The organism is Fluviicola taffensis DSM 16823 (genome assembly GCF_943372375.1).
In the GTDB taxonomy this organism is placed as follows: domain Bacteria; phylum Bacteroidota; class Bacteroidia; order Flavobacteriales_D; family Crocinitomicaceae; genus Fluviicola; species Fluviicola taffensis_A.
Genome location: NZ_CALRYJ010000001.1, coordinates 518,227 through 575,897, shown reverse-complemented (window position 1 = coordinate 575,897; position 57,671 = coordinate 518,227). Strand labels below are relative to the sequence as shown.

40 protein-coding genes and 1 pseudogene (2 of these 41 only partly in view) are annotated in these 57,671 nt (G+C 40.3%); 11 read left to right on the top strand and 30 right to left on the bottom strand.

The window, feature by feature from the left end:
* The 8 genes from AAG807_RS02405 to AAG807_RS02370 form a co-directional block, all read right to left on the bottom strand.
* Positions 1-375, bottom strand: partial view of a hypothetical protein gene (locus AAG807_RS02405; RefSeq protein ID WP_341900442.1) — the 5' portion only. 81 nt of this gene lie to the left of the window's left edge; the window shows 375 of its 456 coding nt (coding positions 1-375); the start codon lies at positions 373-375; its stop codon lies off the left edge, out of view.
* Positions 376-470: 95 nt separating this feature from the next.
* Entirely contained in the window at positions 471-956 is a 486-nt protein-coding gene (locus tag AAG807_RS02400) for a hypothetical protein (RefSeq protein ID WP_341900440.1), read from the bottom strand.
* A 53-nt stretch (positions 957-1,009) separates the two neighbouring features.
* A complete protein-coding gene (locus tag AAG807_RS02395; RefSeq protein WP_341900439.1) occupies positions 1,010-1,708 on the bottom strand; it encodes a hypothetical protein in 699 nt (232 codons plus the stop codon).
* Positions 1,709-1,757: 49 nt separating this feature from the next.
* Positions 1,758-2,474, bottom strand: a complete 717-nt coding sequence (locus AAG807_RS02390; protein WP_341900436.1) for a hypothetical protein — start codon at positions 2,472-2,474, stop codon at positions 1,758-1,760.
* 30 nt (positions 2,475-2,504) lie between these two features.
* Positions 2,505-3,233, bottom strand: a complete 729-nt coding sequence (locus tag AAG807_RS02385) for a hypothetical protein (RefSeq protein ID WP_341900434.1) — start codon at positions 3,231-3,233, stop codon at positions 2,505-2,507.
* 47 nt (positions 3,234-3,280) lie between these two features.
* On the bottom strand, positions 3,281-3,700 hold the full coding sequence (locus AAG807_RS02380) for a hypothetical protein (RefSeq protein ID WP_341900432.1): 420 nt from the start codon (positions 3,698-3,700) through the stop codon (positions 3,281-3,283).
* 480 nt (positions 3,701-4,180) lie between these two features.
* A complete protein-coding gene (locus AAG807_RS02375) occupies positions 4,181-5,020 on the bottom strand; it encodes a DUF4435 domain-containing protein (RefSeq protein WP_341900430.1) in 840 nt (279 codons plus the stop codon).
* Positions 5,021-5,026: 6 nt separating this feature from the next.
* A complete protein-coding gene (locus AAG807_RS02370) occupies positions 5,027-6,382 on the bottom strand; it encodes an AAA family ATPase (protein WP_341900429.1) in 1,356 nt (451 codons plus the stop codon).
* Positions 6,383-6,805: 423 nt separating this feature from the next.
* Here AAG807_RS02370 and metG point away from each other — a divergent pair, with 423 nt between their 5' ends.
* On the top strand, positions 6,806-8,506 hold the full coding sequence (gene metG / locus AAG807_RS02365; protein WP_341900427.1) for a methionine--tRNA ligase: 1,701 nt from the start codon (positions 6,806-6,808) through the stop codon (positions 8,504-8,506).
* Here the strand turns inward: metG and AAG807_RS02360 are convergent.
* From AAG807_RS02360 to AAG807_RS02310, 11 genes and pseudogenes are all read right to left on the bottom strand, one after another.
* A pseudogene (locus AAG807_RS02360) lies at positions 8,494-8,592 on the bottom strand (GxxExxY protein); the annotation flags it as partial. The gene metG and the pseudogene AAG807_RS02360 overlap by 13 nt on opposite strands.
* 154 nt (positions 8,593-8,746) lie before the next feature.
* Positions 8,747-9,946, bottom strand: coding sequence for an oxygenase MpaB family protein (locus tag AAG807_RS02355; protein WP_341900425.1), 1,200 nt, complete (start codon positions 9,944-9,946; stop codon positions 8,747-8,749).
* On the bottom strand, positions 9,943-10,647 hold the full coding sequence (locus tag AAG807_RS02350) for a DUF1003 domain-containing protein (RefSeq protein WP_341900423.1): 705 nt from the start codon (positions 10,645-10,647) through the stop codon (positions 9,943-9,945). The genes AAG807_RS02355 and AAG807_RS02350 overlap by 4 nt, the downstream gene beginning before the upstream one ends.
* A gap of 118 nt (positions 10,648-10,765) precedes the next feature.
* Positions 10,766-12,427 carry a hypothetical protein gene (locus AAG807_RS02345; RefSeq protein WP_341900421.1) on the bottom strand — a complete coding sequence of 554 codons (1,662 nt, stop codon included), beginning with the start codon at positions 12,425-12,427 and terminating at the stop codon, positions 10,766-10,768.
* Positions 12,428-12,524: 97 nt separating this feature from the next.
* Positions 12,525-13,850, bottom strand: coding sequence for a PhoH family protein (locus tag AAG807_RS02340; protein ID WP_341900419.1), 1,326 nt, complete (start codon positions 13,848-13,850; stop codon positions 12,525-12,527).
* A gap of 121 nt (positions 13,851-13,971) precedes the next feature.
* On the bottom strand, positions 13,972-17,364 hold the full coding sequence (locus AAG807_RS02335) for a T9SS type A sorting domain-containing protein (protein WP_341900417.1): 3,393 nt from the start codon (positions 17,362-17,364) through the stop codon (positions 13,972-13,974).
* A gap of 173 nt (positions 17,365-17,537) precedes the next feature.
* Positions 17,538-21,011 (bottom strand): T9SS type A sorting domain-containing protein, encoded by a 3,474-nt coding sequence (locus AAG807_RS02330; protein WP_341900416.1) that lies wholly within the window; start codon positions 21,009-21,011, stop codon positions 17,538-17,540.
* 92 nt (positions 21,012-21,103) lie between these two features.
* The gene (locus tag AAG807_RS02325) at positions 21,104-23,491 is read right to left on the bottom strand and encodes a T9SS type A sorting domain-containing protein (RefSeq protein ID WP_341900415.1); all 2,388 of its coding nucleotides are present in this window, start codon (positions 23,489-23,491) and stop codon (positions 21,104-21,106) included.
* A 110-nt stretch (positions 23,492-23,601) separates the two neighbouring features.
* On the bottom strand, positions 23,602-24,963 hold the full coding sequence (radA, locus tag AAG807_RS02320) for a DNA repair protein RadA (RefSeq protein ID WP_341900414.1): 1,362 nt from the start codon (positions 24,961-24,963) through the stop codon (positions 23,602-23,604).
* Positions 24,964-25,024: 61 nt separating this feature from the next.
* Positions 25,025-27,298, bottom strand: coding sequence for a T9SS type A sorting domain-containing protein (locus AAG807_RS02315; protein ID WP_341900412.1), 2,274 nt, complete (start codon positions 27,296-27,298; stop codon positions 25,025-25,027).
* A 21-nt stretch (positions 27,299-27,319) separates the two neighbouring features.
* On the bottom strand, positions 27,320-27,967 hold the full coding sequence (locus AAG807_RS02310; protein WP_341900765.1) for a thioredoxin family protein: 648 nt from the start codon (positions 27,965-27,967) through the stop codon (positions 27,320-27,322).
* Between the two features lie 52 nt (positions 27,968-28,019).
* Here AAG807_RS02310 and AAG807_RS02305 point away from each other — a divergent pair, with 52 nt between their 5' ends.
* The 3 genes from AAG807_RS02305 to AAG807_RS02295 are packed head-to-tail and all read left to right on the top strand — an operon-like array spanning position 28,020 to position 33,459.
* Positions 28,020-29,246: a hypothetical protein gene (locus AAG807_RS02305; protein ID WP_341900411.1), complete on the top strand. Its 1,227-nt coding sequence runs from the start codon at positions 28,020-28,022 to the stop codon at positions 29,244-29,246.
* Positions 29,243-29,860 carry a hypothetical protein gene (locus AAG807_RS02300; RefSeq protein ID WP_341900410.1) on the top strand — a complete coding sequence of 206 codons (618 nt, stop codon included), beginning with the start codon at positions 29,243-29,245 and terminating at the stop codon, positions 29,858-29,860. Before AAG807_RS02305 ends, AAG807_RS02300 begins: the two co-directional genes overlap by 4 nt.
* Positions 29,845-33,459, top strand: coding sequence for an ATP-binding protein (locus AAG807_RS02295; RefSeq protein WP_341900409.1), 3,615 nt, complete (start codon positions 29,845-29,847; stop codon positions 33,457-33,459). The genes AAG807_RS02300 and AAG807_RS02295 overlap by 16 nt, the downstream gene beginning before the upstream one ends.
* A 68-nt stretch (positions 33,460-33,527) precedes the next feature.
* Here AAG807_RS02295 and AAG807_RS02290 read toward each other — a convergent pair whose 3' ends face one another.
* The 9 genes from AAG807_RS02290 to AAG807_RS02250 all read right to left on the bottom strand — a co-directional run bounded on the left by AAG807_RS02290 (position 33,528) and on the right by AAG807_RS02250 (position 48,689).
* The gene (locus AAG807_RS02290; RefSeq protein ID WP_341900408.1) at positions 33,528-35,558 is read right to left on the bottom strand and encodes a DUF2341 domain-containing protein; all 2,031 of its coding nucleotides are present in this window, start codon (positions 35,556-35,558) and stop codon (positions 33,528-33,530) included.
* A gap of 17 nt (positions 35,559-35,575) precedes the next feature.
* Entirely contained in the window at positions 35,576-37,348 is a 1,773-nt protein-coding gene (locus AAG807_RS02285) for a PA domain-containing protein (RefSeq protein ID WP_341900407.1), read from the bottom strand.
* A gap of 171 nt (positions 37,349-37,519) precedes the next feature.
* Positions 37,520-38,284: a succinate dehydrogenase/fumarate reductase iron-sulfur subunit gene (locus AAG807_RS02280; protein ID WP_300660686.1), complete on the bottom strand. Its 765-nt coding sequence runs from the start codon at positions 38,282-38,284 to the stop codon at positions 37,520-37,522.
* Positions 38,285-38,335: 51 nt separating this feature from the next.
* Entirely contained in the window at positions 38,336-40,348 is a 2,013-nt protein-coding gene (locus AAG807_RS02275; protein ID WP_341900403.1) for a fumarate reductase/succinate dehydrogenase flavoprotein subunit, read from the bottom strand.
* Between the two features lie 18 nt (positions 40,349-40,366).
* Entirely contained in the window at positions 40,367-41,284 is a 918-nt protein-coding gene (locus AAG807_RS02270; protein WP_341900401.1) for a succinate dehydrogenase cytochrome b subunit, read from the bottom strand.
* Between the two features lie 173 nt (positions 41,285-41,457).
* Complete coding sequence (locus AAG807_RS02265; protein ID WP_341900400.1) at positions 41,458-43,224, bottom strand: MFS transporter; 1,767 nt, start codon at positions 43,222-43,224, stop codon at positions 41,458-41,460.
* Between the two features lie 107 nt (positions 43,225-43,331).
* Positions 43,332-43,994: an SCO family protein gene (locus AAG807_RS02260; RefSeq protein ID WP_341900399.1), complete on the bottom strand. Its 663-nt coding sequence runs from the start codon at positions 43,992-43,994 to the stop codon at positions 43,332-43,334.
* Between the two features lie 45 nt (positions 43,995-44,039).
* The gene (locus tag AAG807_RS02255) at positions 44,040-46,448 is read right to left on the bottom strand and encodes a TonB-dependent receptor (RefSeq protein WP_341900398.1); all 2,409 of its coding nucleotides are present in this window, start codon (positions 46,446-46,448) and stop codon (positions 44,040-44,042) included.
* A gap of 72 nt (positions 46,449-46,520) precedes the next feature.
* On the bottom strand, positions 46,521-48,689 hold the full coding sequence (locus AAG807_RS02250; protein ID WP_341900397.1) for a PKD domain-containing protein: 2,169 nt from the start codon (positions 48,687-48,689) through the stop codon (positions 46,521-46,523).
* A gap of 369 nt (positions 48,690-49,058) precedes the next feature.
* Here AAG807_RS02250 and AAG807_RS02245 point away from each other — a divergent pair, with 369 nt between their 5' ends.
* From AAG807_RS02245 to rsmI, 4 genes are all read left to right on the top strand, one after another.
* On the top strand, positions 49,059-50,102 hold the full coding sequence (locus tag AAG807_RS02245; protein WP_341900396.1) for a M42 family metallopeptidase: 1,044 nt from the start codon (positions 49,059-49,061) through the stop codon (positions 50,100-50,102).
* A gap of 17 nt (positions 50,103-50,119) precedes the next feature.
* A complete protein-coding gene (locus tag AAG807_RS02240; protein ID WP_341900394.1) occupies positions 50,120-51,154 on the top strand; it encodes an endonuclease in 1,035 nt (344 codons plus the stop codon).
* Between the two features lie 213 nt (positions 51,155-51,367).
* Positions 51,368-52,120, top strand: coding sequence for an RDD family protein (locus AAG807_RS02235; RefSeq protein WP_341900392.1), 753 nt, complete (start codon positions 51,368-51,370; stop codon positions 52,118-52,120).
* Between the two features lie 11 nt (positions 52,121-52,131).
* Positions 52,132-52,806, top strand: a complete 675-nt coding sequence (rsmI, locus tag AAG807_RS02230) for a 16S rRNA (cytidine(1402)-2'-O)-methyltransferase (RefSeq protein WP_341900390.1) — start codon at positions 52,132-52,134, stop codon at positions 52,804-52,806.
* Positions 52,807-52,872: 66 nt separating this feature from the next.
* Here the strand turns inward: rsmI and AAG807_RS02225 are convergent, their stop codons facing one another.
* On the bottom strand, positions 52,873-53,694 hold the full coding sequence (locus tag AAG807_RS02225) for a universal stress protein (RefSeq protein ID WP_341900388.1): 822 nt from the start codon (positions 53,692-53,694) through the stop codon (positions 52,873-52,875).
* Positions 53,695-53,790: 96 nt separating this feature from the next.
* On the opposite strand from AAG807_RS02225, the gene AAG807_RS02220 reads away from it, so the two are divergent.
* Positions 53,791-54,834 (top strand): zinc-binding dehydrogenase, encoded by a 1,044-nt coding sequence (locus AAG807_RS02220; protein ID WP_341900386.1) that lies wholly within the window; start codon positions 53,791-53,793, stop codon positions 54,832-54,834.
* On the top strand, positions 54,818-55,312 hold the full coding sequence (locus AAG807_RS02215; protein WP_341900384.1) for a copper resistance protein NlpE N-terminal domain-containing protein: 495 nt from the start codon (positions 54,818-54,820) through the stop codon (positions 55,310-55,312). Before AAG807_RS02220 ends, AAG807_RS02215 begins: the two co-directional genes overlap by 17 nt.
* 49 nt (positions 55,313-55,361) lie before the next feature.
* Here the strand turns inward: AAG807_RS02215 and aspS are convergent, their stop codons facing one another.
* A complete protein-coding gene (gene aspS / locus AAG807_RS02210) occupies positions 55,362-57,104 on the bottom strand; it encodes an aspartate--tRNA ligase (RefSeq protein WP_341900383.1) in 1,743 nt (580 codons plus the stop codon).
* 233 nt (positions 57,105-57,337) lie between these two features.
* On the opposite strand from aspS, the gene AAG807_RS02205 reads away from it, so the two are divergent.
* Positions 57,338-57,671 carry the start of an outer membrane beta-barrel protein gene (locus AAG807_RS02205; RefSeq protein WP_341900381.1) on the top strand. Its footprint extends 467 nt past the window's final position, so 334 of the gene's 801 nt are visible here — the first part of the coding sequence; it begins with the start codon at positions 57,338-57,340; its stop codon lies off the right edge, out of view.

Genomic DNA, 57,671 nt, shown 5'->3' with positions numbered 1-57,671 from the left:
CAAACTCCACCCGGAAGGAAGTTCAATGTAATATCCCCAGCCCGTTTCCTTTTGAAGTTTTTTTTGCAATGCTTTCGGAATTTCTGACCAGGTCATCCCCACATGGTATTTGTCATGTGTCAGAAACAAGGTGTCAGAGGTGGCCATGTAAATCGAGTCGTTCTTCTCAATGACCAGATCAAAATTGTGACCATCGAACTTAACCGATGTGCTCGGGCTGAATTTTCCGGCCGAAACCAGGGTTTGTTTGACAATCACGCCGTCTTTCGTCTTCGTAAGGTCTTCTTCAGGAATGCCTTTCACTGTTTCCGGAGTTTCCGTTGAGCAGGATCCGATCAGTAATGAGGAGATAATAAGTATAAAAAAGTGCTTCATATTCGTGTTTTTTTGGATGTCAGGACATTGGGATGTTAAGATTTTAGGACTAGAATTTGGTTTAAAATTCGACCGTTTTTCTACTCCTAAAAATATCATTTATTTTTCTCAAAAGCTTCCATCATTACTTCTACTTCCACATCTTCGTCTTTGCTGATATTTGCCGGTTTCAAATTCTTATCGAAAGAATAGTTTCCCTTAATGGAATCTTTCACTGGATGAGGTAAATTGGACCGAGACATATTCTGATCAATCGCTTTAAACGCCTTTGCAATTTCATAGGTAGTGTTAAAGGATTTTCTCGTTATTTCCATTTCTTTTTCGGAGAGATTGTATTTGGCTTTATAGCTTTGATAATCCAATTTCATATAATCGGAAAGACTCTCCGTGTTTTCTGAAATGTATGATTTGTATTTCACCAAACTATCTTGAGTTTCCAGGTAATTTTTTTCGTTTAGACTCAAAACCGATTGGTTTTCTGAACAAGCGGAAAACAGGAATAAAAGGAAAATGATAAGAATAAACTTCATGTTCGTGTTTTTTCGGATATCAGGGCAATAGGATGTTAAGATTTTGGACATCAGTACTGGAATTTAGGCTTAAAATCCTAATATCTGGAAGTCCTGAAGTCCAATTACTTTCCAAAATTAATCCGTGCTGCCAATTCTTCTGCTTCCGCTTTGGAAAAATTCCCGCTTATTTCGGTTTCTCCTCCGGAAATAGCGTCATTCACTACCGGACAGGAAAGCACGCGATTGTCTATTGTTATGGCAATAGCGAGACCAATGTTTTTGCGCGTCATTACTTCCCAATCATGAGCTCCCTGGTCATTCATGGAAATCCGGACAACAGGCATTTGATTGTAATCAGCTATTGCTGTTTCAGCATGTTGAATGTGTCTTCCATCAACAATGGCTTTTCCGCTGTCAGGCACTTTTACCGCATACAAAACAAACATCGCTTTCCCATTTGGGGTCTTTTCAGAACTAAAGGACCACATGAATTTCAGGTTTTTGGGGAAGTTATTCTTGACTCCTGGCAAAGCCAATAGGGAATCCACCCGGGTCATATCTTTTTCAGCCACGTATGCCAGCATATTTTCGGGCGATATTTGAACAAATGCAGCCAACCCATTGGGGTCTTCCTGCGGGGTCAGTGAATCTTGAGCACTCACCCAAGTGCAAGCTGCACTCCAGGAATCCAGAATCTCATTGAACGGGTAAGTCTCGAAGAACTGAACGTTTCCGGGCTTTACATTTTTCAGACGTGCATTGCCGGTTTCAGAACCGCAGGCAGTCAATACCAAGACTAATACGAAAGGAAGAATTTTCATGGTGATAGATTTTCATGATAAAAATAGGATATTAATTGTGAATGTTTGTTTATCTACCGGCATTCATTCGATCGGAAATGGTTCCGGCTGCCTCCATGGTGAAATTCACGTCAAGTTTCAGCTTTTCGGTGATCACTTCCAATACCTTTGGGTAAGCAACGACTTTTCCATCTAACACAACAACAATAAAGCGATTGAGATTTTTGCTCGTCATTTCTTTCAGTTTTCGATTACCGGTTTTGGTTAGTTCCACATGAATATTGACCATTCCGGTTTCTTCATTCTCAGCAGGTACAGATTCCTTTACGTCGTGAGAATCTACCGGTGCTTTTTTATTCTTCGGGATTTTAACGGCATAGAGACAGTATCCTTTACGGCCATCTAACACGCTGGTTTGAAGGTTCCATGACCACAGGAAATGAAGGTCTTTCGGAAATAGTCCGGCAATTTCCGAGATGGCAAGAATTGAATCGACAGCAGACACATCTTCTTTTTTAGCGAAACCAATGGTGTTGTCGTAATTGCTAAAAATAAAGGACTTCAATCCTTTAAAGCCGATATAGAAAGGAGGTTTACCTACCTGATTACGTTGATCGTTTTCAGCACTCCATTTACAGGCATCCAACCATTTGGTTTTGATCTCGTCCATGCTGTAGGTTTCGAAAAACTGAACGGTGACGGGATTTTCTTTTTTCTTGGGAATCGAAACAGGGTCGTTTCCACAGGAATACAAAATCAGGAATAACAGAAAGGGAAGGTGTTTCATAACTGCCTTGTTTGCAAATAAAAATACGATTTATCTCCTTCCACTGTTTATTCGAGCGGTTAACTCTTCCAGTTCCTTCAATGAAAAGTTTCCCTCAATTCCTGCAGTACCTGATTGAATAGAGCAATTTACCCTTGGACAGATGATTACCTTGTGATCCATTGTAATCGCAATGCAATGACCAAGGTTGTCTTCTGTCATTTTTTCCCATTCAACAGTTCCGTCGATAGTCATTGTTAAGTTGATATAACTCCTATTGTGTCTTCCTCCATGCAATTCGAGGTTTGCTGAGTTTACATACCTTCCATCGATACGGGCTATTTTTCCTTTAGGAATTTTGATGGCATACAAGTATCGTCCTTTTAATGAATCTTTATTGGTTTCGAGGCAATATGACCACATGAATTCAAGATCTTTTGGAAATCTGTTTTTGATCTCCGGAATTGCCAGGATCGAATCGACTGCCGGGAGATCTTTTTCTTTTACGAAATAGTAGGTGCTGTCAGGAGCAAATGATACCAGGTTTTCGAGTCTTCTGCTTTGGAACTGTTCTTTTGTTAGGTCCATGTATCGCGGAAGCGTATCTGTTTTTGCAGATTGAATAAAAACGGAGTTCCAAACTTCAGCTAGTTCTGTGAAGCTATAAACTTCGAAAAATTCAAGGTTTCCGGGTTTAACTTTAACTGGTTTGGGCGGAGGGATTGATTCGGAATTGCAAGCGCATGCGATGAGTAGGAAGAGGAATGGAAGGAATTTCATGCAATGGGGTTTGGCTATAAAAGTAGGTTTTTAATTACGAAAGGATCCTATTTACCCTTCTCTACAATTGATTTTAAGTCCGTTAAAATTTCAGCTATTCTTTGCGCAACTTTTTGATCTTCTATAGAGCTTAGCAACCAGGATTCTCCGATTGAAATTTCCCAATAGTACTTAAAGCCATAAGCTTTGGCTGATTCGCGGTCGACTTTTAGTTTTTCTATTTTAATCTCAGCATTTTTCAATTCAAATTCTTTTGAATAAGGTTCGTCATCAAAGAGGAATATTTTTGTAATTAAAATGGTTCCGGAAAGCGTGTTTTTGAATTCACTGATTCCTGAATTCATATCCGGAATGTGTGTGCTCATATAATCATCAAGCACCTTTAATGTAGAGTCGCGTTTGCTGATTTGAGAATAGGAAAAAGTTGTTACAAGAAGTGCGGCTGTGATTAAGATGAGTTTTTTCATGATGATAAAAATACGATTTATTGATTTCCCACGGATCCCGATGACTATCGGGACACGGAAGAGCACGGAAGTGTTTGATTAGATGATTCGCAATTGTGAGAATAAAATGAATTGATCCCGGATAAAAATTCGACCTTCTATTGCGAGTAGTCACAAGCATTTTGCAATGAAAACAGTCTGAAAACCAATAAAATCGCGTGTTAAATCCTTAACCTTTTAATACTCTATCTATGCTCTATTCATACAGTATCTATGGGTAATCTCTTTTCTGTCTTTTTAGATCAGTTTTTCTGGTTTTTGGAACACTTTTTTTCTCGGAAGTGGGATTTGAGATAAGTAGGTACAAGCAAGATTTTGAAGAGTCGGAACAGGTTGCTCAGGGTAACTTGAGAGAAGTTGTTTAAACGCAAAGAGTATTCGGGAAGCTTAAGCGGAGTGGTAAGACCTGAGAGTTACATTAAGATTTGTTTCTTAGTTCTATCAAAATAATTGTGTGGCATTTGTAATTTGCCATTCTGTTAAACTTGAATAAAGAGTTGTTTGTTCAAATAAAGATTTGTTAAAAACGATTCTAATTGCAGATCCTAGGCTATCTCCATTAATTCCGTTTTTATTTTCAACTTCTCGAAAATACTTAGCAAAAGCATTTAACAAATCGTGACCGTTTGTAAGCTGTAATAAGTCTGGGTTTGTGGACTTCAATTCAATCACCCGTCTTTTTAATTCTTCTTTATTCTTTAAAATGGTGTTAGGAGATTTTGATAAAATTCTTTCTATATACTGCTCAAAATCAATAGATTTATTTGTAAATGAAATTAAATCTTGAAACCCAGATTTAAAGCATAATTCAAGTTGCTCCTTATCATTTAATAATTTCAAAAATCCAATTAAACTAATTGTTTCTATTAGTTCGTCGCGAAAGATTAAATGTTGGCATTGACTTTTTGATGAATATTCAAAAATTATGGAGTTTAAAACTGGTTCAAAATTTAGCATTGTAATTTCAATGTCATGATAATCTGTTAAGAACATGTTGGTTTCGTTATATTCTAAACTATTTAGTTTGATGAAGTCAGAATCTCTAATCCCCAATACCAAAGGATAAATGTTTACTAATGTATCAACACACTCTTCAAGTTTTTTATTTCCCCCAGGGATGGTTTCAACCTTGCATTTCTCTAAATCAAAAAATTTTCTAAATAACCTAATATCTGTGTCTCCCTCTAGAAGAACAAAATTTATACCTCGGCTATTGGGGTGCAAAATATCAAGACGAAGCTCATTAAGTTTTTCTTGATAGGATATGTCCGCTTTCTTCATTTAGAATTATTTTTCTAAGTTGTACACTAGATCCCATCGATCATTAATAATAGATGGGGAGTGGGTAGCAATCAAAACCTGAAAGTGTTGAATATCAATTATCCTTAACAAATCATCAAGGAATTCTTTTTGCCAAGAAATATGAAGTGAAATTTCTGGCTCATCAATTAATACCATAATACCAGATTTGGTTTTAAAGATTAATTCATATAGAAGAACCACTTCATGTTGCTCTCCAGATGATAATTCATTTAGTTCTAAGGTTTTGTTATTAGAAGTTTTAAAGTAAAAGCCCCTTTCTCTATCAATTGCAATAGACTTGTATGTAAATCTTCTCTCATTTAGAATACTAGTAAAAAGTTCTAATTTTTCAAGGAGTTCATCGAAAACACTTAGTTTTTGTTCTAAATCATTTAAGTAAACTAAAAGAGCCTTTGAGTCATCTTGACTATAGGAGAGTGCTTTTTGTTTACTTTCGTACAAGCCATTTCTAGTTAGCTTTTCTTGTTTTTTAGTAAGCTCCTCAAATCTTGAATCATATTCGTCTTTTGAAACAGTACTTTTCTCAGAGATGAGTCGATTTGGATATGTACTATCTAAGTTTTGAGAAATTATGAAGGATTGTTGTGACTTTTCAATAATTAATTTTTTCAGTTCACTGGCATAAGTTTGAATGGTTTCAATCATCATACTTTGTTCGCGTTCATTTCTATAATTTCTATCTGGATTCTGAACCTTTTTCAAAAGTCTCTGTTCTCTAATTAAATGAACATTTATAGAATCCAGAATCTCATTTGTTCTTATAGATTGAATTCTTGAAGATTGACTAGCTTCACTAGGAAGTTGATCTGCATAGGTTTGCATTATCTCATCAATATCTAAAATTTGGTCAGTTCTATGATCAATCCATTGTTCTGGTGAAATTCTTCTTACTGGAAGAAAGGCATCAATCATTTTTATAATTTTATCTGAAACTTCAAATGAGTAGTTAAAGTGCTCAATTACCTTATTGTTCTCGTAAAAGGAGAAGTTGAGATCTTTTTTTTCCTTTGTTCTTTCAAATTTTTTTTCTTTTGGAAAAAATTCAAATTGTTCATCCTCAATAGTTTTATCAATTATTATTTTAATATTTCCTGATAAACAGATTGTTATTTGTTCAAAGACAAGTTTATTAAAGAATCCAAATTTTCTGTTGAATAAATTGAAAATAATATTCAAAACTTGTGTTTTTCCAAAACCATTGGGTCCTGTGATTATAAGGACATTTTCCTTAGTTGGATATTCAATTTTATAATTGAATATTTCAAAGAGACCTTTTATTTCTATGGATTTAACTAATGTTGGTGATTTAATTGAATTCATTTTATTCATTAATTTAGAGTGAATCTAGCTATCTATTATTAACTGAGCGAACCTATTACAAACATAGCAATCATAATTGTAAATTTTTCCAAAACAAACCTACCAATCCCCTTTCACTTCATCAACCGTATTTACCACATCTTTGCGTTGCGGGTTACCACAATTTTTGCAGTATCTATCAGATTATCAAGGTTGATTGAGTGGGGTCGAAGACCGCGATAATTCTGTTAGTCCTCTCCATTAACAACTTATGAAGTAGGAAACGGATTACCTTTGCGTCCTCTGCATCTTTGCGGTTCTAATCTGTTCATGATCTTCACGGAAATCCGCGCTATCTGCAGGCAAAAACGTAAAATCAAAGTTATCCTCCCCCTTTATCCCCCTCCGAAGGGGGAGAGCTAAATTTTTTCCTAATTTTGTACCATGAATAAATCGAAATTTACTGTAACAGCTGCGCTCCCATATGCGAACGGACCCCTTCATTTAGGACACGTTGCCGGTGTTTACCTGCCTGCTGATATTTTTGTGCGCTTCCTGCGTTCGAACGGACATGATGTGGCTTTCATTTGTGGTTCGGATGAACACGGTGCTGCAATTACCTTGCGCGCTAAGAAAGAGGGAATTACTCCGCGCGAAATTGTAGATAAATACAATAAAATTATCGGGGATTCATTCAAACAATTCAATATCTCATTCGATATTTTCCACCGCACTTCTGCGCAGATTCACATCGAAACAGCACAGGATTTCTTCAGGGTGTTGGAATCAAAAGGAAAGTTTATTGAGGAAACGACCGAACAATATTACGACGAGGAATACCAGCAATTTTTAGCTGACAGATACATTACAGGGGAGTGCCCGAATTGCGGAAACCCAAGTGCTTACGGAGATCAGTGTGAGAGATGTGGTTCTGATTTGAGTCCGACGGATTTGAAAAACCCGGTTTCTACTTTGAGCGGATTGAAACCTGTTTTGAGAAGCACTTCGCATTGGTTCTTGCCGATGGATCGCCACGAAGAGTGGTTGCGTCCATGGATCAAGGAAGGAATTTTGGACGGAAAACAGCAGCACAATCCGAAGGCCTGGAGAAATCAGGTGATCGGTCAGTGTATGTCCTGGATTGATGGCGGTTTGCATCCACGTGCCATGACGCGTGATTTGGATTGGGGAGTTCCCGTTCCACTTCCAGGTGCAGATGGAAAAGTGTTGTATGTCTGGTTGGATGCACCGATCGGCTACATTTCCGCAACGAAGCAATGGGCTTTGGATAACGGAAAAGATTGGAAGGATTACTGGTGCAACGAAGACCGCAAATTGGTTCATTTCATTGGAAAAGACAACATCGTATTCCACGCAATCATTTTCCCTATCTTGTTGAAAGATCACGGAGGGTTCATTTTACCTGACAACGTACCGGCTTACGAGTTTCTCAATTTGGAAGGCGATAAATTCTCCACTTCCCGCAATTGGGCTGTTTGGCTGCATGAATACCTGGAAAGATATCCGGAGAAGATCGATGAATTGAAATACACCTTGACATGCATTGCTCCTGAAACAAAGGATGCGGAATTCACCTGGAAGGAATACCAGGCGCGTGTAAACAACGAATTGGCGGATATTCTGGGGAATTTCATCAATCGTGCGCTGGTGCTGACCCAAAAGTACTATGAAGGAAGAGTTCCGGAATGTGGAGAATTGACGGATGAAGATGAACAGGTACTGACCGATATGAAAGCAATTCCTCAGCGTATTGCTGATTTGGTATACCAATACAAATTGCGTGATGCGCAGGCTGAAGCAATGATGTTGGCGCGTATCGGAAATAAATATTTGGCGGATAATGAACCGTGGAAATTGGTGAAAACCGATCCGAAAAGGGTAGAAACAATCATGAATATTGCGTTGCAGATTACTGCGAACCTTGGTTTGGTGTTGGATCCGTTCTTACCGGAAACGGCAGCAAAGATTCGTGCATTTGTAGGAACGGACTTGAAGCCTTGGGATGAAGCCGGAAATATCTTATTGCAGGCCGGAGATCAAACAAACGAACCAAGCATCTTGTTCCAAAAGATCGATGATGAGTTTGTGGCCAGAGAAGTGGAATTCCTGAACGCATGTTCATAAGTTGATTCTAATAATCCAGGACCGGTTTCATTATAAACCTCGTAGATTGCCTTACGGATTTCGTAGCTGATTTCATTTTCTGTCATATTCTAAATTAAAATGAACATTTTCGAAATGCAAGCCCTTAAAGTATTGATTATTAAGTGTTTTTTGCTTATTTTATAGTATGTGCCATATAAGTCCACGCAATGAGAATCTGCGGTATTCGCGTTATCTGCGGGAAATAGACCTTAAACCTGTTTATTTATCTGTAATCTGCTTTCTGTTGTTGCTTTCCAAGTAGGCGTTTACGATTTTCTTTTGTGTTTTTCGGTTACGTTGAATAGAACGATTGTAACTGTTTTCAGACCGGTGAACAAAAGGTTGACTTAAACTCACAAAGAACCGCTGGATCGGTGGGTAAATGCGCCAAGCCGTTTTAGGAAGCTGCATGGTTTTGCAGGAAGCTTCTCCCAGAAAAAACCAATTGTATCCCAAGTGTGTTTTGTAGACTAGTTTCCGCTGCCATTTTTTGGGTAGAAAATTGCCGTCAATAGGTTCGAGGCTAAGAGCCAACGCGAGTGAAATCGTATCATCATCGGCAGGAGCCTGTGTGATTGTCCAGGAATAGATTGCGCGGATTGCATCGGATTCTGTTTCCGGAAGATATGCTGAGGGAGTTCCGAGTAAGGATCCCACGTATTTCCAAAAATGGAATAAGCCCCGGATTTCCTGTTCTGTAGGTTTCATCCCTAATTTTCGGAGTCCGTCTAGAAATATGATCGAGAACCCTAAGTTGGTCGCCATCATGTCCCATTGATTCAACGGAGCTCCCCAATCAGCTTCGCGCCATTTTCCTTCGTCCAGAATACTTACACGGGCATACGCATGCATCAATCGAATCTTCAAGCATTCTTTCCAACCGATTTGAGGATTGGTGATGGCATTTTCTCCGATGATGCGAACCCAGAACTCAGTTGTTTCCGTTAAACGCTTGGCAGCACCTTTTTTCAAAGCTCCCGTGAAGACCAATGGTTTGTTGATGGCCGAAGATTCATAACCGCCCATCAGGCAATAATTGCGAAGGACCATTAATCCGAGTGAGCCTGCCCGCCTGCAAAGCATAGCACCCTGTTCCAGCAATTCTTCGTTCAACCAGATTGGTTTCGTCGTGATTTCTGCAACTAATTGATTCAGGGAATCCGGAATACCTGCTATTTTCTCACCATCGAGTAGTTGATTGATCCACTGGTCGGCTTGTTTGAACCCCTGTTTTTGATAGACTTCCCGAATAACCTGGTCTGCCAATTGATCGGTTTCAAAAAGACGAGGAATGAACTGCTCGATCTCTGCTTTTTCAGGAAAGCTTCCGATAAGTCTTTTTGCGAGCTTCTTTCCGTTGCCGGTTTCCCAATAAATGGAAAATCCGGGTGAAGGGTAGTGAAACCTTGTCGGAGTCATTCTTTTTCTCCTTTAGTGTGTTTCTGAAGCAGATCTTTCATGGTATCCAATTGGATTTTCTGCATTTCCAATAATTCTTGTTGCTGATGGATAATCAGGTGATCTATTTTGTCGTGCAGCAAGCGGATTTCAACTTCTGATTTCAGATTGATCATGTAATCCTTCTTTGCACGCTCTCTGTCCTTCTCTTCTTGTCTGTTCTGACTCATCATGATGACTGGCGCCTGAAGTGCCGCCAAACACGATAAAATGAGGTTTAAAAGGATAAAAGGATAAGGATCGAATCCTTTGTTGAGTAAAATGAATGCGTTGAATGCGATCCACATCAATAAGAAGGTCATGAAGGAGATGATGAAGGTCCAGCTTCCACCAAAGGTTGCAACCTTATCTGCTATTCGTTGACCATAAGTATCTTTCTCTGCTTTATCCTCCAATTGATCGGAAATCAATTTCTTTTCATTGAGGGATTCCAAAACGGTTTTATCTAAATCCGAAAGTTCTCCCAATTGATCTTGCATCATGTTTGAAAGATACTTTTCTCGATAGTCATTGAGCTCATTAATAGAAAGATAATGGTTGTCATCAAAATCGGGATGGTCTTTTTTAATGAGTTCAAGTACAGACCCTCGAATCGTTCTTGCAGAAATTCGCTCGGAAATCGGAAATTCAGTATGGGATAGATCGCTGCGAAAAGTGCTCATAATTGAAAATGAATTTGGTCTTGTGAATTTAAGCAGAAGAAATGGCTTAAACTAAAAATGCCTCAATTCATCCGGTGTTAACGGGCAAATTGAGGCATCTCATGTTATTCAATAATGATTATTCGAAATCGAATTTAATCATCACATCTTGTTTTTCTTTCTTGTAGATCTCCATTAAGAACGTATTGTCAGTTGCTTTACAAATACGAGTTACACGGAACTGGTAAGCTTTGTAACCACCCAGGTCATTCATGTCAGCTAATTTGATTCGCTCCCAATCACCTGTTTTGTCACTCACTTTGATAGCCATTAAGTAACCACCCATCCCGTTTTTGTGTGCAGCCGGGGCTTCATTTTTACCCAATGTTGCATTTTTTTCATTGTCTACAAAGACCATGTAGTGATCAGAACCACTGTTGATGTATGTATAACTCAATTGTCCTTCAGAAAACGGGTTGTAATTATCACCCAATACCAAAGCCTGGTTTTTAGGAAGTTTTGTGATCCAATCCAATTCACCTCCTTTAGAGATTTTAGCAACAACCATGCTTCCGAAATGCGCTACGTTTGTTGTAGAAGTCATGTACATTTCATTGCGTACATATTTTTGTTCTCCGGTAATAATGAAACTTCCGTCTTTTTGTGCAAAGAAGTCAATCATTTGAAGATCTTCAATTCCTTCACGTCCTTTTTTCTCACTTGCATCTTGTTTTTTCGCCTGACGCTCGGACAAATAGGATTTGATCAGGTCTTGAGGAAATTCCAAGTTGTATACATGGTTTACTGTGTATTCCGGAGAAACAGTAAATCCGTAAATCCCGTTAGCCATGAATGCAAGCGTGGAACTCATTCCCATGGAGAAACTTCCTTTGAAATCCAAACCTGATGCGTAGAAAGAAGAACAAATTACGTCTCCGTCAACGTCTTCGATCAAGCGCATTCTATTGAATAACAAAGATCCGTCTGTTCCTTCCAGCTTGTGTGTTTGGATACCTTCTTTTGAAACAGTAATTAATTCCAGTTCCTTTGTAGATGTCAGGTAAGAAATCATGTAAACAACTCCTTTAGATGTTACCGTGTAAGCGATGTTATTCATTTCCGCTTCCGTATGAGGCATTTTGTATTCACCACCCCAGATCGGGTTCATGGATTTGTCGAATACGTGGAACCCTAATTCGTCATAGCTTTTTGCATCACGCTTAGTTTCTGGTTTCAAACGGTATTGAACCATGATGTGTGAACGATCGTATGATTGATAAACTGTAAAGTTCACACCAACGAAAACCATTCCTTCCATAGCTCCTGTTTTTGCTGTTCCCCACGTTAACGGGAAATCACCTTCATCATCGCGCTCACCTTTTGTTATTTTGCGTTTCGTTTGAAGTAAAGAAACCGGTTTTTCCATTTCCAATGATTCCGGATTTATCTCCATACTGAAAAGTTCAAAAGCTTTGATGCTACTGTTGTACATTTCATACAAATAATAAATGCCTTCTTGGGTCTGAACGATTCGTTGAAGTGTATTTCCCTTTTTAAGAGCTGGAGTAGTCTTTTTCTTGATTTGGTCTCCTGTTGCACCATCGAAAGTTTGAAGGGTAATTTCAATACCGTCTGTTTTTACAGACAGAACATTTCCATTGGTAAGGGTTAAATACTGTTTACTCGCAGCATCTACTACTTCATAAGGTTTTCCAGTACTTACTTCCACTTTTGGCCCTCCTTTTTGAGCAAAGGAAAAACCGCTTAAAGTAATTAAGGATAGAAAGATTATTTTTTTCATTGATTAAATTTTTCCCAAATATAGTTATTCATTTGATTTTTCCTCAATTAGGGCTGTTGGGGAGATATCAACATCACCCCAATTCAGGTTTTGTCGGTTATAAAAGTTCGTTTGCCAGATTCGCCAATTCGGAGCGCTCTCCTTTTTCCAAACGGACATGCGCAAAGAGATTCTGACCCTTCAATCGGTCGATGAGGTATGCGAGCCCATTACTGTTTTCATCCAGGTAAGGAGTGTCAATTTGGTGAACATCGCCTGTGAAGACAATCTTGGTTCCTTCTCCGGCTCGTGTAATGATGGTTTTTACCTCGTGAGGAGTCAGGTTTTGGGCTTCATCTACAATGAACAGAATATTGGATAAACTTCTTCCGCGAATAAATGCAAGCGGAGTAATCAGAATACGGCCACTTTCTTCCATCTCCACAATGTGTTTGTGGCGTTTTTCATTTTCTCCGAATTGGGATTTGATAAACTTCAAATTATCCCACAGCGGTTCCATATAAGGACCGATCTTGTCTTTCGCATCTCCGGGAAGGAATCCGATTTCCTTATTGGAAAGGGGAACCAATGGGCGAGCTAAGATTATTTGTTGGAATAATTTATGTTGTTCCAATGCCGCAGCCAATGCAAGCAGGGTTTTTCCCGTTCCTGCTACACCTTGCAAGGCAACCAGCTTGATGTTGTTATTCATCAGGGCATTGATTGCAAAAGCTTGTTCCGCATTTTTAGGCTTGATTCCGGAAGTATATTCTTTTTCGACACGTTGAAGTGTATCCGTATGCGGGTCAAAATAAGCCAAACCGGAACTTTTACCGTTTTTAAGGATATAGTAACCGTTTGCAATTTTTTGATTTCCGAGAATACCTTCTTCGTCTATGGTTCCTTTCAGGAATAATTGTTTGATTGTTTCGGATTCGATTCCTTCAATGGTTGAGCTGGAAGTCTGCTCCAATTCATTTGAATGAACTTTTCCGGTTTCGTAATCTTCCGCAAGAATTCCCAGTGCTTTCGCCTTGATTCTTAAATTGATGTCTTTTGTAACAAGGATAACCTCCTTCTTGGTTTCTTGCTCTTTTACCGCAAGGGTTGCATTGATAATTTTGTGGTCATTTTTTCCGACCCCATAAACCGTTTCCGCATCTACACCTTTTGGTTGTGAATCCAGTAGGACCTTGAATGCCCCCAAATTGGGACCAAGGGTGATCCATTGTTGTAAACCGCCGTTTGCCGATATTCTGTCAATGAAACGAATTACTTCACGGGCTGAGAAATTTTTGGTGTCATTTCCAATTTTGAATTTGTCCAATTCTTCCAAAACTGTGATTGGAATGGCAACATCATGTCTTTCGAAGTGCATGATGGCGTCGTGGTCATGTAATAGAACAGAGGTGTCTAGTACAAATAGTTTGTTCTTTTTAGCCATGCTGAAGTATTTTTATTAAAGTACTTCTTTCTCATGCCTGATGGACAGCAAAAGATTCAAACTTATTGACAAACCTTTGTGATTAAAAAAGGGAGCTTTTAACTCCCTTTTAATATTCTGTTTATCTTTCTATCACAAAGCGCTTCAGTGTTTTAGCACCTAGTGACTGTAATTCGATACTATACATTCCCATGGCAAGTTTTCCACAGTCGATCTTGGTTTGACCGGGCGCCAGAGTCGTGGATGAAATAACCCTGCCGGTTTGATCCAGGATTCGTGCTTCAATCAGTTGGCTTGAACTGTTATCCACATTTAAAACCGTATTTGCCGGATTTGGATAGATATTCACTACTTGGTCCAATAGTTCTGAAACGGAATTCGGTTGACCAGTTGAAAGACGGTTATCGCGATTGGATCTTGTGGTGTTGAAATCCTGTGCCATTTTAGTACTTGAACACAGGCTTGGTGCAGCAACTGTCACCTCATAGAACAAACCATCTGTTGTTGAAGGCTGATCGGTATAAGTAAACAAATTGTTCGGCATCGTGGCAAGAGGTGTCCAACCAGCTGCATCCGTATGTCTTCTCAATATGAAGTTCGTATAAGCAAATCCTTCATAGCTATCCCAGAACAAGTTGATATCATTTCCTAAACCATGGCTGATCACCAAGTGGATCGTTTTGTGAATCGAACTTAATTCAGACTCATTTCCACAATCATCCACGGAAGAGATTCTATATCTCCAGGAACGGACGTTCGGTGATGCCACGATATCGTTGTAAATAGACTCATCTGAATAAAGAACGGAACCTACTAGCTGGTATAAACCTGCTTGTGATGTTTCGCGGTAGATATTGAAATGATCGATACCGGTTGTGATTGGTTTTTCCCAAACAACCAGGTTGGTGTTTGTTGTTGAATCTACAGTAACCAAACAAATATCAATCGGGTCCGGAAGTGTGGATTCAACTGTTCCACCCAAAACAGTGATACATCCGGAACCACCTGTTACAGAAACAGAATAAGTTCCAGGACTAAGGTTTGTAATGTTTTGAGTTGTTGCACCGTTTGTCCACAAATAAGCAGTCGGGTTTCCGGAGATAACAGTTAATTGAATTTGTCCATCATTGGAACAAGAGGAAGGAATGATCGTGTCAATCGCCAAAGTTGGTCCGAAGTTATTGGAAACCAATGCTGCAGAGCTGAAAGCACAACCGTTAGCATCCGTAATGGTACAAGTATATGTTCCGGCTCCAATGCTTGAAAGTGTCGCGTTATTGGTTCCTACAGGTGTTCCCTGACCATTTACCCAAGCGTAATTGAATGGGGAAGTTCCACCGTTGAAAGATGCGGTGACCTGACCATTGGTTGCAGAACAACCCGGTTGAGTGACTGTCATCGTGTTCAGCATGATTTGCTGCGGTTCCTGTACGGTATAAGTTGCAGTGGAAACACATCCCAAAGCGTCTGTAATGGTCAATTCATAAGGTCCTCCAACCAATCCTGTGATGTCTTCAGTCGTTGCACCGTTTGACCATGCATAAACCAATGGAGCAGCTCCACCTGTTACCGTTACATTGATTGCCCCGTTAGTTGTTCCGTAACACAAAGCTCCTGTAGGAACTCCTGCTTGAGAAATCCCATTGGATCCAACCATGGAAGTTGAAGTCGAAAGACAACCGTTTGCATCCGTTACAGAAACTAAATATTGTCCCGGAGCTAAATTAGAGACACTGTCTAGTGTAGAACCTGTACTCCAGTAAATGGAATAGGGAGATTGTCCGTTTGTGATTGCTACGGAAGCGGTTCCCGTATTTTGATTACAGTTTGAGGTGCTTGTCGTTACATTCAAATCCGGTGTTTGATTGATTGTCAGTGGTGCTGAAGCCGAGCTGGTACAACCGAATTGGTTGGTTTTCGTGTAGTTCATCATCACAGGTGATACCGTTGGGTAAGAAGGGTAGAAGGTGTTGTTTAAAACACCTGTTCCAGACCAAGTTCCCCCACTTGGGTTCGCCCAGTTATTTAGGTTTATAGGATTTGCGTTTTCACAAACTGCATTTGTAGGGTTGGTAAATACAATGACCGGTTTCGGGTTCACTGTAATTGGAATTAGGGCTGTTCCGCAAGAAACGCCATTGTCGAATAATTCGAATTGCAAATCAACGATTGTCGGTGAACTGACATCGTTTGTATTGTTGATGTTCAATGAGAAGGACAAGGTTCCGGCACCGGTGACAGTGATTGCCGAGTTAGGAATAATCCCGACATTTTGAGAAACACAGGTCATTGTCAATCCTTGCTGGCTGAAATTCGGATCCAGGCAGTATACGGAATTACTCGCCGAGTTATTGAAAACAGATGATTCGCACATAGCGAAAAGATCATAGTCTTCGATATTCGCCAGTTGATTGTATTCTTTCACGTAAAATTTACCGCCATCAACATAGGCAATTACATAAACACCATAATTTGAAACCTCCATTTCTAATGAAGTAGCTGTAGCAGGTGCTAATGTTGTTCCGGAAGAAATGGTACTGATTGCAGGAGATGCTACATTCGTAACCTTCTTAAAGAAACAAGAAGTAGTTTTATAAAACACATAGGCATCGGAATTGTATGTGTCAAAATCGAAATCGACAACATTCGCCCCGGTACTTATATTCGCTTGGGTTCCAAATGCGGTTCCATTGAAAGAACGAAATTTTAGAGGGAATGTGGAATATGGAACGGCCCAAACAGAGCTATAAGCAGTTGCACCATTGTTTTTCTCTATCAACATTTTGGAAGCACCATCTGAATTGTCCAATGTATTATTGGAATAGGCAGCACCATTTACGGAAACATCGAATGGAATATAATCGGACATATCCGCTTCTCCGTGGATAACGTAGGCATTATTACCGTCGATGTAAGAACTTAACTCGCCGGAAAAACTTGTTTGTTCCAGGTTTGGACTGGCTCCTCCATAAAGGGTTTGATTTGTCATATTGACAGTGATCAATGCATTTTCCGGAGAGTATCCTGTGGATTGCTCATCTACATTGTAGAATGTTAAAAACAATTGATTTGCAGTATTTCCGCGAAGTGAATAATCATAAGAATGTTCAATTTGATTATAACCTCCGGAACCAATTGCCTGGCTTATCCAGCTTGTCCCGTTGAATTTATAAATTTCCAGGAACTCATAAGTTGTTTGATAGAAGGTTTTCGCAGCTACAACCGGTGTGGTTTCACCAAGAACAACCAACTGTAAATCGAAAACATTTGCATCTCCGATGCCGGCTGTTCCAACAAGTTGCCAAGTACTGTTACTAGCAAGCCATTTGCGAACGGTTATTTTATTGGAATTTGAAGCGTCAATATATGCGGCATATAAATTTCCTCCCGGAGTAACCTCTATATCAACTTCTGTCGCATTGGCGATACCGGTTGAACTTCCAATGTAATTCCAACCTTGTGAAAAAGAAAAGGTTGAAACGAAAACAACTATTAGCGTAAGTAGTTTTTTCATAAGTAATTTTGTGTTAGCAATTAACAAGTAGCAAATGTATGCAAATATAATTTGAGGGGTTAAAAAGACTTGTATGTTGTAATTTTCTTTGAGTGTTTTTGGTCTTTCTGCAAATGGTTGGTAAAAAAAAGAGCCCACCGCAGCAGACTCTTTTTTTACTAAATCAATATAGTTTAATATTTACTGATTCTTTTTGTGATCTTCGAATTTGCAGAACTGATTTCAACCAGGTAGATTCCGGATTGAATTCCTTCTAGTTGCATCTCGATTTTTGAATCGGAACTTGAAAGGGTAGTGATAACCTGTCCGGAAAGCGAAGTGACACGATAGGTGATCTTTTCGTTGTTTGTCTGAACAAAAGTTACATTCCCCTGGGTCGGATTCGGATACATTTCGATCTCATTCAAGTAATTCTCATCGATTCCATTGGAAGAAGCTCCATCGACACCATCACCTGCCGCGAACTGCCCGCGTTCACGGTTCGAGCGGGTTGTGTTGAAATCTTGTGCTTTCTCAGCTATACATGGTGAGTTTGTAAGCATTTCGATGTAATAATCCACACCTGTCGATCCAGCCAGTGGAACATCGTTATAGAAAGAAGTTCCCAATGCAATGGTTGAACTTACCGGCATCCAATCAACTTGATCCGTTTTTCTCCAAACCACATATCCTGCAACGTTTCCTGAACCTTCGTAATCATCCCAAAGAATGTCGAACGACCCATTACCCGCATTCAAAATGGTATTTAAATGCAAGGTTTTGTGTTCTGTAGAAATAGGTCCCTCAGTTCCACATGCATTTACTGCGGATAATTTATAACGCCAGGAACGGTCCATCGGTGAAGCAACCACATCATTGAAATAAGACAGGTTTGTTGCCATTACCGTATCGATCAACTGGTAATTTCCAGCCAGATTAGATTCTCTATAGATGTTATAATGGTCAATTCCAGATGTTTCGGTTCTTTGCCAAACAACCAGATTCGTGGTTGTAGAAGTATCTACCGTAACCAAACAAATTGGCTGGGAAAGCGGTGCTCTTGTTCCGACCTGAACCGTTTTCGATGAATAACATGGTTGATTGGAAGGACCGTTAAGTACTGTGATCGTATAAGAACCTTCTGCCAGATTGAAGATGCTTTGTGTGGTTTCACCATTCGACCAGCTCCATGAACTTGCTGCACCACCACCATTTGGATCCTGAACAAAAGTGGTAGTAATTCCACCGTTGTTTTGGTTACAGTCGGTGTTCAGAACTGTTGTTGTGATATCAACCGCATTGTGATCATCCAATTGATAGTTGAATTGTTTGATACATCCGTTCCCGTCGGTGACTTTCAAGGTGTATAACCCATGTCCCACATTGGAAAGGTTCTGTGTCGTTTGCCCCGTTCCGATCCAATCATAAACCGGAGCTGAAGCAGATATGGAAGCAAAAATTCCTCCGTCTGTTGCTCCGCACGTTGGTTCAAACCCGAATAAATTTCCTGTTATAGGTGCTGGTTCCGTAATGGTATACGATCCGGAAGCCTGGCAACCAGTGTTATCCCAGACATTGATGGAATAATTCCCGGGTGCCAAATTGGAAATGGTTTGAGTTCCGTATCCATTGGACCAAACAAACTGGTATGAATTCGGATTTACGATATTGATCGTTATTGAACCATCATTTAACCCGTTACATGAAACGTTCGTAATGGTTGGCGTAAGTGTGATTCCGGTTGCATTTACCGTTGTAGCTCCGGTAATATGACAATTGTAATCATCTGTCACATTGTAAAAATACGGACCCGGTGCCAGGTTTGAAATAGTTGTCGCGTTTTCTCCGGTTGACCATTCAACCGCATAATTGGCAGATGCTCCGGCAGTAAAACTCACCGTTGCAGTTCCGCTTGTCGATCCACAGGCACTCGGAGTTGAAGAGACGGTAGCGCTTCCTAAAATAGGGAATGTCAGTGAACCGGATGTGTTAACGATACATCCGTTGATTTCATCGTCTAAGGAAATGGAACCACCTGTAAAGCCTTGAGAAACGACAGTTCCGTCAATAGTTGTACCTACAACCGGAACTCCATTGATTTTGAAAGTACCGTGGTCGTAATAATTGACATAATTACTCAGATCAATTAAGTTGTCATTGCTGCAAAGTGTCAATGGATTGGATGCGAAACTGACTACAGGGGCTGCTGTCTGTCCGACTGTAATCGTTGGTAAAGTAACATTGGTGATACTGTAACCATCAAAAAGCTGCATAACAACACTTGAATTTCCGCCGGTTCCAATAAAACCATAAATGGCATATTTTGTAACAGAAGGGGATGAAGTATTGTCAAAATAGATTAACTCAGCCGTCATACCGGTAATTGCACCACTTCCATCTGCGAGGTTCAAAATTTTAAGCGGTCCGTCCTTATTGTCATCATAAAACTCCAATGCATGATAGATCAGATTTTGATGATTCGAACAGGTTCCTGTTGTCGGAACAATTGAACTAGGATTGATTTCGGGTTTCGTATTGTAAACCTTGTAGTAGTAATATCCGTCGTTTTGGTAGTTTATTGCCAAATGCTCCCCACTTTGATCCAGGGATAGCATAAATAAGTTGTTTAGACCTGCAGTAAGCGGAATTTGAATCCCTAAAGTATCCCAGGTTCCTGCTCCCAAATCTTTTCTGAAAACATATGAATTTCCCAAGGAACCATTGCCTGCTGCAGTGAAATTCGAAAGGATGAAAGCATAACTGGCATTTTGGTTAACAGCAAAACGAACAGTATCGATATTGAAACTCAAGGAAGGATCTGTAACGCTATTTAACTGTACGTTATTGGTTCCGGAAAAGGTTTTTTCATAGGTTTTTTGATCCGTATAGTTGCGCATATATATCATAGGGGTGCTTTGTCCGTTTCCGACCAGGAAGAAATTTCCAGTCACGAAATTAGTCCCCAAGTCATTTTTTAAACGACCGTCATTAGCTCCTCCTGAGTTATAGTAAGTAAGTGCATAGGGAGCATTGATCGGTGCAACAGCCAGGCGATTGTTTCCTGCTCCTGAAATACCATAATAGATGGAAGTGGACGAAAAGGATATGATGAAGTTCCCTGCACCACTGAATCCGGGATCGAGCAGTGTATTTACACCAAATTCTGTGTCCCAGACATTGGTTGTGGTGTTAAATGTACAGATACTGGTATTGGTGTTTTCAACAAACATCACGATTACCTTTCCGGATACCGGGTCAGCTTTGAACTCCCAAGTTCCCAATCCTCCTGTTGCTATCAATGAGTTATAGCCGACAATCGTATTCGTATTAAAATCAAATTTATGGGCATACAGACCACCTATTCCACCGGTTACCAAATAAGCCTTATTGCCGATTACTTCACCTTCGATTCTACTCAAACCGGAAATGTAGGTGTTTTCAGAAGTCAACCATCTCCAGGTGCCTACTTCGGGATTGTACATCGTAACACGAATGTAGTTTCCGATGGAATCACTGAAGTGATACAATTTCCCTTGATACATGATTGATTTTACTTGTCCCCCGGAGACGTAAGGATCTGCCGGCATATCTGATGACCAATCATATGTTTGTCCTTGCACTTTTGCAATGCTTAGAAGAAGGACAGATAAAAACAGAAGCTTTTTCATGGTTATAGAATTAAATAGTGATGAGAAAAAAAATCATTGCACCTGAATGGGGCAATGATTTTTTACACTGCGTTTATGGGAATACGAGTCGCTTAAAGTTTAACTACCCGTTTCGTGATTTTAATGTCATTCATTTTAAGTTCCACCAAATAAACTCCGGCATTTAGTGGGCTTAAATCAAGAACAGTATTTGTTTGGCTGCTTTGAGTTGTTTGCATCAATTGACCTGACAATGAAAGGATGTTGTATGTAACCTGTTCGTTTCCTTCTTGAACAAACGTCAATTTATCTGAAGTAGGATTCGGATAAATTCCGATGTTGTTCAGGTAATTTTCGCCGATACTGTTAGATGAAGCTCCATCTACACCTTGTCCTGCGGCAAACTGACCTCTTTCACGATTTGATCTTACGGTATTGAAATCTTGTGCTTTTTCTGCTGAACACCATTCCGTCAATGCAAACTCCACCATATAATCCAATCCGGGAGTAGCATAAGCTACCCCATCTGTGAAAGACAGCGTGGAACTTGAAACTGTTCCAGCTTGTTCCCAACCGTTTGCTGTTGTGTATCTCCAAACAATATAATCTGTAAATGCCGATGTTCCTTCATAAGCATTCCAGTTAACTTTTACGGAATTATTACCTAAATCCAATAGATCCAAGTGAATCGTTCTGTGCGCGATACTCAAAGGACCTTCTTCTCCACAAACGTTTACGGCACCAAGTTTATAGCTCCAAGAACGCTCAGCTGGTGATGCGATTACATCATTGAAAAGAGAGATGTTACTGAAGTTTACGGTGTCAATCAACACATATTCACCTTGTGTTGAAGTCTCACGATAGACATTGTAGTAATCAATTCCAATTGGTTGAACTTTTTCCCAAACAAGCAAGTTTGTTGTCGTAACACTATCTACTGTAATGATACAAAGATCCTGTCTCAATGGTTTCACAACTGGGATGTTCCATCCTTTGATTGCTCTACATCCTGTATTTGCTACCGTTGCAGTACAAACATAGTTTGCAGAAGGAACGTTTAATAAGTCTTCTGTAGTTGCTCCGTTCGACCAAAAAATGGATTGAATTGGATCAACTCCGGGAACCCAGATATCCACAAGGATTTTTCCGTCGTTTCCTCCACAACCTGCTGGGATTACGTTACCTGAAATGTCAGCCGAATTGTTTTCGCTTAAGTAAACAGGCTTCACAGCCATACAGTTGTTTGCATCTGTTACGGTTGCAGAATAGATACCGAAAGCCAGATTGGAGTTAATATCTCCAGTTACCCCGTTTGACCAGGTGGTTGTGTAAGGAGGGATGCCACCATTCAGACCCCAAACTTCGATTTCTCCATCAGAAGCTCCACAAGTTGGTCCTACGTTTACACCTGCCTGAAACATGATTTTATCTGGTTGTGTAACGGTAATTGCTTTAGAAATCATACAGTTATTAGCATCTGTTGCATAAACCGTGTAAGTTCCTGCCAGTAGACCTGTAACAGCTGTACCTGTGTGACCAGAAGACCAAATGTAAGTGACAGGAGTTGTTAAACCTGTTTGAGAGATGGTAATTCCACCATTCGCCTGGCTGAAACAAACCACATCCGTAACCGTTTCATTGATGCTTACTCCTAAAGGGTCGATTGAAAATGCTGCTGTAGTGGAACACTGATTCGTATCTACAAAATAGTACATGTACTGACCTGCTGCCAAACCGGAAATACTTGGAGTTCCGGTAACACCGTTAGACCAACTTTGGCTTAGTACGGGTGCACCGCCAACTGCGGTTGCTATTGCCGTACCCGTTGACGCTCCGCAAGAAGTAGGCGTTGTAACAACAGAAACTGTTGGCGATATAAAGAGGTCTAAATATAAAAAATCATATGCCGTACAAGCACCGTTTGATAAGGTGTAGTTAATTCCGATATTATCATTGGAGATATAACCCTGATCTATCATATTGAACTCAGCATTCGGGTAAACCGAACCGTCGTAATCAAATACACCTCCTGCCGGAGTGACGAATTGGTTCAGGTCAACCGTGCCTTCACTCGAACAAATCTGAGCATTAGGTAAAATTGTAATGGTTGGTGTTTCAACAACTGTAATAGTTGGAAGAGTGATGAATACTGTTTGTGTTCCGTCAGAGACTTCCAAAGTGATGATACAGCTGCCCGCACCACTGAAACCCCAGCTGGAATAAAGATATGAACTCAAAGTTCCGGTAGAGCTTGTGCTTCCGGCATACAAAGAAGCATCCTGGATAACCGACTGATTGGAAGAAGTGATTCCGACAATCTGTATGAAGTCATTATCAATATCCGTAATTTCAAAAGGCTGGAAAATTTGTACTTCGCTGTCATCAGCAGAACAAAGAACCGGATTGATAAATGTTTGAGACAAATTTAAAGCTGGAGGTGTGTTTACAGCAAGAGAAGTGAAACACAGTAAAATCATGGTAGCGATAGATAATACTCTCATAAGTAGCGTTTTAATTTAGAAAGTCAAAATTAAGGAAACTATTGCAAAGGAGCTCATTGGAATAAATATTTTCCAAGTTAGAGTGTGTGGCTTACAAATTATGGACAGTTTTATGCAAATAGAGCCTTCAAAACTTCGTCAATTCGGGCACAAGGCACCAATTCTATTTTGAAGTTGGATTGTTCAATTCCTTTATTGTGCTTTGAAATGATGATTTTTTCAAAGCCCAGTTTTTCAGCTTCCCGAATCCGCTGATCAACGCGATTAACAGGGCGGATTTCTCCTGATAAACCAACTTCTGCCGAACAGCAAATCAACCGATTGATGGCAATGTCCGCATTGCTTGATAAGACTGCCGCTACAACCGCCAAATCAATTGCCGGATCATCCACCCGGATTCCTCCGGCGATGTTCAGAAAAACATCTTTTGCTCCCAACTTGAATCCACATCGTTTTTCCATGACTGCGAGCAACATGTTTAATCGGCGTGCATCGAAACCGGTTGAAGAACGTTGGGGTGTTCCGTAAGCAGCTGTGCTGACAAGTGCCTGAACTTCTATCAGCAAAGGTCTTAATCCTTCTAGGGTAGCGGCAATAGCAACACCGCTTAAGCCATTATCTCCGGAGGAGATCAGGATTTCGGAAGGATTTTCAACGGTTCTTAAACCGGAACTGTTCATTTCATAAATCCCCAGTTCATTGGTGCTTCCAAACCGATTTTTTATTCCACGCAATAAGCGGTAAACATGGTGTTGATCTCCTTCGAATTGCAACACTGCATCAACCATGTGTTCCAAAACCTTGGGTCCGGCAAGTGACCCTTCTTTGGTAATATGACCAATAAGGAAAACCGGAACTTCAGTCATTTTTGCATAACGCAGCAATTGTGCGGTACATTCCCGTATTTGGGAAATGCTTCCCGGAGCACTTTCAATTTGGGAACTGAAAAGGGTTTGAATGGAATCCACAATCAAGAGTTCCGGACTCGTTTCTTCTGCTTGTTTGAAAATATTTTGAATATTGGTCTCTGTCAGGATGAAACAGGATTCATTTTTCTGACCGATGCGTTCAGCACGCATTTTTATCTGTTGTTCGCTTTCTTCACCTGAAACATAAAGAACCCGCAAAGATGTCTGTACGGCCAATTGAAGTAATAGGGTGGATTTTCCAATTCCGGGTTCTCCCCCGAAAAGAATCAGGGATCCTGGAACTAATCCATCTCCGAGTACCCGGTTAATCTCGCTGTCGGGTAAAAGGATTCTGCGCTGACCGTTGGAAACAATCTCCTGCAATACTTGTGCTTTTGCAGTTCTCCCCGATGAGGTAGAGAAGGCGATGACTTGTGGCAATTGTTTTTCAACCAATTCTTCTACAAATGTGTTCCACTCGTTGCAAGATGGACATTTACCCAACCATTTTGGAGTTTCATAACCACAATTTTGACAGAAGAATGCGGATTTAATTTTAGCCATAGTACAAAAATAAAAAAAGCTGCCTACCTGAGCAGACAGCTTTCCATTATTGTGAGATCACTTATTTAATAATCAATTGTTTTGTACTGGTACCCAATGCATTTTTCATTTGAACGAAATAAACACCAGATGACAAATCAGACACATTCATTGTGGAAGAAACCCCGGTTGTACTCACTTTTCGAACGATTGAACCTTGTGCGGTTACCAAAGTGATTTCTTTCAATAAGTTGTCATTTGTCAATCCGAACTCCACAACATCGTTTGCCGGATTCGGATATAAACTCCAAGATTCCTGTAATGCCGCTAATTCACTCAATCCGGATGTTCCTACGCACACAATAGAGACATGGCTGCTTCCGAAATCTGCATCTGCAGGGAGCAATTCAGCTATTGTATCTGTACCGGTCACTAATTCATAATGTCCGTCAGGTGTTCCCGCCATCCCATCGCCGAAAGAATCCTCAATGATGAAATGATAACAACCATCTGATAAACAAAATGAAGCATTGTATGTTGCTCCTGACCCACTAGGTAAATCTGCATATGGTCCGCCAGTATAGAACGTTACGTTCTCTGCAGTATTTGTCAATGACCAGGTAATTTCACTTCCCCAACGGTCTGTTGTCAAGGACAAATCAACTATTGTTGGATTTACGATTGTAGTAAAACCGGATTCGATCGTGTCATTATTGTTGTTTTCATCTGTTCCTGTATTAGGACTGCTAACATACGCATTGAAAACATGATTCCCTCCCGAAAGTGTAGCTGATGGCAGAGCAATCACTTGATTTTGGTATTGATTCAATGAACCTGTCCATGGATAAGTTTGTCCGAAATTACCGTCATATCCGTAATGAATAGTTGCGGCAGTTAAAGTCGTACTTCCATTATTTATTAGAGTGAAAGATGGAGTAACCGTACCGGAACATATTGTTCCCGAAGCACCTGTTACTGTTCCTAATCCAGCATCTAAAGCTGTTCCCGGTCCAGCTGGGTCAACACCATCAATTGTAGTACTTCCTGTATTGGATGGATCCAACCAAAACTTCAATTGTGATGCGTTTGTTCCACCACCTAACCAGGAAGTGAATAATTTTCCGTATTCATCTGAAAGACTTGCTCCTCCACAAACGGAAGCTCCTCCATGCAATTGACCAACCGTTCTGTGATTTTGGTCAAACAAAGGAGAACCGGATGATCCACCTTCTGTTACACCATTATCCCAACTTGTTACGCCCCAGTGGCTATCAGCAGGGCTTCCACCAAAAGTGGTAGAGATTAAAGGCGTATTTTCAAAGGAGATTTTTTTGATATCTCCGGCTGGGTGGTGAACTCCAACAGCGGATGTTGCAGGAATATTCGTTGCATTGAATCCATTGTAATAAACACCCCAAGCAGGGTTTGGAGCAGAATTCAATTCTGTTAAGGTAAAATCTGAAGGGGAATAATTCGCTCTCAATGTACCACCATTTATATTCATGGTTGTCGGTCCGTCGTTCGAAGCATTATTCGTTGTAGCGCAAATTGCGGTTCCTGGTGTGCGTTCCCATTTGAAACGGAATACCCAGCTTCCCGGAGTTGTACCACAATGGTTTGCAGAAAGGAAGTAAGGAATGATTGTTCCTGAGGTGTTGTTGATCAAGGATCCTGTACAGAAACCTCCACCATTCACCATCATGGCAACCGCATTTCGTTGGTTTTCCCATCCTGCTCCGATTGGACAGTTTACATCGTATTCGCAGTTTCCGGAGCTACCAAGCGCTTTTACTTCCGATTCCAGATCAAAGTAACCGTGAATCACCGTTCCCAAATGTAATTTGGAAGTTCCTGCTTCATTTGCCGGTTCCTGCAATTCAATGATTACCACATCATCATGGATCAGTTCAGTACCAAGCATCTTGTTTTCATTATTATTCAAGCTGGTATGGGCACCGATAAATTCTTTCTTTTCACCGTCAGAAAGGAAAAGAAGCGCGTTTTCGGAAAGTTGAAACTGATCAAAAATCAAATTGATCGACAATGCACCTGCTGAATTGATCTTCAGTTGACGAACAACGGTTCCATTTGGTAAAGTCTTGATTACAGCTTGTGACATGAAATCAATGTTCACTGCTAATTCTTTTCCGAATCGCAGTTCCTTTTCCAAGGTACTTCCTCTTCTGGTCATTTCATTCGTAGCCTCGATTTCGTTATCTACCGAAACCATCTGAATAGCATCTTTAGGCATTCCAACCTTATCTTTCCATGAAAGAGGTGTTCCTAATTGTTGCACTTGGGAGATTCCGGAGAAGGAAATACACAGCAATGCAACACTGAGTAGTTTTTTGTTCATTTTATGTTTGTTTTGGAGAGTTTACTTTTTAACACGTTTAATGCTACAACCTCTTGGCGGTGTAGAATTTGTTTGAATTTCCTTACCTGAAGAGGCAGCTTCTATTGCATTTTTCAGGTAGTTTTCATCTGAAGAACGTTTTCCATCCGCTTTGTTGTCAATCGCTCCGGCATAGATGAGTTCCATGTTTTTGTTCAGAAGAAAAATATGCGGAGTTGTTCTGGCTCCGAATGCGTCTGCAAGCTCCGAGTTTTTATCAATCAGATATGGCATGGTATATCCTTTTTCTTTTGCTCTGTTTTTCATAGCTTCCGGAGAATCGTCCTGATCTCTTTTTGCTTCATTGGAATTGATCAAAATCATTTTGAACCCGTGATCGACAGCAAATTTGTTCAGGTCGTTGTATTGTTTTTCCCATCCTTCGAAACTATCACTTCCAACAACGAAAGGACAGGTATTGCAAGAGAAAACAACCAATAGACCATTATCGCCGGATGCGGATTCCAGTTGCATCATATTTCCATCCAAATTTTGCATTTGGTGTTGAATCATAGGAACGCGTTCACCTATCGGAAGTGTTTTAAATTCTTCTTTTTGGGCGAATGAAAATGCAGATACCAAAAGTGAAAATCCTACAAGAGTATTTTTAATTGTACGGGAGAATAACATAATCAATTGAAATATTTTACATTTATCTGCCAATTTACGTTTTATTCCTAATATGAAAAAATCTTTAATTTTTCTTTTTGCACTAGTTAGTATTGCTACTCATGCCCAGAATTTTGAAATTCCACCGCTGAAACAGCCTTATTATGATATACTTGAATGGAAAGGAATCGGTGCTTTGGCATTGAGCCACGACCTGACGTTAACTCAGAAACAGGTTGATTTGACAATGGTTTCAGGCGAAGGGAAGAGTTCTTGGCAGCAGGTCTATAACCCGATGGCCAAGGAAACCTATTTCATTTCGGAAGACGGGGGTAAATATGCGTACTTTCTTGAAAACCTAGAATTAAAAGATAATAAGGTTTTTATTCATCAGCTGAGTGCAGCGGGAAATATCAAAGTGATGAATCTGAACTTCCTCCCGATTTTGAAACGAATCGGAAGTTTCAGTCCATCGGATTTGTATCTGACGGATATCATCACTACTGAAAAGGCATTGTTGTGGATGTTCAAACACCGGGACAAAGAAAAGTTGACGACAATCGCTGTTTCCATGACGCATCATAATTTCAACATGTATGCTTTTATCGTATCAGAGAATGTGATCAGTTCTTCCAAGATTGAAGATCAGATTTCGTGGTATGTTGCCGGTGAAAAAGGGGAGAATATTTTATTCGCAGCTCGCTTGCATGCAGGAAAAGAGGCGGGATGGAAAGTGAAGGAATACAATCCGAAAGGAGTCATGGTTGCAGAACGGGTGCTGGAACAACGGAAAACAAATTTCATTGCCCATGCGCGGGTTGGTTTTGGAAGAAGAGGAAGTGCCTTGCTAAAACGCAGCGAACCGAATGAAAAGGGAACCCTGGTCTTTGCAAACGGAAACTATTTTGTAGGAGGTATTGAAATGAACGGAACCACGGCTAATTTGATCACTTACAAGATGGAAAACCAGGAGAATGGAAAAGAGTGGATCAAGGTTTGCGAATCAACCTGTACGAATTACAATGTTAAAAAAGACTTGGAAGTCGGTTGTTTCAGAATGGATGAAGGGATCGGTTGGTATGTGAATTCTGCCAAGTCGGAAGGACATTTTCACAGCTTCACTTCCGGTACAGGAATCGTGTCTGGGAGCATCGATCAGGCAACTTCCAATCCAAGTCGCTTGCTTACTGCGGAATTTCCAAGTAAATTTGTAGTTGAATTAGATACAAAATGGTTGGTTTTTGATACAAAGCAATTTCCGACAAAAGGCAGTTTAAACTTCGAATATAAGCAGAAATGATCATTGGAATTTGTGGAGGTAGCGGATCTGGAAAAACAACTCTTTTAAAACGCTTGGCGGCATTTTATGGTGAACTTCACCCTACGGTTTTTTCTATGGATAATTATTATTTACCCATTGAACAGCAGTTATTGGATGAGAATGGTCAAGTGAATTTTGATTTGCCGACTGCTTTGGATCGGGATCGACTGGTAAAGGATCTGCGTGATTTAAAGGAAGGGAAATCAATCGAAGTGAAGGAGTATCATTTCAATGCTCCACCGAATAAGAATGTGCTGATTACGTTGGATCCTTCTCCGATAATCATTGTGGAGGGATTGTTCCTGTTTGAATATGCGGAAGTATACGAGTTGTTGGATTTTTCCATATTTATGGATGTCGACCCCGATATACAGTTGGATAGAAGATTGTATCGGGATCAGGAAACAAGAGGTTATTCCCGTGCGGCAATCATGTATCAATGGAAGTATCATGTGATGCCGTGTTACCAAAAATACCTTTTCCCCTACATGCATTTGGCAGATTTTATCTTTGAGAATGATCAACAGGCGGATTTGGAATTTGAAAGACTCATCCAGATGCTAGCACCCAAATTGTTATGTTTAAAGGAATAATCCGATTTTTTGCAAAACGTGGATATGCACTTGTATTGGGTGCTTGTTTTTTGCTGTTAATTGGATTAATATTTAAGCTGAATAAATCTAGCTCGGAAGACATTCAACAATTCCAAACCGTTTTTTTATCACAGATTTCGCGTGCGAAAAATCAACTGGAAATCATTCCGGATGATTGGAAAAATCTGAGTAAGGGTGAGTTTTCAAAAAAGTACAACAATCTTGAAAACACCTTGTTTGTTCATGTGTACTATGCCGATTCATTGGTTTTTTGGAATACGAATAAATGCCCTGTAAATCGATTTGCAGATTTGCATTTTCCCACCAACGGAATTACCCAATTGCAGAACGGGTGGTACTACAGCCAATTGAAGAAACAGGGGGATGCTATTTTTGTAGTGACCTTTGGAATCAAGCGGGTTTTCCCTATCACCAATGAACAGCTAAAGGATTATTTTTTTCAACCTTTTCCAGCGATTCATGGGACTGTTTCCTTGGTCACGAATGCAGACAACACCATTTTTGACCGGAAGGGGGAGGCAATTTTTGGAATCGATAAGACCGACCAGATTCCGGATAATGAAAGGTTACTTACGATTATTTTTGCGGATGTCCTGATCCTGATCTTATTGATTTCGTTCAAGATCACCACACTCTTGAATACGAATGCAAAGCGATTGATCTACCTGTTTGCAATTCTTGTTCTCCGCTATCTGGCATTGCGACTGGATTGGTTTGAATGGATGGAAAGCACTTCCTTGTTCGATCCCGGATTAATGGCCTTGAATAATTGGATCCCGAATTTTGGAGAGGTTCTCATTTGGTTCGTCAGCTTCATATTGATTCTTCCATCGTTGGGGAAATTGATCTTAAACGTAAAGAGTAAACTGCTGGTTTATTTTTTATTGGCTCTGATTCCTGTTTTCATGATGATTTATCCACAGATGATCAAATTGATCATTGTCAATTCCACGATTCCGATTCACCTAAGCGACATTCTGAAGCTGAATGTTTTCTCCCTGGTGTTTATTTTCATTATTGGATTGAGCGCCTTGTTTCTAATGCAATTTTATCTGCTTGTCATAGGTAAGTGGAAATGGACGAATCCTGACAGAATTGAAATTTTTGGAGTTCTTTTCGTATTATTTGCTTCCGTGATCATTGCAAATGAATGGATTTTCCGATTGCATGGTTTTTGGATCATCTGGATGTTCGCACTTTTCATCCTTTCGTTAATCGTTGGTTTTCGGGTCAATCAGAAATGGACTTTTACCTTTTACCTATTGGCTACTTTTCTTGTTTCGTTTGGAATCACGATGAACCTGGAGATGGAATCCAAAAAGAAAGAACGGGAAGAACGTCTGCTTTTTGCAAACCAACTGTCAGATGACAGGGATATCAACGCGGAAGTGGATTTTACCACGGCAAGGGAAAAACTTATAGAGGAACCGTTCCTGAAACGACTTTTTCATCATGATACAAAACCCAGCTTTTCTGAATTGAAGGAGTCAATGGAGTATCAGGTGTTCAAAGGATATTGGGACCGCTACGATGTTGATTTTTATTATTATTTGCCGGATAGTGCGGGTCTCCGATTGAATGGGATTTACAAAAAGCAATTGGATGAATTGATTGCACGACATGGGATTCAATCAGAAATCGATTCGAGTTTGTACTACGTGAAGGATTATACGAGTCAGTTCAATTATGTTTTTTACTTTCCAATAGAAAGAAATGGGGTGACCGTAGATTTTTATGGAACTATGAAGTCCAAACGAATTCCGGAGAAGATCGGTTTTCCGCGACTTCTGATTTCGAAGCAAACTGCCGTTTTTGAATCTTTGGAACGTTATTCCATTGCCAAATACTTCAACAATCAATTGGTTCTGAATTACGGAGCGTACAGTTATCCTACGGATTTGAAGATTTTCGGGGATGAGGAGGAGCAAGGACACGAATGGTACGAAAAGGATGGTTTTGAACACCTGATCTTCAAAAAATCGAAAACGGATGCGATCATCCTAAGCAAAAAGATGCCTTCCTGGCTGTCTTATCTGACAACCACTTCCATATTACTTGTGTGCTTCGGAGCGATGTTGACCCTGGTTTTATTGTTGAAGCAATTGAATCAGGTTCGTGTTTCAACAGGAATTTCCATGATCACCAAGATCCAACTGGTCTTGATCGGACTCATCGTGATCTCTCTGGGTGGATTCAGTATTGCCAGCACTACGATGCTTAGCGGACAGTATAGAAGCTATTCGACGGATCAGATTCGGGAAAAGGTGAAATCGGTAATCAATGATATTAACTCCCGTCAACGATTTACTTCCGAGAAGTTCAGCGACAAGAATCAGGAAGAATTGGATTATCAGCTGAGGAGATGGTCGAAGGTTTTCCTGGCAGATATTAACCTGTATCAATCGGATGGTATTTTGGCGGGAACTTCCCGAACGAAAATTTACAATATGGGTTTGTTGAGTGAGCAGATGAACCCGAAGGCTCTGTATGAACTCCAGTTTAACATGCGATCGGAATTCATTCACGAAGAGAATATCGGTTCATTGGTTTATTTATCCGGATACGTTCCGGTATTTAATCATGAAAATGAATTGCTGGGTTATTTGAACATCCTGCATTTTGATCAGCGGAATGTGTTTGAGGAGCAGTTGAGACAATTCTTCGTAGCAATCCTGAATGTATTCATGCTTTTGCTTGTGCTATCCATTTTGGTTGCACTTTTGGTTTCCTCGTGGCTAACCGGTCCGTTGATGTTGTTGCGGAAGAGTTTTTCCCAGTTCGAGTTGGGTAAAAATAGTCAGGAGATCAGCTACAAGGCGCAAGATGAAATCGGTTCTCTGGTTGCGGAATACAATCACAAATTGAATGAGCTGGCAGAAGCTGCAGCTAAATTGGCTCAATCCGAACGCGAAAGTGCCTGGAGGGAAATGGCGAAGCAAGTGGCGCATGAGATCAAAAATCCGTTGACACCCATGAAATTGAGTGTTCAACATTTACAACGTGTTTTTGATCCGAATGATCCGAAATCAGCTGAAAGGATAGAACGGGTTACCGGATCCTTGATCGAGCAGATCGATGCCTTGACACACATTGCGAATGAATTCTCCAATTTTGCCAAATTGCCACAGCCGGTTATCGCGGAAATAGATCTGGTAGGCTTAATAAAGACCGTGGTTGCGTTATTTGATAATGATGACAATGTTCATGTCAAATTGGAATTGAATTCGTCAGATTCGACGATCGGGGTTCCTGGCGACAAGGAAATGCTGCTTCGTGTACTGAATAATTTGATTTCAAATGGAATTCAGGCAGTTTCGATGGGAGCTTCTGCAGAAATTATTATTTCGGTTGAAACGGATGAAGAGCATGCATTTATTCGTGTAAGGGATAATGGTACCGGCATTCCGGAAGATCAGATCCAAACCATCTTTGAACCATATTTCACAACGAAATCTACCGGAACCGGCTTAGGTTTGGCAATGGTGAAACAGATTGTGGAAACGCATCATGGTTCCATTGAAATCGAGCAAACGTCTCCGGAAGGTACGACGGTGTTGGTTTCGTTAAAGAAATTATAACTGTATCAAAAACAAAGTAGGGACGTGATGCATCACGTCCCTACTTATAAATATTCTGGTATTCCTTTTTATTGGATCACAAATCGGATCACCTTTGTTCTTGATTGAAGATAATAGGATCCTGCTCCCAAAGAAGTGACATCAATTTGCTTACTTACTCCGGCAACAATGTTTTCTTTTCGAACAACATTTCCAATGATATCGATAATCTTTAATTCTTGCGAATTGGAAGATTGGATCGTTAAGTTCCCGTTTGTCGGGTTGGGAAATAATGAAAGGTTGTCAATCTGATTCAATTCTTCCAATCCGACCGTGGAAATTGCAATGCAATTGGATTGTTCTGAACATGAACCGATCATTGAAATAACGGCATAACTTCCATTTTGAGTCGCTTCATAGAACGAATTGGTAGCACCGGGAATTGGAGTGTTTCCAGCAGTACAATCCACCCACTGGTATCCTGTAGCTCCCAGATCAGCAACCAAAGTCAAACCAATTTGTTGAATTTGGGAATCGATGTCCTCTTGAAAAGTTAACTGGGTAGTGATAATGCTATCACAGTTGGAAACTCCGGCCAATGTATCAATATAGGTTCCATTTGAAGTATATGTGTGGGTTCCGATATGGTAATCCTCCCCGAAACACTTTTGAATGGATCTGTTCAGATAAACAGGAGTTTGAAACTGGATCTGGATGGAGTCGAAACTTTGGCAACCATTATTATCAGTGGCTTGAACATGATATGTGGTTGTTGCCATTGGTGAAACGATTAATGAATCTGCGGTCGAATTGTCATCCCAAAGCGCAGTATATACAGTATCAATTGTTAACTCAGCCCATTCACCATTACAAACAATAGTTGCAGTGGCTTGTAGATTCGGGATTGGCAAAGTACCTACATTGAACGTGATTGAATCCATTCTGCTATATCCACAGGCATCGGTTATCGTCACATGATATTCTGTAGTATCTGATGGGGATGCCATTGGCTGAACAAGTGTGTCATTGCTGATTTCCGTTCCTGTCCATTGGATGTCGAAGGGTTCCTGACCGCCCAAAATAGTTAAAGGAATCGAAACAGAATCATTGAAACAGATGAAAAGCTCGTCAGTCATGCTCGTTGTGAAATGTCCTAATTCGTAAGTTGGAGCAGGAGTGATGTTCGACTTTGTAAAGTACCAAAAGTCCGGAACCCCATAATGAATAGCATTCAAGTAATTCAAAGGGAAGGTGTTTTGATCACAGCCATTGCAATAGCGCATGTCAATATAGGTTAAATGCTCACCGATTTGAGTGCTGGAGCCATAATAGTATCCATCAGTACTCGATTGAAACATTTCCAGAAGGTATTGTGTCCCCTGGGTTAACCAAATGGGGGATGAGATATTTTGATAGGAATATTGCGCTGCTGGACCTGACACTTGTGTCTGATGAATAATTGCCTGAGTAGCGTTGTCGAATAAGGTGATGTAGCGTGTTGAACCGGTTGGTTCTCTTTTTCCGAAAGCGGTTACCAATAGGTCTTCATTGGGATAGAATCGGAATCCACGTTGGCTGTCTCCTACTCCTCCTGGATTTCCATTGGAAACACTATCAGTTGAAGAATGTGGTCCGAAGAATGTTCCCGGAATAGCGGAAAAGGATGTTGCTGAAGCATTTCCATAATTTAAGTAGATGGTCTTTCCACCATTTGCCGGAATACTATCGATTTTAACCCAGATTTGAGTGGTTGTTGTATTGATACCGGATTCAATCCAGTAATTCAGGATATCACCGCCAGTACACCGGGTTGAAAAGCGGATATCGTCCCCTGAAACCGACATTTCACCGTTTAGAATGGGTGTTTGTGTATCAACGGTAATTTTCAATTGGTAGTTGGTTACAGGATTTCCGGAATGTTCAATAATTGTAATAGGCTGGGTGTGCGTCCAACCGGGGATTTGTGAAAATGCTGAAAAACTAAAAATCAGAAGGAAAAATATCAGAGAATGTTTCATAGATGTAATCATTTCCGCGAAGATACTAAATTCATTTGCAGGATAATTACTTAAGAACCGGGCATAAAAAAACCGATCCGTCAGCTGACGGATCGGTTTCATTTTAGTTAAATTCTAAATTATTTAGATACAACCACGTTGAAGCGGCTAGTAGTACCATTTGAATAATCCAATGTGAATACGTAAGTACCACTGTTCATTCCAGCAACTGAAGTTTGGAATTGACCATTTTCAATTTTCACTTGTTGGTTGGAGACTTGACGACCAGCCATATCTACAATTTTCAATGTTGCATCACCAGCAGCATTTACTTTTACAGTAATTACTTCTTTAGCTGGAATCGGGAATGCAGCAGCATCGATTGTGTTTTCAGCAACACCTAAGTCTGTACCGGTTCTCAAAGCAATAGAAGGAACAGGAAGTCCGCTGAATCCAGCAGGAGTCCAAGTACCAACATCAGAACGCAATGGGAAACGTACCATATCATCTGCATTCATAGCATAGTCATAATGATCAGTTGTACTGAACGCCATGTATACTGAAGGAACGAAGTTGTTGATACACAACAAATAAGCTTGATTGTTTGCTAATTGGTAGTAAGGAGCACTAGTGATCGGCATGAAAACAGGTTGCTCTAATACCGCATCAGCTGGATCAGGATAAGTATAAGAACCTCCAGCAACCTCACTCAATAAATCGAAAGTACCTGTTGAAACTGTTTGATCAGCATCATTCCATGTGTACAAAGACCAAGTTACTTCAACACCGTCCAATGTTACAGTTGCAGTATCTGCAGCACCTACAGTCATACCACCAAACTGAACACCGTCCATTTTAAGTCTTCCTCCGTTTGCATCTTTCACAACGATACATGTTTCAAATTGTGTAGTTGGCAAAGTAGCCGGACGGTAGAAACCATCTGCTTTGATAGAGTCTCCTGTAGCATTAAAACCAGCCAATCCCCAATATTGCGGGCTCAACGTGAATGTGCTTTTAGAAACGTTATCACCTACAAATTCATCAGCCGCTGTCATTGCAACTGTGTAGATCAATTCATAGTAACCTGCCGTATAAGAAGCAGATGAAAATACAGGAGTTGTCATGAACAAAGAGTCTCCGGAAGGAATTGTAGCAGATGAAGATGTTTGAGAATAGATTTGAGTTCCATTTCTCTTGATAACAGCGTTCACTGTAACACCAGTTTGACTGTTGTTACCGTAATTGTACACCCAAGTTCCCGGAGTTAATGAGAATTCAGAAGCATTTTGAGTTAAAGCAACTGGTTTTGAACCGAATTCTGCTCTTACAGAAGACTGCTCGAATGTAGTTAAATCGTCATCATAGAAACCTGTTTTGTCACCGATGAAAGCAACTACAGGAACGTTGTTTTGAATACGATCAAGGATAGCCTGACCAGTAGCCAAGTTCACCATTACAACAGGAATAGTTACTGCAGCACCTTCTGTACCACCGTTCATTGCAATTGTTGTTGCATCACGGTTTACAATGATTACTGCAAGCGCACCTGCATTTGCACACATTTGTGCCTTTACACCGAAACTACAAGCACCAATTGCCGGGTTTCCTCCATCTCCGCGGAATACCATGGCAATCTTTCCAGCCAAACTTCCTGCAGTTAGTGCGTTACAACCAGTTGCTGAAGCAGGATTTCCTTGTGCATTCACACCCGGAGTTCCATCGTTCGCAAGCACAACCGTGTCAAGCACGAACATACCGTCCAAATTGGCTAATCCCCAGCTCGAGCCGTCTCCATTCGATTTAAAATCGTAGAATCCTTGAATAGATGCCGGAGCTTCAACTGAGAATATCACTTGTGACATAGCAGTCGAACCAACAAGCACTAACCCAAGGGAAAGTAAAAGTTTTTTCATAACATAAGTAAATTAAAGATGGACTAAATGTAAAGAAAATTTAACAAACAAAAAATTTTTAGGTCAATAAACTTTTTATTAACCAGCTGAATACAAGTTTGGAGAACCTTTGACGAACTAAAAAGGCTTCACGAAATCGCAAAGCCTTTAATAGAATATTTGGAATAAATCTTAGTCAGCAGCAACCATTGCTTTCAAATACTCGCGGTTCATGCGAGCGATATTCTCCAAGGAAATTTCTTTCGGACATTCAACAGCACATGCACCTGTGTTGGTACAGTTACCGAATCCTTCCTCGTCCATTTGTTTCACCATGTTTAGAACGCGTTGTTGAGCTTCAACCTGTCCCTGTGGCAATAATGCCAACTGAGATACTTTCGCTGAAACAAATAACATGGCAGAAGCGTTTTTACAGCTTGCCACACATGCTCCACAACCAATACAAGTTGCAGCTTCGAATGCTTTGTCTGCTTCCGCTTTTCCGATTGGAATCGCATTTGCATCCATTGTACGCCCGGAAGTGTTTACAGAAACGAATCCTCCTGCTTGTTGGATACGGTCAAATGCCGAACGGTCAACCACCAAATCCTTGATTACCGGGAATGCTTTTGCTCTCCAAGGCTCCACATAAATTGTTTCACCGTCCTTGAACTTACGCATGTGCAACTGACAAGTAGTTACTGCACGATCCGGACCGTGAGCTTCCCCATTGATGTACAAGGAACACATTCCGCAAATTCCCTCCCGACAATCGTGATCGAATGCAATCGGTTCTTTGCGCTCATTTACTAATTGCTCGTTCAATTGATCCAACATTTCCAGGAATGAACTATCTGTTGAAACGTTGTCCAATTTGTATGTTTCCATACTTCCTTTTGAATTCGCGTTTTTTTGACGCCAAATCTTCAGGTTGATATTTATTGTTTTTGATGCCATTTCTCAATATTTTAAACGTAGGCGTGCGATTCATCGCACGCCTACCAATAATTATTTATAATTTCTCGCTGCGATTTTGATATACTCGTAGTTCAATACTTCCTTGTGTAACTCGGATTGGTTGATATCCATTCCTTTGTATTCCCAAGCACCAACGAAGTTGAAGTTCTCGTCGTCACGCAGGGTTTCACCTTCTGCATCCTGGTATTCTTCACGGAAGTGACCACCACAAGATTCATTGCGTTGTAAAGCATCTCTGGCCATCAATTGACCCAACTCCATGAAATCAGCTACACGAAGTGCTTTCTCCAATTCCGGGTTCAATTCATTAGCATCTCCGGGAACGTAAACGTCTTTGTAGAACTCTTCACGCAAAGCTGCAATTTCTGAAATAGCTTCTGTCAAACCTTGAACATTGCGACCCATTCCAACTTTGTTCCACATGATGTGACCCAAACGTTTGTGGAAATGATCTACTGTTTTTGATCCATTGTTCGTTAAGAATTTTGAGATCAAGTCTTTCACATGGTTTTCAGCTTCTTCGAATTCAGGCAAATCTGTTGAGATTTTCCCTGTACGGATATCGCCAGCCAAATAATCTGAAACGGTATACGGTACTACGAAATATCCATCAGCTAATCCTTGCATCAAAGCGGAAGCACCTAAGCGATTCGCTCCGTGATCAGAGAAGTTAGCTTCACCGGCTACGAAACATCCCGGGATTGTTGATTGCAAGTTGTAATCAACCCAAACACCACCCATCGTGTAGTGAACTGCCGGATAGATCTTCATTGGCGTTTCATACGGGTTCTCATCTGTAATTTTTTCATACATCTGGAACAAGTTTCCGTATTTCTCTTCGACCCAAGCTTTACCAAGTGCCATAATTTTTTCTTCTGAAGGATTGTGATCTCCGGCCACTAAAGCTGCCTGTTTTCCTTTTGAACGAATCTCAGAAGAGAAATCCAGGTAAACACCTTCCATCGTATCATTCGCTTCAATTCCGAAACCAGCATCACAACGCTCTTTAGCTGCGCGTGAAGCTACGTCACGAGGAACCAGGTTTCCAAATGCCGGATAACGACGCTCCAAGTAGTAATCTCTATCTTCTTCCGCAATTTCTGTCGGTCTCATTTTACCGGCACGAATTGCTTCTGCATCTTCTTTTTTCTTAGGTACCCAAATTCGACCGGAGTTACGCAATGATTCGGACATCAAAGTCAGTTTCGATTGGTTTGTTCCGTGAACAGGAATACATGTCGGGTGAATCTGCACGTAACATGGATTTGCGAAGTAAGCTCCACGTTTGTGTGCTTTCCAGGCTGCAGTTACGTTCGATCCCATTGCATTGGTAGAAAGGAAGTAAACGTTTCCGTATCCTCCGGTACACAAAATCACTGCGTGAGCCGAATGACGCTCAAGTTCTCCTGTGATTAGGTTACGTGCGATAATTCCACGCGCTTTTCCATCTACTTTTACCAAATCCAACATCTCGTGACGGTTGTACATTTGTACATTCCCTAATCCGATTTGACGTGAAATTGCTGAATAAGCTCCCAATAACAACTGTTGTCCTGTTTGACCTGCTGCATAGAATGTACGTTGTACCTGTGTACCACCGAATGAACGGTTATCCAACAAACCACCGTATTCGCGAGCAAAAGGAACTCCCTGAGCAACACATTGGTCAATGATATTTCCCGATACTTCCGCTAAACGGTGAACGTTTGCCTCGCGGGCACGGTAGTCACCACCTTTGATCGTATCGTAGAATAAGCGGTAAACGGAGTCACCGTCATTCTGGTAATTTTTTGCTGCGTTGATACCTCCTTGAGCTGCAATGGAGTGAGCACGACGCGGAGAATCCTGGAAACAGAATGCTTTCACATTGTATCCCATTTCTCCAAGAGATGCTGCTGCTGAAGCTCCTGCCAAACCTGTTCCAACGACAATCACGTCAATTTTCGGACGGTTATTTGGAGCAACCAAACGCAGGTGGTCTTTATAGTCGGTCCATTTTTGTGAAATGTGACCTTCTGGTATTTTTGAATCTAGAATAGACATAAAGTAATTTTTTGAATATTATCTTGTCAAATAAATAACAACTGGAATAATCGCAAACAATAACGGAACTACGATTGCGAATGCTTTACCTACAAAGGATATAATGCCATTGTATTTTTTGTGGTTCAATCCCAATGATTGGAAAGAAGAAGCAAATCCGTGCCACAAGTGGAACATCAGGACAAACATCGAGATCACATATAGGATCACCGCCCAAAGAGCGTATTCATTAGTTGGTTGTCCTTGTTCAGATTGACCGAAGAAGTTCATAACGACCGTATGCAAGTCTCTGTAACCTTCTGCAGCGACCAATCCGCTTTGAGGATCTTTAAACTCAGTTCCTTCCGGTTTTACTTGAATTTCTTTCTCATTGGTCATCGGATTGATGTATCCTACCGGGAAATAAACCCCCATAGTAGTCAATGCCTGAATTTCAGTGTACTCTTGTGATACCGGTTGCATGGTTTGTGGGTCTTGCATTTGCTGAACCTTTTTCACTTCCACATAATGCAATGGAACAGTCTCGGCTACCTTTTGCTTATACCAGAAGTTGGCCATGTGTGTACAAATGAACACCAGGATAAGCGTTCCCAAAATAGCCATGTTGCGGGACGCAGGACTTGAATTTGTGTTCGGCTTATTGTAGGCGTAATTTTTTGGACGCGCCTGCTTGTTTTTAAAAGCCAGATACAGTCCAAGGCAAGCATGCGCCAAAATTGAAAAGTAGGTAACATAAGCCAAGATCTTGATAAAGATGTTGTGTCCCATGAAGTATGCATACTCGTTGAATGCACGTCTACCTTCCTCGCCCGTTTTTGTAATTAGTTGAAGGTTCCCCAACAAGTGTCCTATAAGAAAGGTAATTAGAAACAGCCCCGTAAGTGCCATCCAATATTTCTTTGCTAGTGAGGACGTAAATATTCCAGATTTACTCATAGTATTTTAAAAAATGTTTCAAACGATACAAATTTAATAGCTAGAACAACCCAAATGAAGCTTTCCTCTTATTTAGAAACAATATAGATTATTTTAGAAAAGTGAGAATTGGCGCGGTTTGAAGCCAAAAAAAGCGACCATCCGATCGCTTTTCAAAAATATAAATCAAAATTTTAATGACTCACTGCGTCGCTATCAAGCGAAATACCTTGTTTTTTGAGCAGCTTGTTCACGAAGATCGCAAAGAATGTGATGTATGCAAAACAGATTGCCCCGACAATAAACGAAGGTTGGATTCCAATGATGTCGGATAATTTTCCCTGAATTGGAGGAATCAGACCTCCTCCCAAAATCATCATGACCAGGAATCCGGAACCTTGTGCCTGATGTCTCCCTAATCCGGCTAAAGAAAGGGAGAAAATACAAGGCCACATGATTGAACAGAAGAGCCCTGCACTTAGGAAGGAATAAATGGAAACTGTTCCTGAAGTATTCAACCCGATAAGCAAACATAACAACCCTAAACTTCCGAATATAGCAAGAGAACGAGCGGGTTTGTCTTTAGTCAGATAGAATGCACCGATTTGAACAAGGACACAGATGATATACCAATAAAGCATATCAACCCGATAACCTGAGATGCTACAAATTCCTAAAATGATTCCAAATGCAATCAATGGGACAATGAATTTTAAAATTGCTTTCGTTTGGTTACTTAAGTCAAATGCATTAATCGAACCAGACCATCTTCCAATCATTAAACTTCCCCAATACATAGCAATGAACGGAGTAATTTCGGAAGAGGAATAGGCTCCAAATTCTTTCATTTTAAGCAGTTCTCCTAAATTACTACCGATTGCAACTTCTACACCAACATATACAAAGATTGCCAGCATTCCTAAACTTAACTGTGGATACTTCATTGCTCCCCAACCTTTTTCATTCTTTTTGGCTGAACGATTTGCAAATAGAATACCTCCAAGAACGGTTAAAATACCGGCAGAAAGCCAGATCATACGCTTCTTCTCAAGAGGCCCTGAAATTTTTTTGATTTCAAGGTTAATTTCTTGTCGTGTATGTTGCTGGTCAACCGTCAAATTTTCAAGTGGTTTATTATCCTCACCAATGGTTAGCTGCTCCAGATCGCTTTTCAATTCTGTTAATTGTTTTGCTTCATCAGATCGGTAACTACTGAAAACAGGAGAAAAACAAGCAATCAGCAAGCCCGTAACGATTAGCATAGTAATCATCGTTTTTTTAGCTTTTTCACTTTCTGGTATTTCCGAATCCATTTTACCATCAGGCACTTTTTTCGAAAAACCAAACAATGCTGCAACCCCTAAAAACAAACATCCAACGCAGGCATACAAAACAATCACTTTGCTCAAACTTAATTTGGAAATCATTTCATCACTAACTGCTACTGAACTTCCGAATAGAGCTAACGAAACGACAACAGGCCCAATAGTTGTTCCGAAGCTATTGATTCCTCCACCCAAATTGATTCTGTTACTTCCTGTTTTTTCATCCCCCAATGCAATCATGAATGGATTGGCAGATGTTTGTTGTAAGGAGAAACCCAATGCAACGATGAATAATCCGAATAACATGGCCGCAAACACATTCAGATATACAGAGATAATCATCATGGTCGCACCCAAAGCAGAGAAAACTAGCCCATAAACAATGCTTTTTTTATAGCCCCAAGTGGAAACCAAATCTTTTTTAGTCATTGTACTGAAAACAAATAACCCCAATGCCCCCAAATAATATGCTCCATAAAAAGCAAAATCGATCAACTGACTTTGAAACTGATCTAAACCGAAATAGTGTTTACAAAAAGGAATGAAAATACTATTTCCTGCGGCGATGAATCCCCAAAAGAAGAAAACAGTAGTTAGAGTGGAAAGTGCTCCGTAGTTTGTTTTTGTAGTTTGCATGAATTGCGAATTGGATTACCAGCCGAAAATAAGCAGAATTCCTAAACGAATACATGAAATTCTTATACTCTGTCTTTGCAGGCGTATAATAAAAGAGGAACTTTTGATTATTTTTCTTCCAGAAGCTTCTTGATATCACCAATCAGTTTATCCACTTCCACGGGATTGGTTCCATCATAATATCCCCGGATTCTTTTTTTGGTATCAACCAGTACAAAATAGTTCGTATGGATGAAATCCGAACCGACATCACCCTGATTAGCTGCTTCAGCTGGTTTCAACACAAAAAAGCTTCTTCTGGCCAACTGATACAAATCCTTTTTTTCGCCGGTAAGGAAATGCCATTGAAGCGGATCGGCACCATGACCATCTGCATAGTTTTTCATTTGGGCTACGGTATCTGTTTCCGGATCTACGGTGAAACTCAAAATCTTGAATTGATCATTTCCTTTGAGTGCTTCCTGTACTCGTTGCATCTCCGCATTCATTTTGGGACAGATTGTTCCACAAGTGGTGAAGAAGTATTCCGCGACGTAGATTTTGCCTTTCAGATCTTTGGATCCGTAGTTTTTACCTGTCTGATCGGTAAAGGAAAACTCCTGAATAGTGTGTCCAAAGCCTTTTCGAACCAGGTCTTCGTCTACCATCTCGGATTCAACATCAATCGGATTGTAGATTTTCAGGGTTTTTTCATCGCTTGAAGAATTAGTCAAAAAATAGGCAATTATGACTCCAGCAACAAAAATGAGAGCAACCAGTAGAACGCGCATGATGTTTTTTTTACAAAAATACGGTCTAAAGTCTTTCAATAGACATTAATCTCCTCCTAATTTCAATGTATATTGAAGCATCACTGTTCTTGGTTGTTCTACTTTCAAAGGACGAAGCGAATATGTTTTATTAAAAATATTGCTTCCTACAATTGCAAAACGGTGTTTGTCTTTCAACAAATAAGAAATACGTGCATCAAAGATCCAGTTGCCTTTTCTGTGAGAATTGAAGAAGTCCATGTATCGGATGTCTTGTAAAACATCAACATCCTGTGTTAACTGTTCAAAATCTTTAATGATTGCATCCATGTTTACAATCTTAGAAAAGTATTTAGCGCTAAATCCAATGGCAAATACCTTTTTGTAAACATATTCAAAATCCATTTTCACATTGTGAAGGAACCGGTATTTTAAAACTCGCGAAGCTGAATCCAAGGAAGTCGTGTTATAAGTAAACTTACGATTAAGGGAATCCGTTGCATACAGATAATCCGGCGAAAGTGTGGTCGGTAAAATATAATTATATCCGGCTAAGAATGTCAAATCACTTTTTTTGCCAATTGCGATTGTTCCGGCAAGGGATGCATCAATTCCTTTTACTCTTGAATTACCAGTGTTTAAGAACATAAATCCAGCGGAAGATCCAAGGGCTTGAGGAGTAGTTAATGGTCTCCAAATACCAAACATATACTCAATGGTGTTTTGGTATTCTTGCCAGAATCCAGCGATATCAAAGAAACTCATTACCGGACCAATTTTGAAACCTTGTTTGATTCCAATTTCAGCATTCCAACTTGTTTCCGGTTTCAAATCCGGATTTGGGAATACTCCGAAGTTACCAACTCCTGTTTGAATGAAGCGCTCAGTAATTGTTGGGAAACGATAACCCTGTCCATAGGATGCTCTTAAAAAAGTGGCTTTCGCAATTTTGAAATTGGAACCGGCTCTGAAAATTGGTTTTAGGGCGGTTGTATTATTGTTCAACTGAAAATACTCCAAACGTCCACCAACGGAAAGCGTTAATCTTTTCCAGAATTTCTTTTCTGCTTGAGCATATGCAGATAAGTTAAGCATTTTATTATTCGGACCTCCCGACCCGCGATAAATATTCGAGTAAGAGTAAGTATTTTGAACAGTTACTCCTCCAACAAAATCGACAGGAATGATTTGTTTGATAGATGTTCTGTATTGGTAATCACCATACAAAACGGTTGATTGATTATCTTGATTTGCCGTAAGTTCATTTACCGTTCGAAGCATTCGAGTTCTCAAACTATGTTTGCTACCACGTTTTGTAGAATACACAATATAAGGGTCAATATTGAAAATCAGTTGGTTTTGTAAGAAAACAGCCCCGGGATAAGCATTATAAATACCACTGGTATCATTTAACCATGCAAATACCATGTTACTTTGAGCAACCATCGCATTCCCGTTGATCCCATAAATCAATCCTTTAGTCTTAATTGAACGACGAGATAAATTGAAGTTTATACGCGCACGTTTGCTTACCATTTGTTTGTTGGTAAAATTGGTAATGGTATCAGCCCAAACAAGGGAATCAGTTCTTGGCGGTCCGATATACCCATGATCGTAATTGAAATTACCTCCAAGTACAATATCCCATTGTTTGTATTTGCGAGAATGTAAAAAGCTAGCTCCTGCAATTAGGGGAGTATCATCATACCATTTCGCACCAGCCATACTTGACTTGTTGTATAATCCACTATATAAAATAACTTTTGTAAGCGGTTTGGATGTTGGATAAGCAGTACGGATATTAATCGATCCGGATAAAGCAGAACTACCGGAAAGTACCGAAGCAGCTCCTTTTATTACTTCTACCTGACTGATGTTCTCTACTGGAATGAATCCCCATTCAGGTCTTCCGGCATCTCCTGAAAGCATGGGCATATCATCCACCATTACAGCTACTTTGGATCCGACTCCGAAAGTGAATCCGCTACCGCCGCGAATTTGGGGTTCACCATCCAAAATGTTCAGTCCGGGGGTTTGATCTAAAGCAGTTTCTATGCTACGCGTATTCTTACTTTCAATTAATCTTGGCTTGAGAATTTCCATCGAAACTGTTTGGTCTTCTAATGGCTTATCAAACTTTCCAACTTTTATTTCCACTACATCTAGTACCGTTGAAATTTCTTCCATTGGAATATCCAATTCAACGGTGCCATTTTCGGTCACATTGATTTGAATCGTATCGGTATTCATGCCTTCCATGCGGCAAATCAGATTGTAAACTCCAACAGGGAGTTCCAACACAAATTGACCGTTTTCATCTGAATTAGCTCCATAAAGTTGGGTCGTCTTTACAAAGACAGAGGCACCAACAACGGCTTCTCCATCGAGGTCACGAACCTTACCGGTAATTCGACCGGTTTGAGCAAAAACAAAAGAAGATGTAGAAAGTATTAGGATGGAAAGCAAGTACTTCATAAATGTAGCTTTAAAAAGTGAACCACCATCCTATGAATAGGATGGTGGTTACACGACAAAGGTATGAAATTTTTATTTCTTAACGATACGGATCGTTTGAAGACCTTGTTCTTGAGTCAATTGAAGAACATAGATTCCATTTTCGAAAGAAGAGAGATCAATTGTATTAGCAGTATTTGAAACAACTCCGTTCAAAACAACTTGTCCTGAAACAGAAACAATATTGAAAGAAGTGTTTTCAACAACATTGGACAATGTCAATTTACCATCTGTTGGGTTTGGATAAACAGAGATAGTAGCAATTTCATTGTCTCCCAATCCTAAGCAAGCATCAACAACAATGGAGTTTGTAGCAGTATTGGCACAACCATTTGCATCGGTATAAGCATACGTAATTGTTTTAGTACCTAATCCAGCTGTTGAAGGGTTGAAATTTCCACCGCTAACACCTGTACCGGAATAAGAACCACCAGCTGGTGTTCCGCCAGTTAGAGCAAATGCAGGATTGTAAACACATACTTGTGAGAAATTTCCCAATGCAACAGTTGGTAATGCATTTATAGTAACACTGTATGTGTCATCGGCCATCGGACAAGATCCTGAAGCAGCAATGGTATTTGTTACCGTATAAGTTCCGGCAGTACTTGCAGAAAGATCAATTTCACCCGTGTTTGTGTTAATAGTCAATCCGCTAGTGGAAGAAAATACTCCTCCGTTTGCACCAACACCGAATACAGGAGCCGGATCAGTTGCATCAGCACAATATGCTGCTTGAGCATATGTAAAGGAAGCATCAGGGCTTGAAGTAATCGTAACGCTAACATTTGAAGAAGATCCGGAAGTTGGACATGCAACAGAACCGGTAGCATCGTATGTTATTGTGTAAGTTCCGGGAGTACTCCCAGCAACATCAATCACACCGGTAGTCGGACTAACAAATACTAAACCTGCCGGAGTTGCAGAAAATGTTCCGGCATCAACAATAGTTGGTGTTTGATTAGATGATCCCACACAAATAGTGTTTGATGGATAAGAGAATGAAGAGTTTGCCGGAGGATTAATTGTAACACTTGTTGTTCCTGTGTTTCCACAACCTCCAGTATAAGTATTTGTTACTGTATACACACCAGGGTTACTTGCCGATAAATCAATTGCACCTGTGCTTGCATTGATTGTTAACCCTGCAGTAGAACTAAATGTACCGGCGTTTGTTGCTGTTGGAACGGGATCAGTATCTGCAGGACAGTAAGTAGCTTGCGCATAACTTAATGAAGCGTCAGGTGGAGTAGTTACCGTAATAGTTGTAGCCGTTGAAGTCGTAGAACCCCATTGGTTGGTAACTGTTAATGTAACATTGTAAGTTCCTGAAGTAGCATATGGGTGAGAAGGATTCTGCGTTGTGGAGGCAGGTGACCCATCACCGAAATTCCAAGAATAAGAAGTTGGATAGTTCGTTGAAGTACTTGTAAATGTTACAGGTACATTTGGACAAACGGTATTACCGGATGTAGTGAATAGTGCTTTTGGAACATACACCAATTCCATGTCATCAATATATAACGAATCACTTACTGTTCCTCCACCCGGGACGTTGTTAGTTGCAATTGTAGTCAAAATAAATGCAGCATTAGCAGGTGTTCCAACGTAATTGAACGGAATTGAAATGCGTTGCCAGTTACCACCCGAATAAGGAAAGTTCAAAATTGCCGTTGCAATTGTATTTGCTCCACCGACATCATTCGGATCCTTATAGTTATTTGTGTTATTATGGATAACTGTGCTGATACGTGCCATATGACCCGCACCAGTATTCATCGGTTTGTACTTAACCCAAACAACAACAGAGTCAGGTCTGTCTGTAAACGCTTCTGAATAATTTGCATCAGTAGTGTTTGAGTAATTGTAATTACTAGTACTATTGGCGGTTGTACTACCCATTTCAATTCGACCTAAGGTCATGTTTCCTTGTGCGACAACTCCAAATCCAGCGTTTCTAGCCCAAATTCGAACGGAATAAATACCTGTTGAACCGGGTCTAACGTTTGAGGATCTATTCATTTGCTGACCACCGAAACTGTTCCAAGTTCCGGAAGCAGTTTTAAAACTATTCCAGTTAACTGGTTCTGTAAGTTCTGATGTCGCTGTTTCCCAACCTTCAAAATTCCCATTTCCAATTTGTGTCTGAGCGGATGCGTGAAGGGTAAGTGTTAGTAATGATAAACTGAGTAAAATTTTTCTCATAGTTTGTTGATTTAAGATTCATCGAATGAATCTGGTTTAATGAAACAAATTTAACCGTTTTATTTAATTGGTCTGCTGTTTTTTTTCTCATAGTATCTCATAAACAAGGCATTGTTCATGGGTGCTGGTTTATTGAGTGGATCTAAATAAAACTAGAAATCTCGTTAGAAATGAATTTTCAGGAGTGTGTTTTGAATGTTTATTTGGTGGACTTGAATTAACAAGTTCATGCATGCTGATTTACTTGAATTCATCAGATCAAATACTAAATCGATTGTTTAGTCCTTTAACAGAGATTTCCCTATTCTTTAAACTAAGAATTGGCAGATGCACCTTTAATTCTATTATTTTTGATGCAAAATCCAATACATGAATAAAAAACTTTTAGCCGAAATATGTAAGACTCCCGGAGCTCCCGGACATGAAGACCGCGTCAGAAAATTAGTCCTGCGCGAGATTGAATCCCTTTGTGACAAGGTGGAGGTCGACAATATGGGAAATGTATACGGAATCCGTAAAGGGAAATCCGACCAATCGGTAATGGTTGGGGCTCACATGGACGAAATTGGGTTCATGGTTACTTATATCGACGACAAGGGATTTATTCGTTTTACAACCTTGGGTGGTTTTGATCCGAAAACATTGACAGCACAGCGCGTCATCATTCATGGAAAAGAAGATGTGATCGGGGTGATGGCTTCAAAGCCGATTCATGTAATGACACAAGATGAACGCAATAAAGTGGCGAAACTCTCCGATTATTTTATAGATACGGGATTGCCTGTAGAAAAGGTGAAGGAACTGATTTCCATTGGTGATGTGATTACAAGAGAACGGGAGTTCATCGAAATGGGAGAGTGTTTTAACAGTAAATCACTGGATAACCGTCTGGCTGTTTTTATTGCGATAGAAGTACTCAAGTTATTAAAAGGAAAAGAGCTTCCGAATGATGTTTATATGGTTTTCACTGTTCAGGAAGAAGTAGGGATCCGCGGAGCTAATGTGGCGAGTTTGAATATCAAGCCCTTCTTTGGTTTCGGTTTGGACACGACAATAGCATTTGATTTACCGGGTGCTGCAGCTCATGAACAGATCACCAAAATGGGCGAGGGAACCGCAATCAAGATAATGGATGCTTCCACGATTTGTGATTCGCGAATGGTTCGCTACATGAAGGAAGTTGCAGAACGAAATAAGATCAAATGGCAACCGGAAATCCTGACTGCCGGAGGAACCGATACTGCCGGAATCCAGCGCATGTCGCCGGGTGGGTCTATTGCCGGAGCAGTCTCCATCCCAACAAGACATTTACACCAAGTGATTGAGATGGCTCACAAAGATGATATTCAGGCAAGTATTGACTTACTGGCTTCATGTTTGTTAGAGTTGAATCAATTTAGCTTAGAATACTAAAAGGAAATACCATTCTTATGAAAAAAGTAGTTTTATTATCCATCCTGATTTCCGTTTGTTCCATCAACGGATTTTCACAGAAAGAATCCAAAAAGGGATCACTTCAATCATTCCATAGCCGCGCGATAGTGTCTTATAACGTGGAAAACTTATTTGACACCATTGATGATAAAGGGGTTATTGACGAAGAGTTTCTTCCAAGTGGAAAGTTGAAATGGAATTCGGAGAGATATCAGGTAAAGTTGGATCATTTGGTGGAAGCCATTACCATGAACCTTACTGAAAATCCGGTTATCATTGGTTTGGTGGAAATCGAAAACAAAGGAGTTCTGATGGATCTAAAGAAAACAGGTCGTTTGGCAAAAACAAATTACGAGATTGCACACAAGGATTCACCGGATGCGCGCGGAATTGACTGTGGATTGTTATATGATAAAAGTTGTTTCAAATTGCTTGCAATGGAAAACTTGAAAGTTTCGATTGATTCGATTCCGGATTTTAAGACACGCGATATTTTGTATGTGAAAGGTCAACTTCAAGGAGGGAAAGTGATTCATTTATTTGTCAATCACTGGCCGTCGCGAAGAGGTGGAGAAGGGGAATCGGAAGTGAAAAGAATCAGAGCTGCTGAAGTGGCAAGAGCAAAAGTGGAGAAAATCCTGAAAGCGGATCCAAAAGCGAATATCGTTTTAATGGGGGATTTTAATGATCATCCGGACAATGTTTCGATTCAGAAAGTGCTGAAAGCAAAAGAAGTAACTGAATCAGGTGCGGACTTGCTTGATTTGTTTGCAGATGACCAAAAAGCCGGAAAGGGCACACACAACTTCAAAGGGGAGTGGGGTGTTTTGGATCATTTTATCGTTTCAAAAGCACTTTATAACGGAAGCAATGGAATTAGTCTTTCTCCGAATGACGGAAAAATTGTGTACGAGGAAAAACTGCTTTTTACAGGAAAAGACGGAAGTAAAAAACCTTCTACAACCTATGGTGGACCGAACTATTACGGAGGTTATTCAGATCATTTACCGATTCAACTCATTTTAAAATAAGAGCTAGCTGCGGCTGGTGATAAAAGACAAGCGTTAGCGCGGTCATAAAAGCACTGCTTTCGATAAAAGCAAGGTTGGAGAATTGGCGAGACCAGTAGGTTCGCTTTTTTGCACATTTGCGGTAAAAAAGGAAAGCTGTGCCGAAGGTGCAGAAGACCTTCTGTAAATTTAATGAGATAAAATTTGTATTTTCGATTTCACATCTCTTAGGGTATGAAAACAATTTCCTTCACAACATCGCAGTTTGTCACGATTGATTATGAGCTTGCAAGCCCTGTCTATAGAGCTGTTTCAGCTTTTTTGGATCTTGTTTTCTTACTGATCTACCTATTGATAGCAAGCTATTTCATCAGTGCCAATTTGTTGGATCTGGATTTTAACTCCCTTCAGAACAGGTTGTCTTTCCTCAGTATTTTCTTGTTGCGTTTACCCTGGTTGTTGTATTCTCCGGTTATTGAGTATTTGACGAATGGTCGCTCACTTGGAAAACTCATCATGGGAATCCGAGTGGTGAAAAGCAATGGTGAAACTGCAGGATTAAGGGAATATTTCACCCGCTGGATTTTCAGGATTGTGGATATCTGGGTCGGTGGTTTCGGGTTTCTGGCCCTGCTTGTTTCCGGAACAACAGAAAAAAGACAACGGATCGGTGATATTATGGCAGATACCGTGGTTATTAAAGTGAAAGACACCCAATTATATAATTTGAAGGACGTATTGTCCATTAAAAACTCGGATAATCATGTTCCAACCTATCCGAATGTGGTTCGTTTCTCGGATGAGGATATGTTACTGATCAAAAATACGATCTTGCGTGTTCAGCGCTATCCGAATCAGCCGAATAAGGACTTTGCAATCGAATTGGCGGATGAAACTGCTCGTTTGATAGGTCTGCAGGAAACTCCTCCGAAACGGATGGAATTCTTAAAAACCGTATTACAGGATTACGTGGTATTAACACGTTAAAAGAGAAATAAATGGGTGTGTTGTTTGTTGTTCCAACTCCGGTTGGAAATCTGGAGGATATTACGTTAAGAGCGATCCGATTGCTCAAAGAGGCAGAACTTATTTATTCTGAGGATACGCGCGTAACGAAGAAATTACTCTCCCATCTGGAAATTACCGGAAAACACATCATTCCTTTTCATGCGCATAATGAGCATAAACAATTGGAACGATCCGTTCAAACAGTAAGAGAAAATGAATGTACTGTGTTGGTTTCCGATGCCGGAACACCGGCGATTTCCGATCCCGGATTTTTATTGGTGAGAGCTTGTGTGGAGGCAGGATTGGAAGTGACTTGTTTACCGGGTCCGACAGCTTTTGTTCCAGCGCTGGTTGCAAGTGGTTTTCCATGCGACCGTTTTTTATACGAAGGATTTTTACCCCATAAGAAGGGAAGACAAACCAAATGGCTGTCTATTTTAGAAGAAGAACGAACAGTTGTTTTCTACGAATCACCACACCGGATCATTAAGGCATTGGAGGAATGTGTTTCCATTTTGGGCGCAGACAGACAAGTTTGTGTAGCGCGTGAGATCAGTAAATTCTTCGAGGAATTCAAGCGTGGGACCGCACAGGAAGTATTGGATTATTACAAAGCAAATCCGCCTAAAGGGGAAATCGTATTACTTATAAAAGGAAACGGATAAGCTTTTTCAAACCTATCCGTTTTATATTTTTAAGGTTTTAAGTCTTAAAATCCTGATGCCTAATATCTATTGTGTAATAAACCCGAACTGCGAACCGGAAGAAGTATCTTCTCCGTCAAAAGTCATTACCGGAATAGCCAGTTCATTTTCTGCTAAACTCTGAACTAAATTGGTTGAGAATAGAGAGAAGTTATCTTGATAATGCGTTGCTGCCAATAAATCTGCTTTTACCTCGCGGCAATATTCGATCAGGTTTTTCTCAAAGTTAGCGGAATCCAATAAATGGATTGTTGCGGGTAAACCCTGCTCTTGCAAGTAACCATTAGCAACACGTAAATTCACTTCGATTTTCTGCATAAATCCTTCATCTGAATAACGCTGACCGACCAAGAACAATTTGGAATTGAATACTTGTGCAACTTTAGAAGCATAACGAACCACTTGAACACTTTCTTTCGCTAAATCCACCGTCATAACAATTGACTTGATTTTATGGAAAGAAGTGTCTTCCTGAGTCAGGATAATTGGAACATTACTGTTTGAAACAACTGATAAGGCAGGGCTTCCAAATATTTTTTGCCAAACAGAGGTGCTGTGTGTTCCCATAATGATTAATTGGACACCAACTGATTCAGCAATAATCCCAATATCTCTTAGTACCTTTCCAATCACCACACGTGTAGAAATAACCACTTCCGGATTTTGATGCTTGGCAGCTAAATCACGCAAACTCTTCTCAGCTGCAATTCGCTCTTTCGCATGTGAAATAATGTGTAGTAAAACAATCTCACCCTTGTTATATTTTGCTGCATCCAATGCAAAAACCAATGCATTTTCAGTTACAGGAGTAAAATCTATCGGAACCAAATAGAGGAATTTTGTCGCCATTGTGTCAAATTTAAGTTTTATTAAAAATAACATTTTTTCATCAGACTTACTCCAAATGGAGGGAAGCCAACGAACTTTTTAAGTTAAATTTGCAGTATGAAACAAACAGAAGCATTTCATTTAGTAAAGAAGGGGATTGCTGAAAGTGCCTTTGAACTCAGAAGTTTAAGCTTGCCTGAATTAAAACCAAATCAAGTGCTTATTGATGTGGAGGCGTTCGGATTGAACTATGCGGATGTGATGGCACGTTTGGGTCTTTACCGGGAAGCGCCACCAATGCCTTGTGTGATTGGTTATGAGGTTGTTGGTGTTGTAACTGAAGTTGGTGAAGATGGAAATAAGGAATTGATTGGAAAGCGTGTTGTGGGTTTTTGCCGATTTGGTGGATATTCAAAACAGGTGATTACGGAAAACTATGCCGTTTCCATCATTGATGAAATGAATGCCGGAGTGGCTTTATCTCTTGCAACGCAATTTGTAACTGCTTATTACATGGTAAACCGATCTGCAAATGTACAGGCCGGAGAACATGTTTTGATTCATGCTGCTGCAGGTGGAGTGGGAACTGCGCTGATTCAATTGTGTAAATTGAAGGGGGCAAACGTGATTGCAAAGGTAAGCTCGAAAGAAAAGGAAAAATTAGTTCGAAGTTTGGGTGCCGATGAGGTGGTGAACTATAAAGAAGGTGATTACGAAAAGCAAATTTCGGCCTATTTGAAAACCGAACGTTTGGATATCAGTTTCAACCCGGTTGCCGGAGCAACTTTTAGAAAGGATTGGTCACTTTTGGGAACAGGTGGAAGGTTGGTGTTATTTGGTGGTTCTGAATTATCAAATGGTAAGTGGGGACTCCTTTCAACGCTTAATTTTGTTAGAAAGATGGGTTTTGTTGTACCAATCGGGTTAATGATGCGTTCTAAATCAATGATTGGGATAAACATGCTCAAGGTAGCAGACTTCAAACCGAAAGTGCTCACTGAATGTCTAAATGAAGTAGTGCAGATGGTAAAACAGGGGCAAATTCATCCGGTTGTAGGTGGTGTCTACAAGCAAGATGAATTAAAAATGGCTCATCGTTTGCTGGAGGAAGGAAAAACTGTTGGTAAATTAATAATTGAGTGGGATGATAAACCGAATTAATTGTTTGTTTGTTGTAACAAGTTCAGCTTTGATCTTGAGTGGGTGTATTGAGCACAGGGAAGATGATAATAACCGCGCAAAATCAAACCCTGTCAATAAGGAAGAAGAGAAATACATTAAAGATAAAGAGTATAAGGTATTCCGCATTTACGAAGGAGAAGTCCCTTGTGAAGATTGTGATGGAATTCAACAACGTTTGGTCCTTAAAGGTGATACCGTTGGGATCTTCCGGCTTACGGAAACATATAAGAATGCAACGGAAGACGGCGATGCAACTTTAGTTTGCAGCGGTCAATGGCAAAAAGGGAAACTGAACTCGAAGAATATCCTGACGCTTTCCCAGGGAACCCTTTCGGATTCGGTGAGACGCATGGAATATGAACTTCGTTCCAAGGAAATCGTTCAATTATCGCTTGATAAGAACCGGTTTAAAAATGGAGCGGAGTATCATTTGAAAATGATCCGAAAATCGAAATAGAAAATTAGTGGTTAAAGAGTAAGGGCGGAAATTTTCCGCCCTTACTCTTTTATAATTTTATTCCCAATTCTTTCAATTGTGCTTCGTCAATCGTCGATGGTGCATCGATCATCACATCTCTTCCGCTATTGTTTTTAGGGAATGCGATGTAATCGCGAATGGAATCCGATCCACCCATTGTTGCGACCAAACGATCCAAACCGAATGCCAGACCACCGTGTGGAGGCGCACCGTATTCGAAAGCATTCAACAAGAAACCGAATTGTTGTTGCGCTTGCTCCGGAGTGAATCCTAACAATTCAAACATACGTGATTGCAGCGCTCTGTCGTGAATGCGAATGGAACCACCACCCAACTCAACACCATTCATCGCTAAATCGTAAGCATTTGCTCTTACCTTTCCAGGTTCTGAATCGATCAAATTGAAATCTTCCGGTTTAGGGGAAGTAAATGGATGGTGCATTGCATGATATCTTTCACTGTTCTCATCCCACTCCAAAAGCGGAAAATCGAGTACCCACAAAGGCTTGAATTCGTCCGGGTTACGCAAGCCAAGCTCGGTTCCCATGCGCAAACGCAATTCATTCATTTGTTTACGTGTTTTCTCCAAATCACCGCTTAAAACAAAGATCAGATCACCTGCTTTTGCACCTGTCGCCTCAGCCCAGGATTTCAAAGCAGCTTCGTCATAAAATTTATCTACCGAACTTTTGAAGGTTCCGTCCAAATTACATTTCACATAAACCAATCCAAGCGCCCCGATTTGTGGGCGTTTCACCCAATCAGTGATCTCATCCAACTGCTTGCGTGTATATTCACTTGCTCCGGGAGCTGCTATTCCAATAACTGCTTCGGCCTTGTCAAATACCGGAAAATCTTTTCCGGCTGAAAGTGCTTTGAGGTCTGTAAACTTCATCCCGAAGCGAATGTCCGGTTTGTCCGAACCATAGGTTGCCATTGCTTCAGCATAAGTCATTCGTGGGAAAGATTCTTCAAAAGTGATTCCGCGAACTGTTTGGAACAAGTGTTTAATCAACCCTTCGAACATATTCAAAATGTCTTCCTGCTCCACAAATGCCATCTCACAGTCAATCTGAGTGAACTCCGGTTGACGGTCAGCACGCAAATCCTCGTCACGGAAACATTTCACGATTTGATAGTAACGGTCAAACCCGGAAACCATCAACAATTGCTTGAATGTTTGAGGAGATTGAGGCAAGGCATAAAATTCTCCCTGATTCATTCGGCTTGGAACCACGAAATCACGTGCCCCTTCCGGAGTTGATTTGATCAGATACGGAGTTTCCACATCCAGAAACCCTTTTGAATCCAAGTATTTACGCGTTTCCAATGCGACGTGATTACGCAAGCGCAATTTTTGTTGTACCGGATTCCTTCTTAGGTCCAGATAACGGTATTGTGCACGTAATTCTTCCCCACCATCCGTTTCATCTTCGATCGTGAATGGAGGAGTTTTTGCAGCATTCAGCAATGTCAATGCCGAAACTTTGATTTCAATTTCACCCGTTGGCAAATTGGCGTTCTTGCTGCTTCTTTCAATGACCAATCCTTTGACCTGAATGACAAACTCACGGCCTAATTTTCTAGCCTGTAAGCACAACTCACTATTTTCTTCCAGATTGAAAGCCAATTGGGTGATCCCATAACGGTCACGTAAATCAACAAAGGTCATCCCCCCTAAATCACGGGATTTTTGAACCCAACCTGCTAATGTTACTTCCTGTCCGATATGTGAGGCGCGTAATTCGCCATTTGTATGTGATCTGTACATGTACTTGAAAATTTATCCCGATAGTTATCGGGAGCAAAATTAACGATTGTAAGAGAGCTTTAAGCATCTCAATCGATTATTTTTTTGTATTTGTAAAAACCACATAATCAACACGTTAAAAATTAATTTAATTTTTTTTGGGATTTGCTGTAACAAAATATGAAGTGAGAAGGTCATATGTTCGAAAAGCACAAAGTACTTAAGCTTAAAAGAAAGCAATAAAATTTAGAGATATGAAAACAGGATTATTTGTCACATTTATTTTCTTCCTATTTGGTTACGCAAACAGTCAGGAAGAACCCGATACAACCCGTATCAAAATGAAAGAAAAACAGATTTTGATTATTAATCATTCGGACAAGGATGAAGACAGCGATACCATTGATGCTGAACCAGACAAAGAGACCTTGAAACACTTTGAGGCACATTGGGCAGGGATTGAATTCGGACCGACCATCTTATTGAACAGCGCGATGAAAAGCAGTTTCCCCAACGATAAACAATGGGAAAATGATCCGGGAAAATCATTCAGCTGGAATCTCAACTTTGCAGAATACAAATTCAAGA

What these genes read in the sequence shown, in the direction of transcription:
- AAG807_RS02400 (WP_341900440.1), bottom strand. Translation starts at nt 956, where the DNA reads ATGTCCAAAATCTTAACATCCTATTGCCCTGATATCCGAAAAAACACG.
- AAG807_RS02395 (WP_341900439.1), bottom strand. Translation starts at nt 1,708, where the DNA reads ATGAAAATTCTTCCTTTCGTATTAGTCTTGGTATTGACTGCCTGCGGT.
- AAG807_RS02390 (WP_341900436.1), bottom strand. Translation starts at nt 2,474, where the DNA reads ATGAAACACCTTCCCTTTCTGTTATTCCTGATTTTGTATTCCTGTGGA.
- AAG807_RS02385 (WP_341900434.1), bottom strand. Translation starts at nt 3,233, where the DNA reads ATGAAATTCCTTCCATTCCTCTTCCTACTCATCGCATGCGCTTGCAAT.
- AAG807_RS02380 (WP_341900432.1), bottom strand. Translation starts at nt 3,700, where the DNA reads ATGAAAAAACTCATCTTAATCACAGCCGCACTTCTTGTAACAACTTTT.
- AAG807_RS02375 (WP_341900430.1), bottom strand. Translation starts at nt 5,020, where the DNA reads ATGAAGAAAGCGGACATATCCTATCAAGAAAAACTTAATGAGCTTCGT.
- AAG807_RS02370 (WP_341900429.1), bottom strand. Translation starts at nt 6,382, where the DNA reads ATGAATTCAATTAAATCACCAACATTAGTTAAATCCATAGAAATAAAA.
- metG (WP_341900427.1), top strand. Translation starts at nt 6,806, where the DNA reads ATGAATAAATCGAAATTTACTGTAACAGCTGCGCTCCCATATGCGAAC.
- AAG807_RS02355 (WP_341900425.1), bottom strand. Translation starts at nt 9,946, where the DNA reads ATGACTCCGACAAGGTTTCACTACCCTTCACCCGGATTTTCCATTTAT.
- AAG807_RS02350 (WP_341900423.1), bottom strand. Translation starts at nt 10,647, where the DNA reads ATGAGCACTTTTCGCAGCGATCTATCCCATACTGAATTTCCGATTTCC.
- AAG807_RS02345 (WP_341900421.1), bottom strand. Translation starts at nt 12,427, where the DNA reads ATGAAAAAAATAATCTTTCTATCCTTAATTACTTTAAGCGGTTTTTCC.
- AAG807_RS02340 (WP_341900419.1), bottom strand. Translation starts at nt 13,850, where the DNA reads ATGGCTAAAAAGAACAAACTATTTGTACTAGACACCTCTGTTCTATTA.
- AAG807_RS02335 (WP_341900417.1), bottom strand. Translation starts at nt 17,364, where the DNA reads ATGAAAAAACTACTTACGCTAATAGTTGTTTTCGTTTCAACCTTTTCT.
- AAG807_RS02330 (WP_341900416.1), bottom strand. Translation starts at nt 21,011, where the DNA reads ATGAAAAAGCTTCTGTTTTTATCTGTCCTTCTTCTAAGCATTGCAAAA.
- AAG807_RS02325 (WP_341900415.1), bottom strand. Translation starts at nt 23,491, where the DNA reads ATGAGAGTATTATCTATCGCTACCATGATTTTACTGTGTTTCACTTCT.
- radA (WP_341900414.1), bottom strand. Translation starts at nt 24,963, where the DNA reads ATGGCTAAAATTAAATCCGCATTCTTCTGTCAAAATTGTGGTTATGAA.
- AAG807_RS02315 (WP_341900412.1), bottom strand. Translation starts at nt 27,298, where the DNA reads ATGAACAAAAAACTACTCAGTGTTGCATTGCTGTGTATTTCCTTCTCC.
- AAG807_RS02310 (WP_341900765.1), bottom strand. Translation starts at nt 27,967, where the DNA reads ATGTTATTCTCCCGTACAATTAAAAATACTCTTGTAGGATTTTCACTT.
- AAG807_RS02305 (WP_341900411.1), top strand. Translation starts at nt 28,020, where the DNA reads ATGAAAAAATCTTTAATTTTTCTTTTTGCACTAGTTAGTATTGCTACT.
- AAG807_RS02300 (WP_341900410.1), top strand. Translation starts at nt 29,243, where the DNA reads ATGATCATTGGAATTTGTGGAGGTAGCGGATCTGGAAAAACAACTCTT.
- AAG807_RS02295 (WP_341900409.1), top strand. Translation starts at nt 29,845, where the DNA reads ATGTTTAAAGGAATAATCCGATTTTTTGCAAAACGTGGATATGCACTT.
- AAG807_RS02290 (WP_341900408.1), bottom strand. Translation starts at nt 35,558, where the DNA reads ATGAAACCGATCCGTCAGCTGACGGATCGGTTTTTTTATGCCCGGTTC.
- AAG807_RS02285 (WP_341900407.1), bottom strand. Translation starts at nt 37,348, where the DNA reads ATGAAAAAACTTTTACTTTCCCTTGGGTTAGTGCTTGTTGGTTCGACT.
- AAG807_RS02280 (WP_300660686.1), bottom strand. Translation starts at nt 38,284, where the DNA reads ATGGCATCAAAAACAATAAATATCAACCTGAAGATTTGGCGTCAAAAA.
- AAG807_RS02275 (WP_341900403.1), bottom strand. Translation starts at nt 40,348, where the DNA reads ATGTCTATTCTAGATTCAAAAATACCAGAAGGTCACATTTCACAAAAA.
- AAG807_RS02270 (WP_341900401.1), bottom strand. Translation starts at nt 41,284, where the DNA reads ATGAGTAAATCTGGAATATTTACGTCCTCACTAGCAAAGAAATATTGG.
- AAG807_RS02265 (WP_341900400.1), bottom strand. Translation starts at nt 43,224, where the DNA reads ATGCAAACTACAAAAACAAACTACGGAGCACTTTCCACTCTAACTACT.
- AAG807_RS02260 (WP_341900399.1), bottom strand. Translation starts at nt 43,994, where the DNA reads ATGCGCGTTCTACTGGTTGCTCTCATTTTTGTTGCTGGAGTCATAATT.
- AAG807_RS02255 (WP_341900398.1), bottom strand. Translation starts at nt 46,448, where the DNA reads ATGAAGTACTTGCTTTCCATCCTAATACTTTCTACATCTTCTTTTGTT.
- AAG807_RS02250 (WP_341900397.1), bottom strand. Translation starts at nt 48,689, where the DNA reads ATGAGAAAAATTTTACTCAGTTTATCATTACTAACACTTACCCTTCAC.
- AAG807_RS02245 (WP_341900396.1), top strand. Translation starts at nt 49,059, where the DNA reads ATGAATAAAAAACTTTTAGCCGAAATATGTAAGACTCCCGGAGCTCCC.
- AAG807_RS02240 (WP_341900394.1), top strand. Translation starts at nt 50,120, where the DNA reads ATGAAAAAAGTAGTTTTATTATCCATCCTGATTTCCGTTTGTTCCATC.
- AAG807_RS02235 (WP_341900392.1), top strand. Translation starts at nt 51,368, where the DNA reads ATGAAAACAATTTCCTTCACAACATCGCAGTTTGTCACGATTGATTAT.
- rsmI (WP_341900390.1), top strand. Translation starts at nt 52,132, where the DNA reads ATGGGTGTGTTGTTTGTTGTTCCAACTCCGGTTGGAAATCTGGAGGAT.
- AAG807_RS02225 (WP_341900388.1), bottom strand. Translation starts at nt 53,694, where the DNA reads ATGGCGACAAAATTCCTCTATTTGGTTCCGATAGATTTTACTCCTGTA.
- AAG807_RS02220 (WP_341900386.1), top strand. Translation starts at nt 53,791, where the DNA reads ATGAAACAAACAGAAGCATTTCATTTAGTAAAGAAGGGGATTGCTGAA.
- AAG807_RS02215 (WP_341900384.1), top strand. Translation starts at nt 54,818, where the DNA reads ATGATAAACCGAATTAATTGTTTGTTTGTTGTAACAAGTTCAGCTTTG.
- aspS (WP_341900383.1), bottom strand. Translation starts at nt 57,104, where the DNA reads ATGTACAGATCACATACAAATGGCGAATTACGCGCCTCACATATCGGA.